The 57,671-nt window shown below is 33.4% G+C and carries 51 protein-coding genes and 1 tRNA gene (2 of these 52 running past the window's edge); 27 read left to right on the top strand and 25 right to left on the bottom strand.

The features are described from left to right. The 7 genes in view from M4I21_RS11510 to M4I21_RS11480 are tightly spaced (at most 52 nt apart) and all read right to left on the bottom strand, a layout consistent with a single transcriptional unit that may run on beyond the window. Positions 1–41: the 5' portion of a sodium:solute symporter gene (locus M4I21_RS11510; protein ID WP_249559311.1), read on the bottom strand. Its footprint begins 1,597 nt before the window's first position; 41 of the gene's 1,638 nt are visible here — the first part of the coding sequence; the start codon lies at positions 39–41; its stop codon lies off the left edge, out of view. A gap of 3 nt (positions 42–44) precedes the next feature. Further along, on the bottom strand, positions 45–1,589 hold the full coding sequence (locus M4I21_RS11505; RefSeq protein ID WP_249559310.1) for a hypothetical protein: 1,545 nt from the start codon (positions 1,587–1,589) through the stop codon (positions 45–47). Further along, the gene (locus M4I21_RS11500) at positions 1,582–2,628 is read right to left on the bottom strand and encodes a glycoside hydrolase family 130 protein (protein ID WP_249559309.1); all 1,047 of its coding nucleotides are present in this window, start codon (positions 2,626–2,628) and stop codon (positions 1,582–1,584) included. Before M4I21_RS11500 ends, M4I21_RS11505 begins: the two co-directional genes overlap by 8 nt. A 52-nt stretch (positions 2,629–2,680) precedes the next feature. Further along, positions 2,681–4,198 carry a hypothetical protein gene (locus M4I21_RS11495; RefSeq protein ID WP_249559308.1) on the bottom strand — a complete coding sequence of 506 codons (1,518 nt, stop codon included), beginning with the start codon at positions 4,196–4,198 and terminating at the stop codon, positions 2,681–2,683. 30 nt (positions 4,199–4,228) lie between these two features. After that, positions 4,229–5,896 carry a hypothetical protein gene (locus M4I21_RS11490; RefSeq protein WP_249559307.1) on the bottom strand — a complete coding sequence of 556 codons (1,668 nt, stop codon included), beginning with the start codon at positions 5,894–5,896 and terminating at the stop codon, positions 4,229–4,231. Between the two features lie 11 nt (positions 5,897–5,907). Further along, positions 5,908–7,443 (bottom strand): RagB/SusD family nutrient uptake outer membrane protein, encoded by a 1,536-nt coding sequence (locus M4I21_RS11485; protein WP_249559306.1) that lies wholly within the window; start codon positions 7,441–7,443, stop codon positions 5,908–5,910. Positions 7,444–7,454: 11 nt separating this feature from the next. Further along, a complete protein-coding gene (locus tag M4I21_RS11480) occupies positions 7,455–10,538 on the bottom strand; it encodes a SusC/RagA family TonB-linked outer membrane protein (RefSeq protein WP_249559305.1) in 3,084 nt (1,027 codons plus the stop codon). 260 nt (positions 10,539–10,798) lie between these two features. On the opposite strand from M4I21_RS11480, the gene M4I21_RS11475 reads away from it, so the two are divergent. Beyond that, a complete protein-coding gene (locus M4I21_RS11475; RefSeq protein ID WP_249559304.1) occupies positions 10,799–11,671 on the top strand; it encodes an AraC family transcriptional regulator in 873 nt (290 codons plus the stop codon). On the opposite strand, the gene M4I21_RS11470 is transcribed toward M4I21_RS11475, so the two are convergent. Continuing rightward, positions 11,668–12,195, bottom strand: a complete 528-nt coding sequence (locus tag M4I21_RS11470) for an RNA polymerase sigma factor (RefSeq protein WP_249559303.1) — start codon at positions 12,193–12,195, stop codon at positions 11,668–11,670. The two genes, M4I21_RS11475 and M4I21_RS11470, sit on opposite strands and share 4 nt — an antisense overlap. Before the next feature lie 127 nt (positions 12,196–12,322). Here M4I21_RS11470 and M4I21_RS11465 point away from each other — a divergent pair, with 127 nt between their 5' ends. From M4I21_RS11465 to M4I21_RS11445, 5 genes are all read left to right on the top strand, one after another. Continuing rightward, positions 12,323–13,459, top strand: coding sequence for a FecR family protein (locus tag M4I21_RS11465; protein ID WP_249559302.1), 1,137 nt, complete (start codon positions 12,323–12,325; stop codon positions 13,457–13,459). A gap of 96 nt (positions 13,460–13,555) precedes the next feature. Continuing rightward, positions 13,556–17,023 carry a TonB-dependent receptor gene (locus M4I21_RS11460; protein WP_249559301.1) on the top strand — a complete coding sequence of 1,156 codons (3,468 nt, stop codon included), beginning with the start codon at positions 13,556–13,558 and terminating at the stop codon, positions 17,021–17,023. Positions 17,024–17,035: 12 nt separating this feature from the next. After that, on the top strand, positions 17,036–18,379 hold the full coding sequence (locus M4I21_RS11455) for a RagB/SusD family nutrient uptake outer membrane protein (protein ID WP_249559300.1): 1,344 nt from the start codon (positions 17,036–17,038) through the stop codon (positions 18,377–18,379). Between the two features lie 183 nt (positions 18,380–18,562). Next, entirely contained in the window at positions 18,563–21,379 is a 2,817-nt protein-coding gene (locus M4I21_RS11450; RefSeq protein ID WP_249559299.1) for a M16 family metallopeptidase, read from the top strand. A 165-nt stretch (positions 21,380–21,544) separates the two neighbouring features. Next, on the top strand, positions 21,545–22,384 hold the full coding sequence (locus M4I21_RS11445; protein ID WP_249559298.1) for a DUF4328 domain-containing protein: 840 nt from the start codon (positions 21,545–21,547) through the stop codon (positions 22,382–22,384). Between the two features lie 64 nt (positions 22,385–22,448). On the opposite strand, the gene M4I21_RS11440 is transcribed toward M4I21_RS11445, so the two are convergent. Further along, positions 22,449–22,525 (bottom strand) — tRNA-Ala (locus M4I21_RS11440). Positions 22,526–22,534: 9 nt separating this feature from the next. Next, complete coding sequence (locus tag M4I21_RS11435; protein WP_249559297.1) at positions 22,535–23,338, bottom strand: universal stress protein; 804 nt, start codon at positions 23,336–23,338, stop codon at positions 22,535–22,537. Positions 23,339–23,467: 129 nt separating this feature from the next. On the opposite strand from M4I21_RS11435, the gene M4I21_RS11430 reads away from it, so the two are divergent. The 11 genes from M4I21_RS11430 (at position 23,468) to M4I21_RS11380 (ending at position 32,524) form a co-directional block, all read left to right on the top strand. Continuing rightward, a complete protein-coding gene (locus tag M4I21_RS11430) occupies positions 23,468–23,968 on the top strand; it encodes a GNAT family N-acetyltransferase (RefSeq protein ID WP_249559296.1) in 501 nt (166 codons plus the stop codon). 12 nt (positions 23,969–23,980) lie between these two features. After that, positions 23,981–25,315: an MATE family efflux transporter gene (locus M4I21_RS11425; protein ID WP_249559295.1), complete on the top strand. Its 1,335-nt coding sequence runs from the start codon at positions 23,981–23,983 to the stop codon at positions 25,313–25,315. A 30-nt stretch (positions 25,316–25,345) separates the two neighbouring features. Continuing rightward, positions 25,346–26,113, top strand: coding sequence for an enoyl-CoA hydratase/isomerase family protein (locus M4I21_RS11420; protein WP_249559294.1), 768 nt, complete (start codon positions 25,346–25,348; stop codon positions 26,111–26,113). 6 nt (positions 26,114–26,119) lie between these two features. Then, positions 26,120–26,602, top strand: a complete 483-nt coding sequence (locus M4I21_RS11415) for a DUF4199 domain-containing protein (RefSeq protein ID WP_249559293.1) — start codon at positions 26,120–26,122, stop codon at positions 26,600–26,602. Positions 26,603–27,103: 501 nt separating this feature from the next. Beyond that, positions 27,104–27,316 (top strand): hypothetical protein, encoded by a 213-nt coding sequence (locus M4I21_RS11410; protein WP_249559292.1) that lies wholly within the window; start codon positions 27,104–27,106, stop codon positions 27,314–27,316. Positions 27,317–27,417: 101 nt separating this feature from the next. After that, positions 27,418–29,010 (top strand): SulP family inorganic anion transporter, encoded by a 1,593-nt coding sequence (locus M4I21_RS11405; protein WP_249559291.1) that lies wholly within the window; start codon positions 27,418–27,420, stop codon positions 29,008–29,010. Positions 29,011–29,015: 5 nt separating this feature from the next. Continuing rightward, a complete protein-coding gene (locus M4I21_RS11400; RefSeq protein ID WP_249559290.1) occupies positions 29,016–29,789 on the top strand; it encodes a universal stress protein in 774 nt (257 codons plus the stop codon). Positions 29,790–29,823: 34 nt separating this feature from the next. Next, positions 29,824–30,453, top strand: a complete 630-nt coding sequence (locus tag M4I21_RS11395; RefSeq protein ID WP_249559289.1) for a carbonic anhydrase family protein — start codon at positions 29,824–29,826, stop codon at positions 30,451–30,453. A gap of 19 nt (positions 30,454–30,472) precedes the next feature. Beyond that, a complete protein-coding gene (locus M4I21_RS11390) occupies positions 30,473–31,123 on the top strand; it encodes a DUF2490 domain-containing protein (RefSeq protein ID WP_249559288.1) in 651 nt (216 codons plus the stop codon). 150 nt (positions 31,124–31,273) lie between these two features. Next, the gene (locus M4I21_RS11385; protein WP_249559287.1) at positions 31,274–31,723 is read left to right on the top strand and encodes a 6-pyruvoyl trahydropterin synthase family protein; all 450 of its coding nucleotides are present in this window, start codon (positions 31,274–31,276) and stop codon (positions 31,721–31,723) included. A 33-nt stretch (positions 31,724–31,756) separates the two neighbouring features. Further along, positions 31,757–32,524 (top strand): UDP-2,3-diacylglucosamine diphosphatase, encoded by a 768-nt coding sequence (locus tag M4I21_RS11380; RefSeq protein ID WP_249559286.1) that lies wholly within the window; start codon positions 31,757–31,759, stop codon positions 32,522–32,524. Here M4I21_RS11380 and M4I21_RS11375 read toward each other — a convergent pair. From M4I21_RS11375 to M4I21_RS11355, 5 genes are all read right to left on the bottom strand, one after another. After that, the gene (locus M4I21_RS11375; protein WP_249559285.1) at positions 32,521–33,642 is read right to left on the bottom strand and encodes an OmpA family protein; all 1,122 of its coding nucleotides are present in this window, start codon (positions 33,640–33,642) and stop codon (positions 32,521–32,523) included. The genes M4I21_RS11380 and M4I21_RS11375 overlap by 4 nt on opposite strands. A 114-nt stretch (positions 33,643–33,756) precedes the next feature. Then, positions 33,757–35,016, bottom strand: coding sequence for an MFS transporter (locus M4I21_RS11370; RefSeq protein WP_249559284.1), 1,260 nt, complete (start codon positions 35,014–35,016; stop codon positions 33,757–33,759). A gap of 53 nt (positions 35,017–35,069) precedes the next feature. Next, positions 35,070–35,426, bottom strand: a complete 357-nt coding sequence (locus M4I21_RS11365; protein WP_249559283.1) for a hypothetical protein — start codon at positions 35,424–35,426, stop codon at positions 35,070–35,072. Between the two features lie 11 nt (positions 35,427–35,437). Beyond that, complete coding sequence (locus tag M4I21_RS11360) at positions 35,438–35,962, bottom strand: FMN-binding protein (RefSeq protein WP_249559282.1); 525 nt, start codon at positions 35,960–35,962, stop codon at positions 35,438–35,440. After that, complete coding sequence (locus tag M4I21_RS11355) at positions 35,946–36,869, bottom strand: DUF6607 family protein (protein ID WP_249559281.1); 924 nt, start codon at positions 36,867–36,869, stop codon at positions 35,946–35,948. The genes M4I21_RS11360 and M4I21_RS11355 overlap by 17 nt, the downstream gene beginning before the upstream one ends. Positions 36,870–36,971: 102 nt before the next feature. Here M4I21_RS11355 and M4I21_RS11350 point away from each other — a divergent pair, with 102 nt between their 5' ends. Then, positions 36,972–39,104 (top strand): TonB-dependent receptor plug domain-containing protein, encoded by a 2,133-nt coding sequence (locus M4I21_RS11350; protein WP_249559280.1) that lies wholly within the window; start codon positions 36,972–36,974, stop codon positions 39,102–39,104. A 10-nt stretch (positions 39,105–39,114) separates the two neighbouring features. Next, positions 39,115–40,200, top strand: coding sequence for an HmuY family protein (locus tag M4I21_RS11345; protein ID WP_249559279.1), 1,086 nt, complete (start codon positions 39,115–39,117; stop codon positions 40,198–40,200). Positions 40,201–40,300: 100 nt separating this feature from the next. On the opposite strand, the gene recJ is transcribed toward M4I21_RS11345, so the two are convergent. Both recJ and M4I21_RS11335 read right to left on the bottom strand, forming a co-directional pair. Then, a complete protein-coding gene (gene recJ / locus M4I21_RS11340) occupies positions 40,301–41,989 on the bottom strand; it encodes a single-stranded-DNA-specific exonuclease RecJ (RefSeq protein ID WP_249559278.1) in 1,689 nt (562 codons plus the stop codon). Positions 41,990–42,087: 98 nt separating this feature from the next. Then, on the bottom strand, positions 42,088–42,516 hold the full coding sequence (locus tag M4I21_RS11335; protein ID WP_072303925.1) for an OsmC family protein: 429 nt from the start codon (positions 42,514–42,516) through the stop codon (positions 42,088–42,090). Between the two features lie 53 nt (positions 42,517–42,569). On the opposite strand from M4I21_RS11335, the gene M4I21_RS11330 reads away from it, so the two are divergent. Then, complete coding sequence (locus M4I21_RS11330) at positions 42,570–43,172, top strand: carboxymuconolactone decarboxylase family protein (protein WP_100896805.1); 603 nt, start codon at positions 42,570–42,572, stop codon at positions 43,170–43,172. Positions 43,173–43,238: 66 nt separating this feature from the next. On the opposite strand, the gene M4I21_RS11325 is transcribed toward M4I21_RS11330, so the two are convergent. The 6 genes from M4I21_RS11325 to M4I21_RS11300 form a co-directional block, all read right to left on the bottom strand. Beyond that, positions 43,239–43,790, bottom strand: a complete 552-nt coding sequence (locus tag M4I21_RS11325; RefSeq protein ID WP_249559277.1) for a hypothetical protein — start codon at positions 43,788–43,790, stop codon at positions 43,239–43,241. 2 nt (positions 43,791–43,792) lie between these two features. Then, on the bottom strand, positions 43,793–44,137 hold the full coding sequence (locus M4I21_RS11320; protein WP_249559276.1) for a HopJ type III effector protein: 345 nt from the start codon (positions 44,135–44,137) through the stop codon (positions 43,793–43,795). Positions 44,138–44,207: 70 nt separating this feature from the next. Next, positions 44,208–45,962, bottom strand: coding sequence for a M28 family peptidase (locus tag M4I21_RS11315; RefSeq protein WP_249559275.1), 1,755 nt, complete (start codon positions 45,960–45,962; stop codon positions 44,208–44,210). Between the two features lie 28 nt (positions 45,963–45,990). Next, complete coding sequence (rsmI, locus tag M4I21_RS11310; protein WP_249559274.1) at positions 45,991–46,662, bottom strand: 16S rRNA (cytidine(1402)-2'-O)-methyltransferase; 672 nt, start codon at positions 46,660–46,662, stop codon at positions 45,991–45,993. Between the two features lie 12 nt (positions 46,663–46,674). Next, positions 46,675–47,031: a DoxX family protein gene (locus M4I21_RS11305; RefSeq protein WP_249559273.1), complete on the bottom strand. Its 357-nt coding sequence runs from the start codon at positions 47,029–47,031 to the stop codon at positions 46,675–46,677. 9 nt (positions 47,032–47,040) lie between these two features. Continuing rightward, positions 47,041–47,724: a DUF8457 domain-containing protein gene (locus M4I21_RS11300; RefSeq protein WP_249559272.1), complete on the bottom strand. Its 684-nt coding sequence runs from the start codon at positions 47,722–47,724 to the stop codon at positions 47,041–47,043. Between the two features lie 103 nt (positions 47,725–47,827). On the opposite strand from M4I21_RS11300, the gene M4I21_RS11295 reads away from it, so the two are divergent. From M4I21_RS11295 to arfB, 7 genes are all read left to right on the top strand, one after another. After that, positions 47,828–48,472: a thymidine kinase gene (locus tag M4I21_RS11295; RefSeq protein WP_249559271.1), complete on the top strand. Its 645-nt coding sequence runs from the start codon at positions 47,828–47,830 to the stop codon at positions 48,470–48,472. Continuing rightward, a complete protein-coding gene (alr, locus tag M4I21_RS11290; protein WP_249559270.1) occupies positions 48,465–49,571 on the top strand; it encodes an alanine racemase in 1,107 nt (368 codons plus the stop codon). Before M4I21_RS11295 ends, alr begins: the two co-directional genes overlap by 8 nt. A 64-nt stretch (positions 49,572–49,635) precedes the next feature. Continuing rightward, positions 49,636–50,040: a large conductance mechanosensitive channel protein MscL gene (gene mscL / locus M4I21_RS11285; RefSeq protein WP_249559269.1), complete on the top strand. Its 405-nt coding sequence runs from the start codon at positions 49,636–49,638 to the stop codon at positions 50,038–50,040. A 174-nt stretch (positions 50,041–50,214) separates the two neighbouring features. Continuing rightward, complete coding sequence (locus tag M4I21_RS11280) at positions 50,215–51,204, top strand: aspartate-semialdehyde dehydrogenase (protein WP_249559268.1); 990 nt, start codon at positions 50,215–50,217, stop codon at positions 51,202–51,204. 218 nt (positions 51,205–51,422) lie between these two features. Continuing rightward, entirely contained in the window at positions 51,423–53,570 is a 2,148-nt protein-coding gene (locus M4I21_RS11275) for a prolyl oligopeptidase family serine peptidase (RefSeq protein WP_249559267.1), read from the top strand. A gap of 56 nt (positions 53,571–53,626) precedes the next feature. Beyond that, positions 53,627–54,598 carry an ABC transporter ATP-binding protein gene (locus M4I21_RS11270; RefSeq protein WP_249559266.1) on the top strand — a complete coding sequence of 324 codons (972 nt, stop codon included), beginning with the start codon at positions 53,627–53,629 and terminating at the stop codon, positions 54,596–54,598. Between the two features lie 4 nt (positions 54,599–54,602). Continuing rightward, complete coding sequence (gene arfB, locus M4I21_RS11265; RefSeq protein ID WP_249559265.1) at positions 54,603–55,007, top strand: alternative ribosome rescue aminoacyl-tRNA hydrolase ArfB; 405 nt, start codon at positions 54,603–54,605, stop codon at positions 55,005–55,007. Positions 55,008–55,013: 6 nt separating this feature from the next. On the opposite strand, the gene M4I21_RS11260 is transcribed toward arfB, so the two are convergent. Continuing rightward, complete coding sequence (locus M4I21_RS11260; protein ID WP_249559264.1) at positions 55,014–56,363, bottom strand: sensor histidine kinase; 1,350 nt, start codon at positions 56,361–56,363, stop codon at positions 55,014–55,016. After that, positions 56,353–57,671, bottom strand: the 3' portion of a protein-coding gene (locus M4I21_RS11255; protein ID WP_249559263.1) for a sigma-54-dependent transcriptional regulator. Its footprint extends 52 nt past the window's final position; 1,319 of the gene's 1,371 nt are visible here — the last part of the coding sequence; its start codon lies off the right edge, out of view; it ends in the stop codon at positions 56,353–56,355. The genes M4I21_RS11260 and M4I21_RS11255 overlap by 11 nt, the downstream gene beginning before the upstream one ends.

Raw genomic sequence — 57,671 nt, 5'->3', positions numbered from 1 at the left:
AGAACTAGAACGGTAAGATCTGTATAACTTAAGTTACTCATAATTTAATAGTTGTAGGTTGTGTAAAGTAATACGCTTTTTGCGGGAATAGTTATTTGTTCTGGTCCCGATGTAAAACTTAAATTATTTTGTACTGCTTTAGGAAAGTTATTGCCGTCTACAGGTCTGTTATTTTCACTGTAGCTATACTTTTTAAAGCTTTTATTTTCAAGATTTTCAGTATCTAAAGAGAATGTAGCTTCTTTATCACTGTTATTTACAATTGAAAATGTAACATCATTACTAGCCGACCAACCAGCTACCATACGTACTTTGTTTATATCTAATCCGGTAGTTTTTACAATTTTCATATCGTTTGTAAAATACCTTGTTAAAATAGACCACGTATAAAACCAAGGTCTTATGTCTTCTTCTTTGACATCGCCAGTTAGTTCTTTGCCAAAAATATTCCACATTCCCCATTTCTTAAGCTGATTTTTTTCTCCTGTATCGCCATTTGTGTGCATGGCATCATCTAATCCCCAGGCAATTACAGCATCAAAACCACTATTCATAGATTGCACTAAAACATCTGCCATATCTACACCATAGTCATAATCATAAATTGATAATTGACTATCTGGACTTGCAAACGGATCTGCTTCGTACCTTTTTATATTGCTATCTACGTATTTTTCAAACCCTATTTCTCCTAAAATAAAGGGCTTTCTGGCAACGCTATCCGCAAAAGAAATCATTGCAGTATAGTGTTTTTCAAAATCACCAGAACGTACAAATTCTTTAGTAGGATAATCGTGTACATCGTAAGCAGCTAAAACATCGTTTAATTGTAAAACCGATTCTTTTGCCCATTCTGCACCTGTATACTTAGATTTTTTGTTGTTAAATGGTGTAGCATCTGGACCTATTACGTGTACTGGTGTTTTAAGTTTTTTAGACACAAAAGCACTATCTAATTTTTTAACACCAAGTTTCCACTCGTCCCAATTACCATCTATAGAAGACCAATAACCATTTGGTTCGTTTACTAAATTGTAATACTTAATACAAGTATACCCTTTTTTATTTACTAGGTAATCTACATGTTGTGCAATACAATTTAACCATTTTGGATCTGTAGCTCCAGTAAATGCATCTTGCATTTTTAAATGCGTATCATGCACTTTGTAAGGTTGCCCCCATTCACCCAAAATAACTTTTATATTATTTTTTTCACAGTAGTCTAGCAACTTGTATAAAGCGTGCATTTCCTGGTTTTCAAAATTTAAAATAGGTGAACCATCTTTATCAATGCCTTCTAAATACCTCCAATTTGCCTGATCTAAAACTCGCACAATTTTGGGTTTCATATAGTCTAACCTTTTAAAAACGGTTTCCCATTTTTCATCGGTCATTAATAAACCCCATTCTGCATCATCTGCATCTGCGTGCGGGTACGCAGACCACTCTATGCCATTGCCAATAAACTCGCTAGAGATAATTTTATCGACTTCAATTTTAACTAACTCAGTCTTTTTTACCGTTTGGCAAGATGCTAACGGTAAAAAAACAAGGAGTATTATGTAGTTAAATAGTTGCTTTTTAAGCATTCTTTAATTCATTTAATAATTCATCAATACTGCAAGTTGCCAAGCCAACATACCTGTCTGCGGCTCCATAATATACATATAAAGTATCATCAATAATCATATTTCCTGTTGGAAAAACACAGCCTTTATAAAAGCCATCAATTTCATAATCGTGTTCTGGTTCCATAATCCAATTGGTTAGCCTAGACTTTACAATTGTAGGATCTTCTAAATCTAAAAGTGCCGCCCCAACACGGTAGTATCCTAATCCGCCATTCTCTACACCGTGGTAAATAATTAACCAACCATCTTTGGTTTTTAAAGGCGGCGTGCTGCCACCTATTTTTTCTTCCCAAGTACCATTTATTCCTGCTAACAGTAATGTGCTTGGTTCTTCCCAAACCATTAGATCATCAGAATAGCGAAGCCAAATAGAAGGCTTATCACAACCATACTCTTCGCCTACCCATTCCTTTGGCCTGTGTAGCATTGCAAATTTTCCATTTATTTTTTCAGGAAAAATGATAACGTCTCTATCGTCTAAATTACTTTGTGTAATTCTTCCTAAACGTCTGTAGTTTTTAAAATCTTTAGTTAAAAGCAAACCAGAATTTGCAATGTTATTTTTTAAAACCAAAGGTGCATCTACATCACATTCTGGTACTAAAATTTCATCATGATCAAAATTCCAATATTGTCCTGGAGGATGAGGTCTGTATGCATAAGTAACATAAAACTCATCTCCAAATTTTACAATTCTAGGATCTTCTACTGCGCCCATATCTGGACCATCAACACTAGGGCTAAAAACCGGTTTGTTAGAGGTTCTCGTAAAATTTACACCATCTGTACTAGTTGCTAATCCAAAGCGTATTTGGTGCTCTTTATCGTTGCCAGCAGCTCTGTAAAGCATATAAAAGGTACCTTCTTCATACCAAACTCCAGGATTACAAACTACTAAGCTTTCCCAGTCGTTTTCTGGATTTGGACTTAAAACCGGGTTGTTTTGGTGTTTTTTAAGGCATAATAACCCTGTTTTGTTTTCTTCTACAGTATTCATTCTAATTTATATTTCCTTATTCTTAATTTATATTTTCAATCCTAGCTTTACCTTATTCCATATTTGTGAATAGAATAAAAGATTCCCCTTCTAATGTCATTTTTACTCCTTCAGCAAAGTTTAAATTCATATTATTTTCTGATGGAACAGCAAATCCATCAGCATCTACAGCACCCGTAAAAGAACCATCTGCTTTAGATTTATAACTGTATTTATTTGCTGTAATAGCACCTAGGAAGTCCGACTTTAATTCTAGCTCATATGTAGCGTAGTGCGAGTTTACAATTGCTATTGTTTGTTTGCCATTGTAAGTACCTACTACAGCACGTAATCCTTTTTTGTTTGGTAGGTTTACATTATAAATATCACTACCAGCAGGGAAAAAGCGTGTTAATAAAGAAACGGGGTAGAAATATGGTCTTATAGCTTCGTCCGCAGCATTAGCTGTGTGCTCTTCGCCTAAGATGTTCCAGAACCCCCAACGTTTTAATTTATCAGACTGGTAATCTCCGTTGTCAGGGCTATTATACATGGCATCATCCATATTCCAAACTAAAGAGCCAGAGTACCCTTCTCTCATTGCTTGTATTAAAGCATCTGCCATATCTATACCGTAAAATGCTTTGTAAATCATCATATTAGAATCTTCACCAGCGTACGGGTCATTAGCAATTGCTTCTTCGTTTTCTAACTTTAATTGTGCATCAACTTCTGTGTATTTAAAACCTATTTCACCTAAAACAATACGCTTGTCTGCAGGAGTTTCTTTTTTATAAGCTCTAAGCATTTGAGCAAATTCTCCATTACGAATTAATTGCTGTTGTGGGTATACGTGAATGTCATACAAACCAACATTATCTCCTAAATCTGCTTCCGTTTTTGTAAACCAATCTGTCTGGCTAGCCGTGTTAAAAACTGCAATATCTGGCCCCATAACTTTTAAATCTGCCAAGCTGTATTTTTTCATTTCTTCTAAATACGCTAGTTGTACATTTTTCCAAATATTGTAATCCCCTTTTGTACTAGACCAGTCGCCATTTGGCTCATTAATAATATTTATGGTCTTAATATTTGTATACCCTTTTTCATTTATTAAATGATTTAAGAATTTCACAGAGTTTTGAATCCAACCCATATCTATAGTGCTAATGTCATCAGTAGAACTATGTCCCCATTCACCAAACGTAATTTCTATATTGCGGTCTTTTGCGTAGTCTAACATTTTAAAAAGTGAAACCGTTTTTGTTGTCTCGTCATACGTACCATTATTGTCATAAGACCACGCAGGATTTGTTACTATTCTTAAAAACGGAGGGCGCATAAAATCTATACGATTAAATAAAGTGTTCCAATCCGCATCGCTAAGTGTTTCTGTTCCTAGCCAAGTTGGTGTCATTTCATAACCTCCCCATTGTGCACCGTTACCCACAAAGTCTGTAGAAACCAATTCTTCTGTAATTACTACTTCTCTATTTTTTTCTAGAGAAGTAAATGCCGGTTCTTCATCGTCACAACTTGCGGCAATAAGTAACATTGGTAATACAGCGGCGAATATATTTTTTACTGTCATTTTTTTGTTTTTTTTAATTCGATAAAAGAACTATTGTTTGTCTAAATTAATCTCGTATTGATACGCCCAACACATGTAATTATCATAGTTTCCGTAGCTCCAATTAGGCTCTAGTTCTCTGTAAGCAAGTGTAAACTGAAGTGTAATTCCTGTGTCTGTAGCTAACATTTTAGCTTCTGAGGTAAGATCGTCTTTAGAAGTGCCTATGTACATTGTATTTGTGGCTAAATCTATCTCAAAGTAAGATTCGCCAGCAGGTAGCAAATGTCTAAGCTTGGCATTTAAGTCTACATCCGCATCTACGTGGTTGTAATCTCCGTATACGCCATCGGCGCCAGCGTTATTTGTTATTTTTCCATTAGGTCTGTCACCATTATAGCCTTCGTTTACAATAACAATTTCGTTATCAAATTCTAAATTAGCACTTGTAAAATCATCGCTAATATTTTTGCTGTAATCACTACCGTACTCTTGGTTTACATAGATTAGAGATGATGGGTTAGAGTAGGTGCCATCTAAATCAGATTTTACTAGAATTTTTATGGTCCAGCTTGCATTTTCTCCAGTTTCTGAAGTAACATTTATAGTAGTCGTATTTGCTGTTGAAAAATCTAAAGCGCTACCAACACTAGTATCAGCTGTTGCAGCGTAAGACAAGTCTAAGCCAGTAAGTTCTATGGCTGCTAAATTTGCGCCATTATCTAAAATAGTAACTGTAATTTCTTTAGTGTCGCCATCTATTTGCGTATCACCATCTTGGTCTTTAACGGTTAGGCCTGTAATACTATTACCTGTTTGTAACACACGCTCTTTAGTCAACGTATACCAAGTTGAATTGGACATATGCGCTAATTCCTCATAACTCCAATCGGTATCTGTCCAGCTAAAGTTATCTGCTAAATAAGGAACTTCTGTTTTTAGTGTAACCTCATTAGTTGTAGTAAGTAATTCTAGGTCTAGTTCGTATTCAACTTTATTAGCGTCAGTAATAATTACCTTGTTGCGTTCAAAATCTCGTAACCAAGTACCATTACCTGTTGGTATTTTTCTGAATCTAGAATTAAAATCCCAACCTTTACTAGCATCGGTATAACTACCAAAAGCACCATCGTCACCAGCGTTATGTTCATACGTGCCAAAAGGATTCCCTTTAGCATCTGCGCCTTCTACAGTAAAAATAATTTCGTTGTCTAACTCAGGGTTTAATTCTGGTAAATAATCTGTAATCTGAACATATTTTTCCCATCCCCAGCTTTCCCAGGTAAACATATCGCAATACATACGTATATCACCAATATACCAAGTGCCTTCTAAATCAGATTTAAAAGGTAATAAAGAAACCTCCCAGTTTAAGCTTTCTCCTGCGCCAGAGGCAACAGCAATTGTAGCTGTACCGCTGCTTAAATCTAAGGTTGTACCTTTCTCATTTGCAGAGCTAGCTCCGTATGAAAACGCGATGTTTTTAATTTCCACATTTGCTAAGTCAGCTATGTTCTCTACTTTGGCATAGATTTTAATTTTTGCATCGTCAAAATTACGTTCTATAATAGCTGTGCCTATTTGGCCTTCGACTAAAATAGAAACCACATTGCGTTCTTTTTGCCAATCTGTGCCCTCTACATCTTCAAGAGGGTTTTCTGTACAAGCAACAAAAAACAATGCCAGTACTATAAAGTATATGTTATATAATTTTTTCATTATGCTTTAGTTTAGTTGATGTTTGGGTTTAAATCTATCTCACGTTGTGGAATTGGATAAAAAGCTACTGCATCTGGAGATAAGCCAGCTGCTTTTGTAACATTACTTTGTACCGTGTTTGTGCGTCTAAGATCCCATAGTCGATCTCCTTCGTAAGCAAGTTCTCTTTGGCGTTCTGCTACAATTAGTTTTCTAAAATCGGCTTTAGACAAACCTCCAATACTAGCTAATTCTGTAGCATTGGCTCTATTTCTAATTTGGTTGTATTGTACTAAGCCATCTGCATTTGCAGTAGCTTCTGCATATACTAATTGTATGTCTGAGTAGCGAATTAAATACGGTCTTGTGCTTGTTTTGTCACCCTCGAACTTAGGATCTATATATTTTCTAGTGAAAGGATAAATTACCGTGCCATCTGCAACAGAGCCAATAGCGGTACCACTTTGATCATATACTTCAGAAACAAACAAATCTGTTTTACGTTTGTCTGCAGTTTCATAAGACGCAAATAATTTATCTGAAGTTTGAAAAACGCTCCACCCATCGTGTGTTGGAGAAAAAGTATCATCTGTATTTTTTAGATATACTGTAGCGCCATCTATATAAGGAATAAAGTATTTAGATAATTTAGAATAATCGCCCTCTTGCGTACCAGACCTATCTAATGATAAAATAAAAATATGTTCCGGACCGTCAGGAGTATCAACATTGTAAATGTTTTGAAGATCCATATCGTGACTATATTCACCTTGATTATTTAAAACCATACCAGCATATTCTGCAGATTTAGCATATAAATTATCTACACTTTCTGTAATGGTATTATACTTAGGAACCCCACTTTCTTTTGCAGAAGCAGCAAATAAATATACTTTAGAAAGTAATGCCTGTGCAGCAACTTTATCTGCACGACCTGCAACTCTGTTTACTTCTAAATTGTCTATCGCTCTAGTTAAATCTTCAATTAAAAAAGCATAAACCTCCTGCATATCTGCAGGTAGTGTAGCTGTTGTTTCATCTAACTTGTCAATTAAAGATTTTTGTAATGGCGCTAAACCAAATGCTTTTACGGCATTAAAATGGTTATAAGCCCTTAAGAATAAGGCCTCACCTAAAATGCGTTTTTCGTCTTCTGGATTAAACCCTTTGCCTTCTATGTTTTCTATAACAGCATTGGCACGATTTACAGCAATATAAATGGATCTGTAATATTGTGTTAGTAATTGGTTTTGAGCAGTAACCTCCCAGTTTGCAAATGCTTGCGCATCTGCACCTTCGTCTGCCTTTACATTACAGTTGTCTGATGCTAATTCTGTAAAGTAATATGTTACAGGAGCATAACTAACAAGTGTAAGTGCGTCATAAGCATATAAAATAGATGCTTCTGCGTCTTCTATAGTTTTATAGAAGTTTTCATCGGAATAAAAACCAGTAGGTTCTACATCTAGACTTTCGCAAGAAGTAACACCTGCAACAAGAGCGAGCGCTACTATTAATTTTTTAAAGTGCTTCATTTTCAATTCGTTTATTATTGTAAATGTTTTCATTTTAACTGAATTTAAAAGGTTAGTTCTACGCCTAAAGTCCAGTTTCTTAACTTAGGATAACCACCCCAATAAATACCGTCTCCGCCTAATTCAGGATCATAACCCTTAAAATCTGTTATGGTGAATAGGTTGGTTCCGTTCATAAAAATTCTACCTTTTTTAAACCAAGCCGTTTTTAAATCTTTTATGTTGTAACCAATAGATACGTTTTGTAGGCGTACAAAGCTTCCTTTTTCTATAAAGTAGTCCGACATATAAAGTGTACGACCATCTCTTAAACTAGGATAGTTGTTGGTATTGTTATCCTGTGTCCAACGTAAAGGTGTGTTGCTAGGCTCGCTAAATGCTTTGGTGTTAAAAATATCTTGACCAAAACTACCGTTAAAGAAAAGCGAAAAGTCAAAGTTTTTGTAGCGACCATTAAGATTTAAACTTGCCGTAAAATCTGGATTAGGATTTCCAATTATTGCACGGTCATCTTCATCTATAACTCCGTCTTCGTTTAAATCTACATATTTAAACTCTCCTGGTTGTGCTAAATCTCCGTTTAAGCCGGCAGCTAAACCTTCGGCTTCAGACTGTACAATACCATCTACTTTATAACCGTAGAACACATTTATTGGTTGCCCAATAGCTAAGATGTTTGGTATAGAGCGGAAAGCTTCAACTTGATTTCCAGAAAATTCATATTTAACCCCAGTTAGAGCATCAGTATTTAAACCAGATGACACAGCGTCTCCTAGGCTAACTACTTTGTTTTTGTTTCTAGAGAAAATGAACATTCCGTTTAGCCCCCAATCTTCCTTATTAACCATAGTGCCATCTAAAGTTACTTCTACCCCTTGGTTTTCTATTTCACCATCATTAACCCACATTTTATCATAAGAAGAAGAAGGAGAAAGTAAACGCTCACGTAATAAATCTGATGTATGTTTTTTGTAGTAATCTGCAGTAACTTTTAATCTGTTGTTAAAAAAAGCAAAGTCGGCACCAATATTAAACTGTTCTGTAGTTTCCCATTTTAAATCTGGGTTAGGAATACCGCCCCAGGTTTTTTTGCCACTTTGACTATCTTGACCCACTACATAACCAGGACCAATTGTTGTTTGCCAACGACCGTTTACATAGTATTGGTCTTGTCCATATCTACTATTAATTAAGTATGGAGAAATACCTTGATTACCAGATATACCGTAACTAGCACGTAGTTTAAATTCGTCAAAAATATTTAGGTTGTCTATAAAATCTTCTTTGTGTAGTTTCCAAGCTAACGCACCAGAAGGGAACATAGCCCATTGGTTGTTTTCTCCAAATTTAGAAGAACCGTCTGTACGTATGGTAAATGTTGCTAAGTACTTATCATCATAACCATAGTTTAAACGACCAATACCAGAGTACATAACAGTTTCAGACAGGCTATTGGCTACAGATTGCTTTTCTGGGTTACCAGCAGCAAGGTTGCCATTGCCTAAAGATTCGTTTAAAAAATCATACGCTTTTAAGTCAGACGTCCTAGCCTCGTACCCTTGGTAAGAGAAACCAGCCATAGCTGTAAAATCGTGCTTGTCTTTATACGTATCATTATACGTTAAAAAAGTTTCTGCAACAGTTTCGCTATTCTCCCAATTGTTAATGCCACCAGAACCGTTATTAAACGTACCGTCTTCTGTGTAAATTTTCGGATTGTAATAATCTGTTATAGAACGACCGTATTTGTGGTTAACCTGAGTTTTTAATTTTAAAGTTTTTGTAAAATCAATCTCTATAAAAGCAGAACCTATAAAATCTAAAAATTTATTTTTATTAGTTCTGTTTTCTACTAAAGCTATAGGATGAGAATAATCTTGAGAACCCGCTAAAAAGTAGTCGTTAAGTGGGTTGCCTTCTTGGTAAATAGGAAAAATAGGATTACGCCAGTAGGCTAAATCATTATTGTTGTTTTGGTTTCCTTTAGAGTAGATAACATTAGCACCAACGGTAACTTTATCATTATAAATTTTATGAATTACATTTAAGTTAATGTTTAGTTTTTCATAATCATTATTAATGTAAACACCTTCATTAGTATAATATGTAGTACTTAAGCTAAACTGTGTGCGGTCTGTTTGGCTACGTATAGCAACGTTAGTGTTGTTAGATACAGGATCACGAAAAACAGCATCATCCCAACGAGTATTGTATTTCCAATCTCCGCTTTTAAGTTCACCTACAGATGGGTAATACACGCCATTTGCATCTTTAGCACCAATGTAAATTGGAGTAAAGCCACCGTTAGTTCTGCTCTCGTTACTTAGTTCTGCCATTAACACAGGATCTCTCCAAAGGTTAAGATCAGATGTAAAACTAGAATAAGTATTCTGCTGAGAAACGGTAACTTCTGTGGTGTGTTTAGCGCCTTTTTTTGTTGTAATCATAATTACACCATTGGCACCTCTAGAACCGTAAATTGCAGAAGCAGAAGCATCTTTAAGTACTTCCATAGAAGCAATATCTTGTGGAGATATTTGTTTTAAATCTCCAGCGTAGCCAATAGGGAAACCATCTACCACAACAAGCGGGTCATTACCACCGCGTAGAGAGCTACCACCTCTAATTCTTATAACTGCGCCAGCTCCAGGATTATCAGAGGGGGTAGTTACTTGTACACCAGCAACCTGTCCTTGTAATAAACCGTCAATAGAATTGGCAGGTTTAGAGGGTATGTTGTCCATTTCTACAGAAGTAACAGAGCCAGTAATATCACTCTTTTTAACAGAGCCATAACCAACCACAACAACTTCAGATAATTGTTGTAAGTCTTCTTCTAAAAGAATAGTTACAATCTTGTTTTCTGGTATCGAAATCGTTTTAGTAACAAAGCCAATGTAAGAAACTACAAGTAGATCTTGAGTGCTGTTAACATCAATAGAAAAGTTTCCGTCAAAATCTGTTGTTACACCATTTGTAGTAGAACCTTTTTCCATAATGGTGACACCAAGTAAAGGAACTCCGTTGTTAGATTTTACTGTTCCGGTTACGTTAATTTGTGCAACTCCAGAGAAGCCAAAAATTAAGAAAACAATAAAAATTATGCTTTTTTGAAATTCATATTTCATTAGTTCATAAGTTTAATTAGTTAGTAATTAAGTTGTTTACAAAAGAATAACATATCGTTAACAATAATTTTGTAAATGATGTCAAATAATGATACTTATATGAATTTAGGTGATAAAATGTCATATTTTTATAAAATATTAGTGTCTGTTGTAGTGTTTTTTTAAGTTATTTTTATTTAATTTGATAATAATTGTAGCTTTTTATTTACAATTTAATATAATTAGGACGTAATTTTGATTAAATACCTTATGATACTATTATGAACAAAGAAGCGCGTATTTTAAGGGAATTAGTGCCTATATCTGAAGATGATTTCTTTATTGTATTAAATCATCATTCGGCTAAGTTCGATTTTCCCATACATTTTCATCCCGAACTAGAGCTTAACCTGGTATTAAATTCATCAGGGAAAAGAATTATTGGTGACTCTATACAGGAGTATAAAAATTGCGATTTGGTATTGGTAGGGTCCAATACGCCGCATGCGTGGACAGGAGTAGATGAAAACACGGAAGCACATGTTGTAACAGTGCAGTTTCATGAGAAGTTTTTATCCGAGTTGGCATTAAACAGAAAGCTAATGTTATCTATTAGGGGCCTTTTAGAAAAGTCTAAAAGAGGTATTTTATTTTCTAAAGAAACTTTAGCTGTGTTAAAACCTAAAATATTGCGTTTGTCCGAGTCTCAAGATTTTGACTCGTTGCTTAACTTTTTGTCAATACTTTATGATTTGTCTATTGCCCGCAATACAAAAATGCTGGCATCTCATTCATACGTAGATTATTATACCATACATAAAAGCAGAAGAATAGAAAAAGTAAACAATTATATTAAAGAGAATTTGCACCAGAAAATACTTTTGAAAGATGTAGCGGGTTTGGTTAATATGTCTGAGTCTGCCTTTAGTCACTTTTTTAAAAAAAGCACAAATTCTTCATTCTCTGACTATGTTAGTGATTTACGTTTAGGGCACGCAGCAAGGTTGCTTATAGAAACAGAACGTTCTATAAACGAAATTTGTTTTGATAGTGGGTTTAATAATATATCTAACTTTAATAGAACTTTTAAACGAAAAATGGGGTACACGCCAAGCCATTTTAGAGATCAACAGAAGTTGATAACTAAGCATTAGTTTTTAAAGCCTTCTTTAATTTTTTTATATGCAATTTGTAGTTGTGCATCTACAGTTTTTTCAGAGATATCTAACTGTTTTGCAATCTCTTTATATTTTAAATTTTCTTGTTTACTAAGTCTTAAAATTTCTTGACATCTAGGGGGTAAAGACTTTACTATGGCCATCAGTTTTACGAGTCTTTTGTTAGATTCTTCAATGTCTTCAATTAAGTACTCCTGGAGAGCAAGTACCTTAAATTCATCAACAAAAGAGTTGTGCTTTTTATGTATTCTGTATTGGTTTATGTAATTATTGTACGCTATTTTATATAAATAACTTTTAGGAGAGACATTTTTTTTAAGCTTTTTTCTTTCCTCCCAAATAGTAACAAAAGATTGCTGCACTATATCTTCTGCGTCTGTATAATCCTTAGTAAAGGTTGTGATATATGCCAACAACGGTTTATAATAGCGCTTAAAGAATAGTTTAAAAGCGTTACTGTCACCATTGTAAATTGCAGATGCTAGCGATATATCAGTCATAAATTATTGCGAAAAAAGCACTTTTTTAAGTGAATATAAATCAATTGTGAAAAAATAAATAAATTTATGTTAGGGGATTATTATCTTTTTCTCGTATTGGCAATATAAAGCTAATATTTAAGGTGTTTTGGAAGAACTTATACAAAAATTTATAGATAACACAATTTCTAAAGAGGAATTAGACCTACTTAAAAAATGGTCAAGTGAACCAGAAAACAATGCCTTGTTGCAAAAATACACCAAGGATGAATATAATTTAAATTTAGCGCTTCAGGATGTAGATTTAGACTTGTCCCTAGAAAGTGTATTGCAAAAAATAAATAATGAAGAAAAACCAACAAAGCGTATCTGGCCAAATGTATTAAAGTATGCAGCAGTAGCTTTATTATTTGTTAGTGCAACTTATGGAGCCTATATGTTTAGTTTGTTTAATACAGAAGAAGATTTAAAAAGCGAAATAACATTAGAGTTAAATGATGGAACCATTAAGCCTCTTAATATAAGTGAAAAAATATTTTTTAATGTAGCTAAAGATAAAAGTAAGGTACAACAAGAATATACTAAACTCGTATATGAAAATAATGAGCAAGAGGGGGAAGCGCTAGTTTACAATAAGTTAAGTGTTCCTTACGGTGAACGTTTTCAGGTGTTATTATCAGACGGTACTTCTGTTTTTTTAAATGCGGGTAGCTCATTAAAATATCCTGTGGCTTTTAATGACCCAAAAAGCAGAAAAGTGTACTTAAGCGGAGAAGCGTATTTTTCTGTTGCTAAAAATAAACAAAAACCATTTTTTGTAGAGAGTGAAAACATAAATGTAAGTGTGTTAGGTACAAAATTTAATATGTCTACTTACGCTAATGAAAACAATAACTCTGTTGTACTGCAAGAAGGTAGTGTTAAGGTTAAAACAAACAACACGTTAGTAAAAGACTCTTTGTTGTTAGTGCCTGGAAAACAAGTAAAACTTGTAGATGATAAATTACTAACCGAAGATGTAAATGTAAATAAGCATATTGCTTGGGTAGACGGTAGTTTACTTTTTATAAATGATAAGTTTCAGAATATTATTCTAGAATTAGAAAGACACTATAATGTTACAATTATTAATAAAAACAATGCACTTAATAGTATTAGGTATACTGCCTCTTTTAAAAAGGGAGAAGCATTAGATAATATTTTAGAGCTATTTAAAGAAAACACAAATTTTGAATTTATAATTAAAAACAATGTAGTAACTATAAATGAACATAGAATGAAATAGAAAAACGAAAAAAAACGGGAAATGCGCCAACATTCCCCGAATAGTTAAAATGTCGATTAAATAAGCTGAATCACCAACCTAAAATCATGTAAAAATATGAAAAAAAATGATGGAAAAATGCCCAATAATTGGGTGTTTATGAAGATAGACCTAAAAATGAAGCTCTCCTTTTTACTTTTTGTTACCGTAATGTTTCAAATGCTTGCTAGTGAAGGCTACTCGCAAAAAACAAAAGTTACGCTAGACCTCGAAAATGTTAATCTATTTGACGCCCTACAAGAAATTGAGGCTAAAACAGGATTAAGTTTCTTTTTTAAAAATACAGACGTTAATTTAAATAGTAGAGTAACTATAAAAGTTAATGATAAAAAAATAGGACCAACCTTAGAAGATTTATTTAGAGGTTCTGGCACCATTTTTAAGATGAAAAATAATCAAATCATTTTATTGAATAGCGCTAGAAAATCTATCGATATAAAAGATAAATTAGAGATTGTTTCTCAGCAATTTGAAGTAAAAGGAAAAATCGTTGATAATAATGGGGTTCCTCTTTTAGGAGCTACAATAGTAGTAAAGGGAACAGGTAGAGGCGTTTCTGCAGATGGAAATGGAAAATATACCATAGTAGCAAACAATGCTAATGATGTTCTGTTGTTCTCTTATATTGGTTTTGAGGATTTTGAAACACCTATTGATAATAGATCTACTATAAATGTGACTTTAAAAGAGTCGGTAGAAAAGATGGAAGAAGTAGTTTTAATTGGCTACGGTAAAGTAAAAAAAGAAAATTTAACAGGGTCTGTTTCAACAGTAGACGTAAAAAACATTGTAAACCAAGCGCCAACAATAAACTTAGACAATGCTTTGCAAGGACAAGTTGCAGGGGTTTATGTTTCTAGTTCATCGGGTCAGCCAGGTGCAGCAGCAAGAATTAGAATAAGGGGAACAACTTCGTTGTTGGGTTCTAATCAGCCTTTATATGTTATAGACGGTATACCAGTAGTGCCAAATAGTAATATACCAGCTGGTGGTACAGAAGGAAGCAACCTTGGGAACGAGTTAGCTCAAGAGGGTTTAAGCACACCAATTGGTAATATAAATACGGCAGATATAGAATCTATTAGTATATTAAAGGATGCTTCGGCTGCAGCTATTTATGGTTCTAGAGCAGCAAATGGAGTTATTATAATTAATACAAAACAAGGTACATATTCTGGAAAAACGAAGTTTGATGCCAGTGTTTCTTTTAGTAGTCAAAATGCACAAACATTAGATGTATTAAACACAGCGCAGTTTAAAGATTTATGGACACAGGCAGTGACAAATGGAACTAGAGATGATGCCTTTGCTCGTAATGTTTTGGATGGTTCTTACTTTGGAGATGCAGATACGGATTGGGAGAAAGAAGTTGGTAGAGGCACACCGTTAGCTACTGCTTATAATCTGAATGTATACGGAGGATCCAAAACTACTAGATATAGTGCGTCTTTGGGTGTTAATACACAAGATGGTGTTTATGATAATGCGGGGTTTGATAAGTATACATTTAACACCAACTTAGACACTAAAATTAATGACCGCTGGTCTTTTGGAACAAAATTAAATGTTTCATCTACCGACCAAGAATCTGTAGATGGTGGTTTAACACAATTAATTTATAATTTTAGGCCAGACTTACCAGTTTTCGATGAGGATGGAAATTACTCATTTTCAAGTCAATTTAACTCAGAGAATCCTGTAGCCCGTTCAAAAGCCACAAGTGCAAACAAGACATTACTTGTATTAGGTTCTATTTATACACAAATAGAATTGGCAAAGGGTTTAAGTTTTAAAACTCTTTTCTCTCTTAATTATAACAGTGGAAACCAAACTAGTTTTTATCCATTATATACAGCAGTAGGTGGTTGGAGTAGATTGGCAGGTGAAGGTGATGGTTATGCTCAAGAAAGTAGAAGTAGGTATACAAATACACTTTTTCAAAATACATTAACATACGAAGCCTTTTTTGGTAAACATAATTTAAATACTGTGTTGGGAGCTTCTTTTGAGAAAAGTAAATCTTCGAATATAAAAGGTTGGGGAGAAGGTTTTTTTAATGATATTTTAACCAATATTAATAGTGCAACAGTTTATACGGATGCTTCTTCTTATGAAACTGGTTCTGGTTTAGAGTCTTATTTTGGACGTGTAAACTACGATTTTGATAATAAGTATTTACTAACGGTATCAGCAAGGGTAGATGGTTCTTCTAAATTTGCGAAAGATAATCAATATGCATTTTTTCCTGCAGCGGCATTAGCTTGGAGAATCTCTGGGGAACCTTTCTTAAGAGATAGTAAGGTTGTGGATGAGCTAAAACTAAGAGCTAGTATGGGTAAAACTGGTCAGCAAGATTTTGGAGATTACGCTTGGAGAACATTGTATGAAACCGAAGATTATGGGCCAGATCCTTCTGTTATATTAACACAATTAGGAAATGATAAGTTAAAGTGGGAAACTACAGATCAGTTAGATTTAGGTTTAGATTTTTCTTTATTTGAATCTCGTTTTTCTGGAACACTGGGTTATTATACAAAAGATACCAAGGACGCATTATTTACAGCTATAACTCCTGGTAATACGGGAACAAATAGAGTAATAGCAAATATTGGAGATACAAGAAATGAAGGGTATGAACTAGAGTTAAAAGCAAGTATTATAAGAAAAAAAGACTTTAAATGGAATTTGTCTTTTAATATAAGCAAAAACAAAAATTCACTTACTAAAATATCAGATGATTTTAGGGATGAAGAAGGTTTCTTAACTGGTTTTCCGGGAGGAGGTAGACTTAAAGAAGGGAGCCCAATAGGACTTATTTATGGGTATGCTGCAGATGGTCTTTTTCAAGAGCAATCAGAAATTGATGCTCTAAATTCAGGTTCAGAAACAGGAGTTTATCAAAATAGCTTAACAGCTCCAGGAGATATTAAATTTCTAGATATTAGCGGTCCAGACGGTGTTCCGGATGGTAGAATTACCAATCTAGACCAGCGTGTATTGGGAGATACACAACCAGACTTTTTTGGAGGTGTTAACAACACATTTAATTATAAAGGTTTTTCATTATCTACATTTTTTACTTTTTCTATTGGTAACGATTTAGATGCTTTTGGCTTAGCTAGGGGTACTAATTTTGCAAGTACTTTTATAGGTGAAAATAAAATAAACACTGTTTTAAATGCTTGGACTCCAGAGAATACAAACACAGACATTCCAAGAGTAGTTTATTTTGATCCTAATAATAATGATAGAGTTTCTAGTCATTATGTGTATGATGCTTCTTACTTAAGATTAAAAACGGTGAATCTTAGTTACAATTTTTCTAAGCATTTAATAGATCAATTAAAAGGTATAGATCGTGTATCTGTTTATGTAACTGCGCAAAATTTGTTTACAATTACAAATTACCCTGGAGCAGATCCAGAGGCTTCAAATTTGTATAATAATGACATTAGTGCGGGTAGAGATAATAATCGTTTTCCTATTTCTAAGGTTTTAACAACAGGGGTAAAAATAGGATTCTAAAAATATACAGCTATGAAAAAAATAATAATATATATATCAATACTTTCTTTAATAACATCTTGTGAGCTAACAGATGTTTTAGATAATGACCCTCCAAACAATTTAGTGGCAGAGAACGTTGTGCAGAACGAGACAGATGCAAAAGCATTGCTTAATGGAGTGTATACAACTATAACATCTCGTACAAATGCACTTTATTATATGTATACGGAGTTAATTCCTAGTGCAATGGTTGGTTCAATGAGTCAAACAGGAGGAGGTTCTATAAATGGTCAGTTTTCTGTTAACGATGTTCTATATGATAACTTTTACGTAAGAGATTTATGGCTTGTTTTTTATAAAGTTATAGATGCCTCTAACAACTCAATAGTATTAACTTCTCAATTAACAGAAGATCAGATTTCTGCTTCAGTAAAAGAAGAAATTATCGGTGAAGCACATTTTTTACGTGCAATGGCAACTTTTGATGCTCTGCGTTACTTTGGTCAATTTTTTGATTCTAGTAGTAATTTGGGTGTAATTTTACGTACCGAGCCATCAAACTTTGTAACAAGAAATAAGAAAAGAAGCACTGTAGAAGAAACATATGCTCAAATTTTATCAGATATTGAAGTAGCTTTAGAAAAAGCTCCAGATTACTCAGTATCATATAGAGGGTCTAAAACTGCAGCAAAGGCATTAAAAGCAAAGGTATTATTGTATCAAGGTAAATATGCAGAGGCAGCTGCTGTCGCAGATGAGGTTATAACTGATGGTTTTGTTAGTTTAGAGCCAACTTTTGAAGCAGCTTTCTCAAATGGATTAAATTCTTCAGAAATGATTTTGATGACTTACAGAGATGAAAATTCTGATAGTGAAGACAACAACCGTAAGCGTTTTTATTTTGGTAGAGTAGCTAGTGGTTGGTTTACAGATTTAATAGAAGGAGACCCTAGGCAAGCACTTACTTATTCTGGTTCTAGTGTTTTAAAAACAAATAATACGGAGGCATTTAGGCCAACATATTTTATGCGCTTAGCAGAGATGTACTTAATAAAGGCGGAAGGCTTAGCCTTTAGTGGTGCTAGTTTAGAAGATAGTAGCGCTCCGCTAAATATTATTAGAAATAGAGCAACTATTGGAGATTCGCCAGCAACTACTATGGAAGAATTAAAAGATGATATTTTTAATGAAATAACGCGTGAACTAGCCTTTGAAAATGGAAGTGAATGGTTTGCAGCGATACGTTTTAATAAAATTATGACCTTAAAGCCAACAGTAACAAGCTCTAACCAATACATACTTCCTATTCCGGAAGAGGAGATTAATGGTAATGGGTCTATTACATTAGCAGACCAAAATCCTGGTTACGAATAACAAAAACTGAGTTAGTTTTTAAGTTTTTAATAGGGTTGCTTTTTGGTGGCCCTATTTAAAAACGCTTAAACTTTTCAATCCTTATTTACCACTGTATTTCAATAGCTATAGTGTACAATTTTATAAAAGAATATGTGCCTTAGTTAGCTATACAGTAACATAAAAACTATAATCTTATATAAAATGAAGAAAACAGTAAGCACAATTTTTGCTCTTTTGTTTGTGGGGGCTTTTACGCTCTGTGCACAACAAAAATTAAATTTGGAAGATCCAATACCAACAGATCCATCAGTTAAAGTGGGTGTGTTAAAAAACGGACTTACATACTATATAAAACAGAATGCAAAACCAGAGAACAAAGCAGAAATGCGTTTGGTACTTAATGCAGGTTCTATTTTAGAGGATGAAGACCAATTGGGTCTTGCTCACTTTATAGAGCATATGGCTTTTAATGGAACTAAAAATTTCGAAAAAAATAAACTGATAGACCATCTGCAAAATCTAGGAATTGAATTTGGAGCAGACTTAAATGCGCATACAAGTTTTGACGAGACAGTTTATAAATTATCTGTACCAACAGATAATAAAGAGGCTTTTGGGCTAAGTCTTCAAATACTAAGAGACTGGGCAGATGGCATTACATTTTCTGATGAAGAAATAGATAATGAGAGAGGTGTGGTTGCAGAAGAGTTGCGTTCTAGAAGTGGCGCAGGTTCTAGAATGTACTATAAATCTTTACCTATTTTAACTAATAATTCTAGATATGCAAATAGAGCTCCAATAGGTACATTAGATGTTATAATGAATTCTGAGTATAATGCTTTAAAACGTTTTTATAAAGATTGGTATAGGCCAGATTTAATGGCAATAGTAATGGTGGGTGATTTTAATTTAGAAGAAACTGAAGCTAAAATTAAGTCTATGTTTAGAACGCTTAAAGGTCCTAAAAAACCAAAAGAAAGAGTGTATTATAAAGTGCCATCAAATGCAGGGATTAAGGTATCTTCTCAGGCAGATAAAGAAGCTAGAGGAGTTACGGTATCTATTTACTACAAGCAAGAGAAAGAGCAAGAAGTAACTCTTAAAGACTTAAAGCAAGACTTATTGCAAAAAATGTATTCCGGAATGTTACGCCAAAGATTAGCAGAAATACCTATGGCGGGCAATGCTCCTTTTTTATCTGCAAAGGCAGGTATTGGTAAATTTTTAGGTAATATTGATAGTTACTATTTAAAAGCAGACCTTAAAGAAAAACAGATAGAAGAAGGCATAGAACGCTTGCTTGAAGAAAGCGAGAGAGTTCATAGGTTTGGCTTTACAACAACAGAGTTAGAAAGATATAAGACAAGGCTATTAAACAGTGTGTTTGCGGTGATAAAAGAAAAGGGTAAGGTCTCTTCAAAATTTTATCTGGAGCAGTACATAGATAACTTTACAGACAAAGTTTCAATTCCTAGTGAGACTTTTATATACAATTTTTATCAAAAAATATTCCCAACAATAAAAGTAGAGGACTTAAGTAAAGTTGCAGAAAAGTGGATTACGGAAGACAATATATCGGTAGTTATAAATGCTCCAGAAAAAGAAAATCTAATAGTGCCAGATACTAAGGCTATAACATCAGTTTTTAAAGCAGTTAAGAATAAAAAAATAAAACCTTATGTAGATACTTTAGGAGATGTTGTACTGCTTAAGAAGAAACCAAAAAAAGGAACTGTCGTTGCAACCGAATTTAATAAAGAATTAAATGTAACAACTTGGAAACTTGCTAATGGAGTTACTATTTTGGCTAAACCAACTACACTTCAGAATGATATGATTAGTATGACAGGTTTTAGGCCGGGAGGCAGTTCCACCTCTTCTGCAGAAGATTATGTGTCTGCTAGAAATGCAGGGGATATCGTAGGTTCTAGTGGAGTTAATGATATTTCTGCTATTAATTTAAATAAATTAATAGCAGGCAGAACAGTAAAGGTAACTCCTCGTATTAATTTTTATGACGAATTATTTTCGGGTAGTAGTTCTTCTGAAGACTTAGAGTTAATGTTGCAATTGTCTTACTTGTATTTTATAGCTCCAAATAAAGATGAAAGTGTTTTTAATTCTAGAAAATCTAGAATGTTAGCTCTTTATAAAGACCAAGATGTAAGTCCTGATGCTTATTTTGAAAAGAAAAAAGCTCAAATAATGACGCAGAATCATTTAAGAGGTGTTCCTTTTACAGAAGAACAGGTAAAAGAGGGTTTGCAATTTGATAAGGTTTTTGACTTTTATAAAGGTCGTTTAAAAAATGCTAATGACTTCACTTTTGTATTTGTAGGTAGTTTTGATTTGGAAGATTTAAAAAGTAATGTAATCCAATATTTAGGAAGCTTACCTTCTAATACAAATGAAAATAGTGATTGGGTAGATTTTGGATTAAGACGTCCTGAGGGAGTTATAAAAAAAACCTTTTATAAAGGGTCAGAGCAAAAGAGTAAAGTCGATATTAGCTTCACTGGAACATTAGATTTTTCTTTAAAAAAGCAAAAAAACATTATGCTTTTAGGCAAGGCTTTAAAGATTAAATTAACACAAGAGTTAAGAGAAAAAATGGCAGGTGTATATGGAGTTCAGGTATCTGGATTTGCAACAAATAAACCAAATAGCTGGTATAGATTAAATGTTAGATTTACATGTGCACCAAAAAATGTAGAAAAATTAAAGGACAAAGTTTATGAGGAGATTAATAAGATAAAAGCAAACGGAGTTTCTGAAATTGATTTACATAAAATAAAAGAAGCAGAAGTTGCTAATAATACATCTAATGCTAAGTATAATTCTTATTGGAGTTATAAACTAAAAAATGTTATTGAGTATAATCTTGATATGAGTGATATTTTAAATTTTAATGATGATATAAAAAAGTTAACATCTAAAGATTTTAAAGAAATAGCAAATACCTATTTTGATGAAGCTAATCTTGTAGAGCTAATTTTAATGCCAGAACAAAAAAAATAAAACCACCTTTTTCCCAAAAAAGAAAAGCCTCTTTGGAATTACTCTAAAGGGGCTTTTAATTTTTGAAAACTACTTTTTACAATAACCTGTTTTATGCATCGTTATGTAATTTGTAACCATATAAATGTAGCCCTTAGCTTACATTTATAATGTACCAAACAATATATGACTGATTCCCAATTTGAGAGGTGTAAACAATGCCTAAACCGGAAGAGAGCTGTTGATAATAAAGAAGGTATTTGCAATATAAAAGGTAAAAACTTAGATTTTGTTGGCGTTTGTTTTGATTATGATGAAGACCCTCAGGTTGTAGTAGGGACCACAAATAAAAGAGAAGCTATTAAACCAAATTTAGAAAGGGCTAAAATTGCTCAGGCACTTATTTGGGTAGTTATGGCGTTAGATGCTGCTTCAGCATTTTCATCTTACCTGCAGTATAACTTATTACTTTTGCTAAAAAATGAAGAATATGTATCAGATCTGGTATTAGATTCTAATGATAATAGAGAGCAAATAATTGCTCTTATGTACTTAGTTGCTTTTGTAGTGTCAATAGTTACCTTTTTACGATGGTTTAGAAGAGCGTATTATAATTTAAATATTAGGGTAAATTGTAGTCATTTTGAATGGTGGGCAGTAGGTGCTTGGTTTGTGCCAATTATTTCTTTATTTAGGCCGTATCAGATAATGAAAGAAATGGACTTAAAAACAACAAATCTTATAAATTCTAAAACAAATAACCAGGTAAAGAGTGATGTAACTGTTATTGGTTTGTGGTGGGCATTATGGATTATATCTAATTATATAGGGCAATATCTTTTTAAAATGGTTTCTAAAATACAAACTATAGATGGGTTTTTAAACAGTACTTTAGTAGAAATTATAAATTCTATTTTAGGTGTTGTATTGGCTGTTGTAACTGTAGTTACAATTAGATCTTATTCTAAAAAGGAAACAATGATTGATGAAATAGAGAATAGAGAAGCTAGGACTCTCAATTTGTAGAGCTATAAAACATATAAAAGCCCCTTTAGAAAACTCTAAAGGGGCTTTTGTTTGTAAAGCAATATGGTGGAGAATACCGGAGTCGAACCGGTGACCTCTTGCCTGCCAGGCAAGCGCTCTAGCCAGCTGAGCTAATCCCCCAAAAAGAGCTTAGTCTTTTTTAACGCTTAAAACCAATACAGGTACTGGTGCATAAAATTCAGATTTAGAAATGGTATTCTTTTCCCATAATTTTTTAAAAAAACCACGCTTTCTTCTAAAAACACAAAGCATATCAGGGTGTTTCGTTATAAAGTGCTCTAAAACACCGTGGTACGTAGTTACGTTTTCTGTAAGTGTCATTTTGGAGCTAATATCTAAAAGAGCGGTATCTACCCTTAAATCATCATCTGTATATCCAGGAGTTTTAACCAATAACAAGTTAACACTACTATTAAATTGTTTTTTAATGGTAATTAATGGGGTAAGTATTCTTTTGCGTTTTAAAATACCAGATTTAAACGCTGTAAGTATAGATGTTATAGGTTTAAAAACATATCCTTTTGGTACTATTAACGTAGGAATATCTGTTTTTTTAATAATTTTACCAGAGGTGTTGCCAAGGTAATTACTCTCGTTAACATCATTGCTTCTGGGAGCCATAATTATTAAGTCTATTCCTAAAAATTCTTTGTCAATTTTTTTAAGACCTTTTATAATATCACCCTGGTAGGTTGCAATTTTTATTTCAGTTCCTTTTTTATCAACCTTACTAATTATGTCTAATAATTGTTCTCTATTCTTTTTTTCAATTTTGTCTGTAACATTAGCTAAACTACCAGCTCCGGCAGAAATTACAGTAAAAACTTCCATAACATAAATGGTAGCATCAAAATTTTCAGCAAAATCTACTGCATATTGTAATGTTTCATAACTTTCTGTAGATGTCCCTATAGGAACCAATATATTCTTCATTTTTCTATACTAAGTTTAATTAGGTTATTATATGCACATTTTACCTTGGTTAAAGGTGTATTAAAAATACGGGTACATTTTATCAGTTGTATTTTATACTCTAAATTTACAATTTAATTTAGACCTCGAATGATTCGTTTAGCAAAAAAATTAGAAATAGATAAAATTATTGCTGTAATAAAGGCTTGTGCTGCTTTTATGATTAAAAATAGCATTTACCAATGGAACGAGCATTACCCAAGTAAACAAGCTTTTTTAAATGATATTGCACAAGGAGAACTTTATGTTTTAGAGATCGATGAAAGAGTTGTGGGAACCATTGTATTAACTACCCATATGGATAATGAGTATGTGCCTATAAAGTGGCTCACAAAAAATAACGCTAATCTGTACATACACAGATTATCTGTGCATCCAGAGCATCAAGGTAAAGGATATGCGCAAAAAATGATGAGCTTTGCAGAATCTTATGCAAAAGAAAGTAAGTTTGCTTCTGTTCGGTTAGATACGTTTAGTGCCAACAAGCGTAATGTGCGTTTTTACGAGGCTAGAGGTTATAAAAGACTGGGAGATATTTATTTTCCAAAGCAAAGTGAACAGCCTTTTCATTGTTACGAACTAGTTTTATAAAGTCACTTTTTTTTGAAAACAATTGTAAATTTTAGAAATATTAACAGACTTGCTATACCAGCTACCATTGCAGGTATATCTGAGCCATTGTTATCTATTACAGATGCGGCCATAGTGGGTAATATTCCAGAATACGGACTAGAATCTTTGGCGGCGGCAGGTATTGTGGGGTCTTTTTTATCTATGCTTATTTGGATATTAGGGCAAACTAGAAGTGCTATTTCTGCCATAATTTCTCAGTATTTAGGAGCTGGTCGTCTAGAAGAGGTTAAAGCACTACCAGTACAAGCTATTTTTTTTAATATTCTACTAAGTATTGTAATTCTATTGTCTACTGTTTTTGTTGTAGAAGAAATATTTGTGTTTTTAAAAGCAAAAGATAAAATTTTAGAGTTCTGCGTTTCCTACTACGGCATTAGAGTTTGGGGTTTTCCATTAACGTTATTTACGTTTGCGGTAATGGGTATTTTTAGAGGCTTGCAGAATACAAGTTGGCCAATGGTTATTGCTTTAATAGGTGCAGTTTTAAATATATTTTTAGATTATATTTTTGTGTATGGTGTAGAAGGTGTTTTGGAGCCAATGTATTTAGATGGTGCTGCCTGGGCAAGTTTACTATCACAAGGGGTAATGGCAATAATTGCGTTTTTCTTACTTCTTTTAAAAACGGATATTAGTTTAAAACTGCGTTTTCCGCTTCATCCAGAATTAGGGCGTTTGGTAATAATGAGTTTAAATTTATTTGTAAGAGCATTATCATTAAACATAGCATTAATATTAGCAGTACGCGAGGCTACAGATTTAGGAGATAGGTTTATTGGTGCGCATACCATAGCTATAAATGTATGGCTATTTTCGGCCTTTTTTATAGACGGTTATGGAGCGGCAGGCAATATTTTAGGAGGTAAGTTACTAGGTGCAAAAGACTACTCTAGTTTATGGAATTTGGCAAAAAAAATAGTACAGTACGGAGTAATAGTCAGTCTGGTATTAATGGTTTTAGGCTTTGTATTTTATCAACCTATAGGAAGAATTTTTTCTAACGAACAAGTGGCATTGGATACTTTTTACTCGGTTTTTTATATTATAATTTTAGGCTTACCTATAAATTCTATCGCTTTTGTTTTTGATGGCTTATTTAAAGGTTTGGGAGAAATGAAATACTTGAGAAATACACTATTAGGAGCAACTTTTTTAGGCTTTGTACCTATGCTGTATTTGGGAAAACATTTAGGTTGGGGTTTTACAGGAATTTGGATTGCTTTTACGGTTTGGATGCTAATAAGAGGAGTAGCATTGGTGTTTAAATTTAACTCAAAGTTTCGTCCCTTCTTACAAAAAACGTAATTTTGATCTTAGGAAATTAATAACACCTTTATGGGCACAACTAGAACAAGTGGTAGTTTATATACCAGTATAGATAATAAAGTAGCAACAATAGAATTCGGTCATCCGGCTAGTAATTCTTTTGTAGCGGAATTGTTAGATCGGTTAACAAAAGAGATACAGAAATTATCTGTAGATACTAATGTTGCTGTAATTGTTTTAAAGTCCGAAGGTGAAAAAGCTTTTTGTGCAGGTGCTTCTTTTGATGAGTTAATGGAAGTAACAAACTTAGAAGAAGGACAACAATTTTTTAGTGGTTTTGCAAACGTTATTAATGCAATGCGGACGTGTAAAAAACTAATAGTAGGTCGTGTTCAAGGTAAAACTGTTGGGGGTGGTGTTGGTTTGGCAGCTGCGTGCGACTATGTTTTTGCTACAGAGGCAGCATCTATAAAATTATCTGAACTCTCTATCGGTATTGGTCCTTTTGTTATTGCACCAGCCGTAGAACGTAAAATAGGTAAAAGTGGTTTAGCAGAACTGTCCTTAGCGGCTACAGATTGGCAAAGTGCTTATTGGGCAAAAGACAAAGGTTTGTTTGCAAAAGTATTTGAGTCTAGTAAAGAAATGGATAAGGAAATTTCGATTTTCATAGAAAAATTAGCATCATACAACCCAGAGGCATTGCAAGAAATGAAAACTATATTGTGGAATGGAACAGAAAACTGGGATGCTTTACTAAGAGAGAGAGCAACAATTTCTGGTAAATTAGTTCTATCGGACTTTACAAAAAATGCATTATCAAAATATAGAAAATAAGCAGATATGAATAAGTTTAAAACTGAGATAAAATGGGGTTTTATCTTTTCTGGTTGTGCACTTTTATGGGCTTTGTTTGAGAAACAAATGGGATGGCACTCAGAGCTTATTAATAAACAATTAATGTATACAAACTTATTTGCTTTGGTAGCGATAGTTGTATTTGTGTTGGCTTTGTTAGATAAAAAAAAGAACGATTTTAAGGGTGAAATGACTTGGAAACAAGGATTTATTAGCGGTATTGTATTAAGTGCTGTTGTAGCTTTGTTAAGTCCGGCTACGCAGTACATAACGCAGGTTTATATTTCTCCAGAGTATTTTTCTAATATTGTAGCATACATTGTAGAGGCAGGTAGAATGAAAGAAGATAAGGCACTTGAGTTTTTTAATTTAAATAATTATATACGACAGGGCATATTTACAGCGTTATCTATGGGAGTAGTAACGGCAGCAATAGTTTCGTTTGCCTTAAAAAATAAAAAACAATAAAATTTTTAAACCATGGGAGGGGATTTAGTTTTTCCATTATTAGCATTATTTGTAGTAGCAGTTTACGTTTTTAACAGAGTTAAAAACAGTAAAAAATACAAGAGAAAGTAACTAGATTATTAGAGTTGTATGCTTGTGTTGTTATATGTCTTTCTGGGATACTCTATATAAAAGTTTATCCTAAAAGAAGAATGTTATTAGCACATCAAAATACCTTAAATTAACCTGTAGTATTTAATTCACCTTGCTTTTGGGCGGTGTTATTACAATGGGTGTAACTTGTGTGTATAAAAATATTTATTTTAACTAATTGATAATCAGTAAAATAATTAAAACACAAAAAACTTAACAATTTATTAATACACTTCTGTTGCAGTGTTAAAAGCGTAGAATATTATCTTTGCAACTTTCCGAATTTTAAATGTAATGTCTAAAAAGATTATTTCCATATTTTTCACTGTGCTTTTCGTTGCGTTTTTATCTGCGCCAACGATTATCAAGATGGTTAATGATTCTATAGATATTTCTATTTTTTATTCAATCTCTGAAGAAGAGGAAGGTCATAGTGCTAAAAAGTTTTTGACAGCAGATAATTTTTCAGATATAAATATTTCTTTAGTAGAAAAGAAAAACAAGCAAGGGTATTCTTTTAAAAAGTACCCAAGACCTCTTATAAACCTTGTTTCACCACCTCCCGATTTTTACATATTATAATTAGACTTTTTTGTGACTATACATTTCGGTGTAGTTGCTATTAATTTATTAACTCCTCTTGACAAAAAAAATAAGTCTAAGAGGACAATATTCTATTTAATATGTTTAAAAATTTAAAAAGCGACTTACCAGCGAGTATTGTCGTATTCTTTGTTGCATTACCTTTATGTTTAGGTATTGCATTAGCAAGTGGTGCACCTTTATTTGCAGGTGTAATTGCAGGTATCATTGGTGGTGTAGTTGTAGGTGCTTTAAGTGGCTCTAGAGTTGGAGTAAGTGGACCAGCTGCTGGTTTGGCAGCCATTGTTTTAACGGCAATTGGGACTTTAGGTAGTTATGAAAACTTTTTAGTTGCTGTTGTTTTAGGAGGTGTTATACAATTGGTTTTTGGAATTTTGAAAGCTGGTATTATTGGATATTATTTTCCTTCTTCTGTAATTAAAGGGATGCTAACAGGTATTGGTATCATTATTATTTTAAAGCAAATTCCACACTTTTTTGGTTATGATTCAGAACCAGAAGGGGCAGATAGCTTTGTGCAAGCAACAGGTGAGAATACATTTTCTGCTATTCTTAGTATTTTTGATAATATAGCTGTAGGGCCAACTGTTGTTGGGCTTATAAGTTTAGGTATATTATTATTATGGAGTAATGTTTTAATAAAAAAGGGGAAGATTTTTGAAGTTGTTCAAGGTCCTTTAGTAGCTGTAGCTGTAGGTATTATTTTTTATACCTTAACTAAAACTAACGATGTTTTTGGTGTTTCTGCTATACACTTAGTAAGTGTGCCTGTACCAGATAGTTTAGATTCTTTTATAGGTCAATTTAGTTTTCCTAATTTTTCAGCTATTACAAATCCACAGGTTTGGGTTATAGCATTTACAATTGCTTTAGTTGCAAGTTTAGAAACATTACTTTGTGTAGAAGCTACAGATAAGATAGATCCAGAAAAAAGCGTAACACCGACGAACAGAGAATTACTAGCTCAAGGTACTGGTAATATTATTTCTGGTTTAATAGGTGGTTTGCCTATTACCCAAGTTATTGTGCGTAGTTCTGCAAACATACAATCTAATGGAAAAACAAAAATGGCTGCAATTTTACACGGTTTTCTACTGTTAATCTCTGTTGTTCTTATTCCTACATTGTTAAATATGATTCCGTTATCTGTTTTAGCAGCAATTTTATTAATTGTAGGTTATAAGTTAGCAAAACCAGCATTGTTTTTTAAGATGTATAAGTTGGGTTGGAAACAGTCTATACCATTCTTTGTTACTGTAGGAGGTATTGTTTTTACAGATTTATTAGTAGGTATTGCTTTAGGATTAGCTGTAGGAGTTGTTGTTATACTTCTGAAAAGTTACCAGAATTCACATTTTCTTCATATTGAAGACAACAGTAACGGAAAGCATAAAATAAAAATGACACTTGCAGAAGAGGTTACCTTTTTTAATAAAGGAGCTATTTTAAAAGAATTAGATAGCTTGCCTAGAGATACTTATTTTGAATTTGATGTTACTAAAACAAGATATCTAGATTACGATATTATAGAGATTTTAGAAGATTTTGCATTTAAAGCAAAAGAAAGAAATATAGATATCAAATTAATTTCAAAAAGAGGAATAGTAGAAAATCCAGACAGTTTTATAGAGTTTTTCAAGTTAAGACCTAAATCTAATATTAGTTTAAGTTAAAACTTATGATAAAAAATAAATATAAAATTTTAGTACTATCAGATTTAAAAAAGACAACAGTTTCAACATTAAAAAGCACTGTTAATCTTGCTAAAATGATAGGCGGCGAAGTATCTTTTTTTTACGTAAAAAAACCTTCGGATGTAGTTCTTAGGGACAACCAACTGTCTGCGATGCGTTCTATTAATGAGCAATACAGTAGCACAGATAATATAATTAGTGCAATTGTAAAGCCAATTTCTAAGGTTACAGATGTAAAAATTAAGTATAGTTTTTCTTTTGGAAATATTAGGAACGAAATTGCAAAACAGATTGAAGAGCAAAAACCAGACATAATTGTTTTAGGTAAAAGAAAAGCTAAAATAGTGAATGTTATCGGTGACCATATTACAGATTTTGTTCTAAAAAATTACAAAGGCGTAATTATGATTGCGGCTAATGATGGAACGGTAGAGCCTATAAATGCCTTGTCTTTAGGGGTTTTAAGTGAAGGTGAAGAGCATTTAAGTTTTAAGTTTACAGAAGATTTAATGAAGCATAGTCAGCAACCAGTAACATCATTTTCTGTTGTAGAAAAAGGGAGTAAGCTGCAAGAGTCTGTAAACTCTAAAAATGCTGTTGAATATGTTTTTGAGCAAGGGGATAATACAATAAGCAATATATCTAAATATTTAGTAAAAAGTAATATTAATTTGTTGTGTGTAAATAGAGCCACAAATGGCATACGTAATGTAATAGATAAAACAAACGTATCATTACTATTATACGCAAACGCTTAATTACATATTACAGTAACATTTAAAAATAAAATATATGAAAGCACATACAAAAGAGACGCAGTCAACAATGACTCCAGAAAAATCTTTAGAATATTTAAAAGAAGGAAACGTAAGGTTTCAGAATAACTTAAAAGCAAACAGAAATTTATTAGAGCAAGTAAATGACACTAGTGATGGTCAGTTTCCTTTTGCAACTATTTTAAGTTGTATAGACTCTAGAGTATCATCAGAATTGGTTTTTGATCAAGGTTTGGGAGATATTTTCAGTGTACGTATTGCTGGTAACTTTGTAAACGAAGATATCTTAGGTAGTATGGAGTTTGGTTGTAAACTAGCTGGTACTAAGTTAATTGTTGTTTTAGGGCATACGAGCTGTGGAGCAATTAAAGGAGCCTGTGACAATGCAGAATTAGGAAACTTAACTGCAATGTTAGCTAAAATTAAGCCTGCTGTAAATGCAGTAACAGAGCCTAAAGAAGAAGATTTGCGTAATTCTAAAAACTTAGAGTTTGTAGATAATGTTGCTGCTAAAAACGTATTACTTACTATAGACAGAATTGTAGCAGAAAGCGAAGTTTTAGCCGAAATGCAAAGCAAAGGAGAAGTGAAGATTGTAGGTGCTATGTATGATATTAACTCTGGAGCTGTTAATTTTTATGAATAATAGTTATAAGAAAATACTAATGGTAGCATTAACCTTTGGGTTAATGCTGCCTAATTTGGTAAGAAGTCAGGATAGCGATTTTGGAAATTGGTTAATTTATATTGGGAACAAGAAAATAGACCAAAAATGGAATATTCATAACGAAGTACAATACAGAAATTATGATGCTATTGGTGATTTAGAGCAGTTGTTACTAAGAACCGGTTTAGGGTATACTTTTAATGAGGGTAAAAATAATGTATTGCTTGGTTATGGCTATATTTTATCTAAAAACTATATAGGAGACACCGATGATAAAGAGTCTGTAAATGAACACAGAATTTACCAGCAATTTACATCTAAACAAAGTATAGGAAGTGTTTCTTTAAATCATAGATATAGATTTGAGCAGCGTTTTGTAGAAAGCGATTTTAAAATGAGATTTCGTTATTTCTTAGGGTTAAATGTTCCCTTGTATGCTAAAGATGCAGCTAAAAAAAGTTATTACATTTCTGCTTATAACGAGATTTTCTTAAATACAGAAACTTCAATATTCGATAGAAATAGGTTGTATGGTGGTCTTGGTTACCATATAAATAAAAACATAAGAATAGAAGCTGGTTATATGAACCAGTTTTTTGAGACCACTAGTCGTGATCAATTTAACATAGTTACTTACGTAAACTTCTAAGAGTAAAGCACAAGATCTCTATCACAAGGTAAGTTAGATATAACAAAAGATATGGTTTTAGTCTTTTTTAGCTCTGATAGAGATTTTATCTATTGTTAAATAAAAACATCTGCCTTAAAATAATACCTTTGCAGTGCAAAAAAATAAGGTATGAGTAATATTAGAATAACAAAGCAGTTTAGTTTTGAAACCGGTCACGCATTATATGGCTATGATGGTAAATGTAGAAATGTACATGGACATAGTTATAAATTATCTGTTACCGTAATTGGTTCTCCTATTACAGATACTACCAACGTTAAATTAGGTATGGTCATTGATTTTAGCGATCTTAAAAAGATAGTTAAAGAAGAAATTGTAGATATATACGACCACGCTACTGTTTTTAACAAAAATACACCACACGTAGAGTTAGCGCACGAGTTAACACAAAGAGGGCATAGTGTAATATTAGCAGATTACCAGCCCACTAGTGAGAATATGGTGATAGATTTTGCGGCTAAAATTAAAGCAAGATTGCCAAAGAATATTAATCTACACTCGTTAAGACTGCAAGAAACAGATTCTTCTTTTGCAGAATGGTATGCATTAGACAACTAATTAAAATTATCTGTTTACGTATCTTTACAGGCAATGAAAAAAATTACAGTTCCAAAAGGCAAAAAAGTATACTTTGCAAGCGATAACCACTTGGGTGCGCCAACTATGGCAGAAAGCAAACCTAGAGAAAAAAAGTTTGTTGCTTGGTTAGACGAAATTAAAGAAGATGCTGCTGCAATTTTTTTGTTAGGAGATTTATTCGATTTTTGGTTCGAGTATAAAACTGTGGTTCCTAAAGGGTTTACAAGAACCTTAGGTAAGCTAGCAGAGCTTACAGATGCTGGCATACCGGTGTATTATTTTGTAGGTAATCATGATCTTTGGATGGATGGTTATTTTGAAGAAGAATTAAACATACCAGTATACCATACACCACAACAATTTTTATTTAATAATACGTCATTTTTTATAGGCCACGGAGATGGTTTAGGCCCACACGATAAAGGGTATAAAAGAATGAAAAAAGTATTTACAAATCCTGTTTCTAAGTGGTTTTATAGGTGGTTGCATCCAGATATTGGAGTATCATTAGCACAATATTTTTCTGTAAAAAATAAAGCAATTTCAGGTGATGATGATGTAAAGTTTTTAGGCGAAGACAAAGAGTGGTTGGTGCAATATGCAAAACGCAAATTAGAAACCAAACATTACGATTATTTTGTTTTTGGGCACCGTCATTTGCCAATGACCATAGACCTAAACGGAAAATCTACCTACATTAACCTTGGCGACTGGATTGGCTATTATACCTACGGAGTTTTTAACGGAGAACAATTAAGTTTAGAAAAACTAGAAAATTAATTTTCTAGCATCTTAAACTCTACCCTTCTATTTTCCATACGACCTTCTTCTGTAGTGTTATCTGCAACAGGTTTGCTGCTGCCGTATCCTATCCATTTTACACGGTTTTCATCAATTCCGCTATCAATTAAATAGCTAGCCACAGCTTTAGCACGTTGGTTACTAAGTTCCAAGTTTCGTTCTTTAGAGCCAACAGCATCAGTATGTCCGTAAATTTCTATAGTAAGCTTGCTATTATTGCGTAAAATTGTAGTTAATACATTTATTTCTTCTTCAGAAGCAGTTAGTAAATCAGCCTTATTAAACTCAAATAAAACATTTTTAAACGTATACACTTTATTGCGCTCTATTTTTGGCGTAGCATCTGCTTTTTGTGGAACAGTTTCGGCATATAAAGGAGGTAATTCTCGGTCTTTAGCTTCAACACTAACATCATCTATGTAGTAGTAAGAAAAGTCTTTTTCATTGCTATTAGAAATCTTTAACGTTTGGGTTCTAGCGTTGCTAGCAAAATTGCCAATGGTAAAATTAGTTTCGTATCCTTTAGCGGTAAAAGGAATGTAAACCTGCATCCAAATTTGTTTGCTTTTATATAAAATAGGGTCTACTTGTTGGTAGTGATCGTAAATTAAACCATTAATTTTAGATAATGTTTTACGAGTAACTAGTGTTTTGTTGCTATTTAGTATGGCAGAACCGGCAACAGGTTTATTTGTAAATAAGATGCTAAAATCTTCAATAGCTAAGGTTGCATGGTCTGCTAAACTAACATAAAAGGTAACAATATATTTTTTATCCTTTTCAAGAGGTTCCTCTAAGGTTCCCTGTATATATTCTCTATAATCTTTGTTAGAGTAAGTAAAAATGCCAGCGTAAGCAAAACCGCTACGGGCTATTTGTTTTCCATTATGGTTAAGAAAACCAACAGTTCTGCTGCAAGAGTTTAGGTAATCTGTTGTGCCTTGTAAAATAGACCAATTGGTTACGTTGTCTTTAAATTTACCAATATCTTCTGGGCAAATTTTAAAGTCTTCAAAACTAGAATTTTTTACTAAATTTTGCGAGTTACCATGGGTAATAGCAAGTAGTAATAAACATATAGAAAATAATGGTTTCATCTATTATATAGGTTGATAACTGCCTCTTTACCAATTTTGTGAATAAATTGCCAGTTTAGATCCTATATCAAACGTAAACATATGTAGTTTTATTTTGTTTAATGAGCAGAATATTTACGCTTCCTTTTCGTGCTCCTCTATATCTTTTGTAAGATCTAATTTTCTAAAACTAGGAGAAAATAGTGCCGTAGCGCCAACGGTAAGTAACGTCATTGTACCGCCAAAAACCACGGCCGTTACAGCGCCCATTAATTTAGCTGTTAGTCCACTTTCAAAAGCGCCAAGCTCGTTAGACGAGCCAACAAACATGGAGTTTACAGAGGCTACCCTACCCCGCATATGATCTGGTGTTTTTAATTGTAAAATAGTTTGTCTAATAATCATAGACACACCATCTACAGCACCACTAAAAAACAAGGCGGCTACGGACACCCAAAAATAGGTAGATAGTCCAAATACTATAATACAAACACCAAAGGCAAATATGGCAATCAATAATTTTTTACCTGCAAATTTGTGTAACGGAAAACGGGTAGATGTTAACATCATTAATGCGGCACCAACAGCAGGTGCAGCTCTTAAAACGCCAAAACCTTCGGATCCTACATGTAATATATCTTGAGCAAAAATAGGTAATAAGGCAACCGCGCCACCAAAAAGTACGGCAATCATATCTAAAGTTAACGCACCTAGAACTGCTTTAGTTTTAAAAACAAAGTCTAAACCTTCTTTTAAACTTTTAAAAATAGGCTCGCCAATTTTAGGATTAAGAATTGGTTTTTTAGGAATTTGCAATAAAGTAACTAACGCAAATAATGAAAATCCAAAAATTACGCACATAGACCAGTGAACACCAATCCAACTTATAAAAAAACCAGCTAAAGCAGGTCCTAGTACAGACGCCATTTGCCATGTTGTACTACTCCAAGTGGCAGCGTTTGGGTATATTTTTTTAGGCACAATTAAGGCAATTAAAGAAAATATAGTTGGACCTAAAAAAGCTCTTACCAAGCCACCTAAAAAAACCAAAAAGTAAGTAATGTATAAAATTGTTGTTGTGGGTGTTTTTGTTACCACAGATGGCAAGCTAATAACAAACAAGCCAAAACTAATTACAGAGAAACCTATAATGCATTTAATTAAAAGGTTTCTTTTCTCTTTTTGGTCTACTATGTGTCCGGCAAACAACGCCATAGAAACTGCTGGTATTACTTCCATAAGTCCAATAATTCCTAAAGAAAGTGGATCTTTAGTTAAAGAGTATACTTGCCATTCTATTACAATAAATTGCATAGACCAAGCAAATACCATAGCAAATCTAACCAGTAAAAAAGTATTAAACTCTTTGTAACGTAATGCTGCGTACGGATCCATTTTTATTTATTTGATGCAACAAAAGTATTATAAAAAATACAAAGCAGAGTGTATTAATTGTTACATATATCACTCAAAAAATCACCTATGTTTAATTGAAAAATAGTACCTTCTATCAAGTCATTTATGGCTGTTAATTCATTAACACTAACAGCTAAACTAACTTGTGGTACCGGGGTTTCTAAAAGTAGTGCTCTGCAAGAGCTCTTTTTAGAACAACACGTGCATGCAGCGCTAGAACTCATTGTGTTTTGTATGTGTTCTGCAAAACGCAATAATTCCTTTTGGGTAAGTAAAAAACCAGTATCTCTAAATACCACTTGTATTTTGCTACGGTAATTTTTTGTTTCTTTTTTCCAATGAAAGGCAATTCCAAAATCATTATAATATATAGCGTCTATGTCTCTCATAATTGTATAGATTAAAGAAGTTTTTTGTTATTTAATTTCTGAATAGTTTCTAGCACATCTTTAACTGCTATGGTCATACTTTTTGCAGAAATAGTTGCGCCAGAAATGGCATCTACATTTTCGCCATACACGGGTTTTTTAGTTGCAGATAAACCAATAAATTGTTTTAGCCAACGTTGCGCACCTATTTGTCTGCCGTGATCTTCTCTGTATATTAAAACTTTTGCTTTTTTAACACTGAAGTCTTTGTTTACAAATACAACATAATCAAATACTCTTTTCATACTGTTTGCTTGCCCAACATAGGCGTAACCAAGTAGTTCTTCACCTGTTTTAATTTTAAAAACATAATCTTTAGGCGGAATCTCATCACTAGAGATTCCGCTTAAACTAAAAGATTCTGTACCATAAGCAAAGCTTATTGCTGCATCTACTTTTTTTTGTAGTTTTTCTGGCAATTGGGGGGAATTAAAAGCCAGTAACAAAAATGTAAATGCTGTTATAAATAGTAGGGTTCTTTTATTTTTTAGATGCATTTTCTGTTGTTTTAGTTGATGCAAATTTTTGTATTAAAGCAAGGATTTCTTTTTCACTAGCATTTTTCTTTTCTAACTCGTAAAAATGCATAAACAGAGGTTTTTTATCAACAGATTTAACCAATTCTATTTCGCTATTTTTTGTGTATACTTTGTCCCAAGCAGATCTTACTTTTGCCCAAAATTTGTTATTGTTTTTCCACCAATCTTTTGCAGCCTTACATTGCTCATCTGGTACTCTAACGTACGTATTGTATCCTTTTTCTTGAGCTAAAAGCACATCTTCCTTGCCTGTTTCTCTTATAATTTTATCATTGTCTTGCTCGTGTAACCAACCATAATTTGTAATTTCTTGGCGGTTACCTCTTGCCATAACATTGTAGTCGCTTCTTTTAGAGTACTCTCTTCTTGGTAAGGGGGAATCAGATTTGTTTTCCCAGTAATTTTTACCATCTGCGTGTATCCAAGTTGCAGTACCAGAATATCTAGGGCTATCATCTACTTGGTATACCAATTGTGTCCATTGTCCTTTTACAGCGTCTTTAGGTAAATCTGTAAACACCCATTTGTTGTCTTTGTCGTAGTGAAAAACACGATTGTTCTCATACAACCAATCTTGTCTCCAATGCTTAATTACCATAGTATCTTTAATTACTAGTAAATGTTGAATAGATAGTTTATTGTTTTCATCTTCAATTAATTCTGCCCATTCTAAAGCGCCAGAGGTGTAATCCAAGTGTTTTTCATAATCAATTTCTGGAGCAAAAGTCTCTGTGTATTTGAAATTCACTTTAAAACAACCACACATATCTTTAATAGATTTTTTGTCTAATTGTTTCTTGTCTTGTGCAATTCCTTGCAAGCTAAAGCCGACTAATGCTAGGGCTAAAAAAAGTACTTTTTTCATAATTGTGTAATTGTATGTAACGTCTGTTTTGTTCTGACAAAAATATTAAATTTATTTAGATTGAATAAAAATAACTTATATATTTGTCAAAAATTATTAGGAATGATTCTAAATAAACAACATTTATCTATTTGTTTTATGCTTTTTTTATCTGCTTCGGCATTTTCTCAAGAGTTAAAAAAGGATTCAATAAAATTGAATAAGTTAGAAGAAGTAGTTGTTACCGGGCAGTATAATCCACAATCAATAAAAAAATCTGTTCATAATGTTATTGTTATAAACAGAGAGCAAATAGAAAACCAGGCAGCCAACAATTTGGCAGATGTGTTAAACTTTAATTTAAATCTAACTGTAGTTCCAAATGGGCAGACAGGAAAATCTACAATTTCCTTTTTTGGTTTGGATGCACAATATTTTAATATTTTGGTTGATAACATCCCACTGGTAAGTGATAGCGGACTAGGGAATAATATAGATTTAACCCAAATAAATCTTGATGACGTAGAACGTATTGAAATTGTAGAGGGAGCAATGGGAGTGGAATATGGTGCTAATGCTGTTTCTGGGGTTATTAATATTATCACCAAAAAATCTAGTGATAGTGATTGGAGCGTACAAGCAATTTTACAAGAAGAAACAATTAGTGATGAGTATGCTTGGTTTAACAAAGGCAAGCATATACAAGGATTAAATATTGGTCATAATATAAATGATAATTGGTACACTAGGGTGGGTGTAAATAGAAACCAGTTTTCGGGTTTTTATAATGGCAAACAAGGAGAAAATTATTATAAGAATGATGGTTTAAGAGGGTTTGATTGGTTGCCTAAGACACAAATAAATACAAATGCATTATTAAATTATACTAAAAATAACTTTACACTTTTTTATAAGTTTGATTGCTTAAATGAAGTTGTTAATTACTATGATGCGGCTGTTAGGGCTAATATAGATACACAATCACAAACTAGTAATCCATCTGCTACTGACAGGATTTTTACAACCAATAGATTTGTTAACAATTTAAGTATAAACGGAAGCTTAAATTCTGGTGCAAATTACAAAGCTTCCGTTTCTTATCAAGAGCAAAAGCGCCGCTTAAACGAGTTTAATAATTTTATAATTACCGACCAGAGAAGTAATGAAACTGATGAGGTGTACCAATCTAGCAGTGTGTTTTTCTCTAAAGGAAGTATTAACAACTTAATTAAAAGCGATTTTTATAATTTTCAATTAGGTTATGAGGCTCGTTTTATTAAAGGTTTTGATACACAGGCTTCTGGTGATGTTACAGCACAAGATAAAGAACAGTCTCAAAGTAATTATGCACTATTTGGTTCTTCAGAAGTTACTATTTCTGATAAAATTATTTTACGACCAGGTTTACGTTATGAGTATAACTCAACTTTTAATTCTAAACTTTTAGGCTCTTTAAGTGCACGATACCTTATGAAAAATGGGTTTGAGTTAAGAGCAAACCTAGGGAACTCCTACCGCACACCAAATTTTGAAGAATTGTACTATTATCTTGTAGATAGTAATCATGATGTTAGAGGTAATGAAAAACTAAAACCTGAAAGTGGTTTTACCTCTTTTTTAAATTTAAAAAAACGTAGTTGGATCAAAGATGTATCGCTTTTAAATACTATAAAGGTTACTTACATAGATGTAAAAGATAAAATTGATTTAGCCATTGTAAACCAAACACCCTTACAGTACCAATATATAAATGTTAATGAGTATAAATTATGGGGTGTAACATCAGAAAATAGTTTAAAAACAGACAATTGGACGTTTAATATAGGTGCTACACTACAAGGTATATCGCAAGTTGCTAATGATGAAGTTAACTCAGAAGATAAATTCCTTTATTCATTTCAATTAAATACAAGTAGTACCTATCAAATAAAAAAATGGAATACAGCAGTAACCCTACTTTTAAAACATACCGGGGAACAACAAAACTATAGCGCTACAGGAACTGATGCTAGCGGAAATCCTACGTTTTCTAAAACAACTACTGGCGCTTATAATTGGTTAGATGCCTCTTTAAAAAAATCTTTTTTAGATAAATCCTTTCAAGTGACCCTTGGAGCCAGAAACTTACTAGATGTCACAACTGTAGATGTTATTAGGCCCACAAGTGGAGGTGTGCACTCTTCTTCTGGCAATGGTATTTTACTTGGTTACGGACGATCTTATTACTTAAAACTATTATATAACCTTAAATTTTAAAATTACAATTATGTTAAACAAATTTTTAACTATTACTCTATGCGCTACAGTTTTTGCTTTTACTAGCTGTAGTAAAGATGACGAGCCTGGCGAAGCTATTAAAGTTGTTATAGAAGGAGCGTCTATAGCTCCAAATGTTGGAGGGCCTAACGAGCCAAACCAAGTGTATATAGATTTAAGTGCCAATACATCTTCAGTAGTACAAAGAGATACTTGGGATTTAGGCTTTTTCTCTGGTGAAAATTTTAGAGTAGCGCTAAATGGATCAATATATATGGCAACAGCTAAGCTTTCTGTAACAGATATTGATGCTATAAACTCAACTTCACAAGAAATTCAAGATTTACAACCACAGGTAGCTATTGGTACTTTTGATCCTGCAAACTCAGAATTTGTTGATGCCCCAGATGGTAGCATTTTAGAAACAGCTATAGGTGAGGTTTCTACCACGGACGCGAATAATTTTGTATACCTAGTAAACTTAGGTTTTAAAGTTGGTACAGAAGTTCCTAGTACAGGAAGTGTTGCTGTTAGTGGAGATTCTAGAGGTTGGATAAAAATTAGAATTCTAAGAAATGGTGATAATTATGTTTTACAATATGCAAACTTAGAAGATACAACACATAAAGAAGTAACCATTTCTAAAGATGGCGACTATAATTTTACATTTTTTAGTTTTGATACAGAGACAGAAGTTACTGTTGAACCTAAAAAGGAGAATTGGGATTTAAATTTTACTGTTTTCACTAATGAGATAGAGGGGTATGGTTCTTACGGGTATTCTGATTTTGTGGTTAATAACACTAAAGCTAATTCTAAAGTATATATGATAGATACAGAAGTTGAAACGGATTTTAGTTACGACAATTTTGCATTAGAAAATGTTGACATTTCTAAATTCACTAATGATCAAAGAGGTATTGGAAGCAGTTGGAGAAATGGTGGCGGCCCCGGTGCATTACCTTCTTTAAAAGATAATGTTTTTTATGTGATGTCTGATACTGACGGAAACCGTTATAAAATTAAGTTTTTAGCGCTAACAAATGCAGACGGTGAACGTGGGCATCCAGAGTTTGTGTATTCATTATTAAAATAAAAAGCTAATAATTATTTACCTCTATAAAAGAGGTGATACTAAAGTTAAGTTTTGAGTTAGTTTTTTTTTGAAAAGTCCAAGCATTTATGTTTGGGCTTTTTTATCTAATATCTCTAAGTTTTAACTGTAGGCTTACATTTCCTTTCCATTCGTTTTCATCTAAAGAAAAGACAGCGCTAAATGGTTTTTTGTTTTGTACTAAAGGCAATTTATTGCCTAAATTAAAGCCTATAGCACCAATTGGGCTAGAGCCATTTTGTACAGCAGCTAATTTTAAATGGGCATCTTCTTGTCCTACTCCCTTTGCATAACCTGTGTCCTGTAAATTTTCGGTCATAAAAATAGGCGACATATTTCCTGGACCAAAAGGTTCCATTTGCTTAATAATTCGCATTAATTTTGGACTTATTTCATTAAAATTAAGCTTTGCATCTATAGTAATTTCTGGAGTTAAAAGGTTAGGATCTATAGTTTCTGAAACTACTTTTTCAAACGCTGTTTTAAATCCATCATATTGTGCTTCAGATAATGTTAAACCAGCAGCATATTTATGGCCTCCAAATTGTTCTATATGTTCTGCACAAGCTTCAAGTGCATTGTATACATCAAATCCTTTTACAGAACGTGCAGAGGCTGCTAGTTTTTCTCCACTTTTAGTAAAAACCAAAGTTGGTCTGTAATACGTTTCAATTAGTCTAGATGCTACAATTCCTATAACGCCCTTGTGCCACGTTTCTCTGTAGACAACAGATGTAAAGCCCTCTTCTTCTTTGTTATCTGTAATTTGGATTAAAGCTTCTTTGGTAATTTCTTGGTCTAACTCTCGCCTGTCCGAATTGTATTGCTCAATAGCCGCAGCAAATTCTTCGGCTTGTTCTATATTGGTTTCTGTAAGTAAGTTTACAGCGTGTAAACCGTGAACCATACGGCCTGCAGCATTTATACGAGGCGCAATTACAAAAACAACATCTGTAATAGTTAGTACATCTTTTTTAATCTGATTTATAATTGCCTTAAAACCAGCTCTAGGGTAACTATTTATAACTTGTAAGCCAAAATAAGCAAGCACTCTGTTTTCTCCTGTAATTGGTACAATGTCTGCGCCAATTGCAGTAGCAACCAAATCTAAATACGGAACTAAATCTTCTATGCTTTGTCCTCTTCTAGAACCCAAGGCTTGTATCAATTTAAAACCAACACCACAACCGCAAAGCTCATCATACGGGTAATTGCAATCCGCTCTTTTGGCATCTAAAACAGCAACAGCATTTGGTAATGTAGCACCAGGCCTGTGGTGATCACAAATTATAAAATCTACACCTTTTTCTTTTGCATAAGCTACTTTGTCAACCGCTTTTACACCACAATCTAATGCAATAATTAGACTAATATCATTGTCGTCTGCATAGTCAATACCAGCATAAGAAACGCCGTAACCTTCTTTATATCTATCCGGAATATAGGTAGTGACATTAGGGTAATAACTTTGCAAATAAGACGATACTAACGCTACTGAAGTTGTGCCATCTACATCATAATCGCCAAAAACCATTATGTTTTCTTCATTAGCAATAGCTTGTTCTATGCGTGCAATAGCTAGATCCATATCTTTTAATAAATACGGATCGTGTAAATCTGATAGTTGTGGTCTAAAGTATTTTTTAGCCTCTTCAAAAGTTGTTATACCGCGCTGTAATAACAGTTTAGCCACAATTTTATCAACCTGTAATGCATTTTGTAGTTCGGCTACTTTTGCAGCATCAGGTTTAGGTTTTATGGTCCAGCGCATGTAATTTTTTTATAGTTAAGAGTTAAGAGTTAAGAGTCAAGATAAAAGATTCAAGAATTTTAAACTTGAACTTGAGTTTATAATTTTCAACAGCTAATTTAGGCGTGATGAAAAATTGTCTTGATATCTAATGTTGCAAAACGTCTAAACATTTCCATAACACCACAATATTTTTCAACTGATAAATCTACAGCGCGTTGTAATTTTTTTTCATCTAAATTACTACCGTGAAAATGGTATTCTATAGTAACAGCATCGTAGTACTTAGGGTGCTCGTCTGTTAAATTTGCTATCGTCTCAATAGTAAACTCATCAACCTCTAACTTCATTTTTTTCATTAAAGAAGCCACATCTAAACCAGAGCAACCAGCCAAACCAGAAAGCATAAGCGCTTTAGGTCTGTAGCCTTGTCCGTCACCACCATCTTCCTTGGCAATATCTATAGTTAAGTTGTTCCCAGATGGGTTGTTACTTTCAAAAGCCATGTTGCCCAACCATTTGGTTGTAATATGATTTGTTGTACTCATAATTTTTTTCGTTTCTTGTAGATTCAAAAATACAACTAAATATAAAAACAACTATGGCTTTAGTAAAACCGTTAGACCCTAATCACGATTCTGAGACAAAAGAATTAGCAGAATTTTTTAATGAAACCTTAGGCTTTTGTCCTAATTCTGTTTTAACAATGCAACATAGACCAGCTATATCAAAAGCTTTTATAAATTTAAACAAAGCTGTAATGGCTAATGAGGGCAATGTAACATCTGCCTTAAAGCGCATGATTGCCTGGGTTAGTAGTAACGCTACAGGTTGTAGATACTGCCAAGCGCACGCCATTAGAGCTGCAGAACGTTATGGAGCAGAACAAGAACAGTTAGATAATATTTGGGAGTACAGAACGCACGCTGCTTTTTCTGATGCAGAGCGTGCGGCACTAGATTTTTCTTTAGCAGCATCACAAGTGCCAAACGCTGTAAATGCAGAAATTAAAGAGAATTTATATAAATACTGGAATGAAGGTGAAATTGTAGAAATGCTTGGAGTTATTTCTTTATTTGGATATTTAAATAGATGGAACGATTCTATGGGAACTTCTATAGAAGAAGGTGCTGTAGAAAGCGGAAATCAATATTTAGGTAAACACGGTTGGGAAGAAGGCAAGCACAACGGAAGCGCGTATTAAAAGCAACTCGTATACTATTTACAAGCCCTGCCATTTGGTAGGGTTTTGTTGTTTTAGGTTGATGTTTTATCCGTTTATAATAGTAAGTTCACCATCATTAGGAATGGCATATTCCTCACAAGAATTTTTAATTTCGTTGTAGCGTTTAGGGGTAACGTCTAACCAGAAATCATCACCAAAAAGATTAAAAAAGTATCTGTTATCAACGTGTTTTTGATACATACTTTCTATCTTATAATTGTTTTCTGTAGTGGTTGTGTTTGTAACAGAATCTGTAACAGTTATAGGGTAGCTATTTTTATTTATGTAGTGTATATAAGTAGTGTCTTTACAGATTAAAATGTTTTTAGGTTCTCCGCTACCAAAATTCCAGTTAACATCTGGTTCGTGTAGTAAAACATTGTATTTGTAAGTGTGTGTAGTGCCGTAATTTGTGCCCGTTAATATGCCTATAGATGTTTCGTCTTTATTGGTTTTTAAAACAGTTAACCGCATACCGTTAGGCAACACCAAACTTTTTTCGGAGCTACTTTCTTCTGTATTACTTTTACAACTAAATATAGTTGTACTTAAAGCAAGTAAGCAGATATAGGTTACTATTTTAAAATTGAATTTCATCTTTATTTTTCCTTTAAGGCGTCAGCACTAAAAGCTAAGCCCTTAAAACCAGTCTGCATAAAATTTCTAATGTTTAGATGACCATTTCCGTTAGGATCCTGCAGTACATCTTCTCTGTAATAAGTTCCAAAACAAGCCAGAGTTTCTTCTTTAGATAACTCTTGTTTTAATGCAAAGGCAAACAATTTACAAGAGCCAGAGTTTTCACCTTCTTTATTATCTAAACTACCATTTTTAAAAGCAGTTGGTGTAAAGGTGTAATTGTCTTCTATAACCTGCATTGTATCTGTAAAAGCAATAGCGGTTGGATTATTTTGTAGTTTTTCTTTAAATTGATCTAAAGTCATTTGGTAAAAGTATAATTGTTTTTTAATGTGTTTATCCCGTTTTACAGTGAAAAAATAAGATGGTAAGCTCTTACTTTTTTAACTCAGCAATGCACTGTTCGGCAGTTTGCTTTATTGTTGCTTTGGCTTTAGAAATAGTAGCATTTATGGTTGATGCATTGATAACCATATCTAAAGTTGAATTAATAGCCTTAGCATACCAATCTTGCCAAGCATTTATAATTTCAATTTGTGTTTCTAGTTTTTCTCCTTTTGCCAGTGCTATTTTCCCTTGTTTTAATTCTTCTTGTAAACGAGAAATTGCTGCTTTTTCAATATCTAAAATAATAGTTTTTGCTGTGTTTTCATCAGCATTTAAAAGTTTGTAAGCACTAATTAAAGCTGCTGTACCAACATTTTTAAGCGTAGTTTTAGAAACCTTATCTAGTCTATCGTTATCTGTATGGTAAAATTGGTCTGTAAAATGCCAAAATAATACACCAGGAATATCTGCATCTAAAAATGGAGTATGATCACTACCACCTTCATACGGGTTTGAGTTTACTTCCCAGTTGGTACGTTTACCTTGTTCTTTAAATGTTTTTAGTACAAAATCGTTTAAATAATGTGGTTTCATTTGTTTTAGAGATAAAACACTACCACCCCATTCTGTATGCTTGTCATTTCCTCTTGTCCAAATTGCGCTAGGATCGGGCATTTTTTCAATTAAAAAAGAACCACCAGTAATAGCGGTATTTTCGCCAACCATATCTAGACTAATTCCCCATTTTATGTTTTTAGCTCTTATTTTGTCTTCTTGTACATACCTTCTTGTAGAAACAATTTCATCTCCCCATAAAAATGTCAATGTTCTTTTTGGGTTTAATTTACCCTCTTTAATAAGTTTAGCTGTTATGGTTGCCATTTCTAAAGCCACGCCAACTCCTGTGGCATTATCATTAGCGCCAGGTTCTTGTACGTGTGCACTATAAACTAATCTTTGTTCTGGGTTAACAGCTCCTTTTATGTCTGCAACCAATGTTAGTTCTGTAGATGGGTAAATGTTAGTTTTAATGTTTGCGGTAACAATTACTTTTTCTTTTTGTAATCTCTTTTTTAGTTTTTCTTTGGCAGCATAAGATAATGCTATTGCCCAACCTTTAACATCTTTGTTTTGTGGAATAGACCTAAACTGTATGGATGTTGTATTTTTTTCTGGTTGTAAATAATCTGGGTTATTGTAAGATAATATTCCTGCTGCGCCACCTTTTACAATAGCGGTATTAAAAACTCTAGCCGGACTAGTTTCTACAAAAACTATTTTACCTTTTACGTCAGTATCTTTTAGTTTAGAAACATCATCAATATAAATAACCTCTGCGGTTACACCTTGTTCTGGTGTGCTGTAAGAGTTTAAAGCAATCATATTACTATTGGTGCTGTTCTGCAACAAAGGTAAATCGTCACCTTTTATAGTTAGTGTAGCATCTATAGATTCCCAAGTAGGATTTTCTAGAGGTCTTTCTTCTATTCTATATGTTAAAATTGTGTTTTCATCAGCTTTTTCTTGAAGTACATAACCTGCTTTTTCTAAACTTTTAGCAATTTTATGTATGCTAGCATTAAAACCAGTATTACCAACTACCCGCCAATATTTTTCTACAAAAGCAGTAGTGCTGTATGCCAATTCTCCCGTAAATTCTGTAGTAATTATTTCTGTATAATCTGTATCTGCTAAATTGTTTTCTACTGTATTCTGCCCTGTTAGTACAGTGGTATTAGTTGATTTTGTTTTACAAGAGACTATGGCAACTAGAATTAATACTGATGCAATTTTTTTATACATAGAACAACTAATTTAGAAAATGAAAACACTATTTTTTACCACCAACAATAATCACTATTTCACCTTTAGGAGGTTTAGCTGTGTAATGCTCTAAAACCTCTTGTGCTGTGCCACGTATTGTTTCTTCAAACATTTTAGTAAGTTCTCTAGAAACTGAAATAGCTCTGTCTGCGCCAAAATACTCTACAAAGTGTCCTAAGGTTTTTATAAGTTTATGTGGCGACTCATAAAAAATAATAGTTCTAGTTTCTTCGGCAAGCAGCGTTAAACGTGTTTGTCTACCTTTTTTAACTGGTAAAAAGCCTTCAAAGATAAACTTATCGTTAGGTAGTCCACTATTTACTAATGCGGGTACAAAAGCTGTGGCACCTGGCAGGCAGTCTACCTCTAAATTATTTTCTACACAAGCGCGAGTTAATAAAAAGCCAGGGTCAGAAATGGCAGGTGTTCCAGCATCGGATATTAACGCTATATTTTCACCTGCTTGTATACGTTTAACTATGCCGTCTACTGTTTTATGCTCGTTGTGCATATGGTGACTATGCATTTGTGTGCTTATCTCGTAATGGTGTAATAATTTTCCACTGGTGCGCGTGTCTTCAGCTAAAATTAAATCTACCTCTTTTAAAACTCTTATTGCTCTAAAAGTAATGTCTTCTAAGTTTCCTATTGGTGTTGGTACCAAATATAGTTTTCCCATTATAAAAAATAATTAAGGTCTTTGGTTTTTACCAAAGTAGTATGATACTGCAGCGCCTATAAAAGCAATAGCAGCAAAAAGATAACCGCCATTGTCTGTTATGTAATGTGCAGCAAAAGCCATCGTTGTGTTTAAGAAAAAGCCAAAGTAAGCCCATTCTTTAAGTGTTTTAGAAAAATTGAGCCAAATGGCTAAAAGACCTAAAATTTTTGCAATTGCTAGGGGGTATACTAAATACGTAGGGTATCCTAAATGCGTAAAATACCCAGAGATTGCCGAGTAGTTAAAAAAATAATTGTAGATAGAGAAGCACATAATTGCCGTAAGTGCAATTGTGCCAACCCAGTAAAGTATTTTAGTAATGTTCATTAGAAAGTTTTATGCAAATTTACGTTCAATAATTGCCATAAAACGCTCTTCGTACTCTTCTTTTCCTAACCAATTGCTATAATCTGGTTTTACCATATTTACAATAAAAGCAACAGAACGTTCTTCTGTATCTATAGTGCTTAATTGCGATAATACTCTTTGGTAATCCTCATTGCTATCATTAAACAAATGTTTTACAAACGCTAACCTGTCGTTAAGACCAATTTTAATCTCAGTGGCAGCAACACTATTTGCTACCTTTTCTGTTGCAGTTTTTGTTTTAACCTCGGATTCTGGCATAAAAAGCTCAAGATCGTTTTTTGCATACTCTGGTTTAGTTGCAAATTCGTTAAGCATATCATCTGTAGCTTTAGGGTCTTCCATCTCTGGCATCATACCCATAATAGTATCTATACCTGGGGTCATAATATCTTCTTGGTGCGGATTGCTTTCTGGTACAGAAGTGTTTTCATAAATAACGGCATTCGCCAATTTTTCAAACTTTTCTGCAATAATATTTTTGGTAACATCTATCTCAACATCGTGTAACTTCTCTTCAATAAATTTTAACACGGCTAATTTTTCATATAATGATTTAGCAGTTTCATACAAACTAGAAACGTTATCTAATTCATTGGAAGTTAGTATGTCCGTAGACATTTTCATTATTTCTTGTTTTAATTTTTCCTTCATCTTCCTAATATTTTAAAACCTTATCTGGTGAAAATTTTCAATAATTTTAATCGATCTACTAAATAAGAACGAAAAACGCTTTATTTTCGTCTAAAAATACAAAATGTTTCTTGAAAATACGGTGAACCCCAAAGAACAATTTGGCTGGATAGAGGTTATTTGCGGATCTATGTTCTCTGGTAAGACAGAAGAATTAATTAGAAGGCTTAAGCGTGCGCAGTTTGCCAAGCAAAAAGTCGAAATTTTTAAGCCTATTGTAGATACACGCTACCACGAAGAAATGGTAGTATCTCATGATGCCAACGAAATTAGGTCTACGCCTGTACCAGCTGCTGCAAATATTAGATTATTAGCAGATGGTTGTGATGTTGTAGGTATAGATGAAGCTCAGTTTTTTGATGACGAAATTGTTACGGTTTGTAATGACTTAGCCAACAAGGGAATTCGTGTTTTAGTAGCTGGGTTAGATATGGATTTTAAAGGAAACCCATTTGGTCCAATGCCTGCACTAATGGCTACAGCCGAGTATGTTACTAAAGTGCATGCAATTTGTACACGTACCGGAAACTTAGCAAACTATAGCTTTAGAAAATCTAATAACGATAATTTAGTAATGCTTGGTGAGACGGAAGAGTATGAGCCATTAAGTAGAGCAGCTTATTACAAAGCGATGCTTAAAGAAAAGGTAAAAACTATAGATGTAGACGTAGAGCAAGTAAAAGACCCAAAAAAAGATAGTAATGCCTAAGGCAACACAAACAGTTTTAGAAATTAATTTAAATTTTCTAGAGCAAAATTACAAATACCTAAAATCTAAATTAGCACCAAACACAATGTTTTTGGCTGTGGTTAAAGCATTTGCCTACGGCAGTGACCAAGTGCAAATTGCTAAAAAAATAACAGAATTAGGAGCAGATTATTTAGCAGTTGCCTATACCAGCGAAGGTGTTGCTATACGTAAAGCAGGTATTAAAACACCTATTTTAGTGTTGCACCCGCAAGAGGTAAATTTTGAAGAAATTGTAGTCTACAATTTAGAACCAAGTATTTATTCAGATCGAGTTTTAGATCAGTTTATAGCATATGTATCATCCATAGAAAAAGAAAATTACCCAATACACTTAAAATTTAATACGGGTTTAAATAGGTTGGGGTTTTTAGAGGGCGATATAGATCAAATTGTAAAAAAAATAAAAGAAACAACAAGTATAAAAGTAGCCTCTGCTTTTTCTCATTTAGCAGCATCAGAAGATATTAGTGAAAAGGAGTTTACAGAACAACAAATACAGTACTTTAAAAGTATAAGTAAAACGTTAGATAATTTGTTAGGCTATTCACCTATAAAACACATGTGTAATACATCTGGGATATTAAATTATCCAGACGCACACTTTAATATGGTACGTAGCGGTATTGGTTTGTATGGTTTTGGTAACGACCCTAAGTACGATGTATACTTAAAACCAATAGCAAGTCTAAAAACGGTAATTTCTCAATTGCACACCTTAGAGCCAAACGAAAGTGTGGGTTATAATATGGCATACAAAGCCACCCATAAAATGGTAACAGCCACCTTGCCTTTAGGTCACGCAGATGGTATTTACAGAATTTATGGTAACCAAAAAGGCTTTGTATTTATTAATGGTAAAAAAGCACCAATAGTTGGCAATACCTGTATGGATATGATTATGGTAGACGCAACCAATATAGACTGTAAAGAAGGTGATGAGGTTATAGTTTTTAATGAAGAGCACACTGCAGACGCACTAGCTACAGCAGCAGGTACAATCTCTTATGAATTGGTTACAGGAATATCTCAACGTGTTAACAGAATTTTTATTTTTTAAGAAAATTTTAAGAAACTTTATTTTTTAGTATCTTGCAGGTATTAACTAAATAAATACACTAAACATGTTAAAAGAATTTAAGAATTTTATTATGACCGGTAATGTAATTGATTTTGCAGTTGCGGTTATTATGGCTACGGCTTTAGGCGGAGTTATTACTGGTTTTGTAAACAACATTGCAATGCCATTTGTAGGTTACTTTGCAGGAGGTATGAACTTTGAAGACCTTCACGTAGCAATGGACGGTAAAGAATATGCAACTTTAGCAGCAGCTAAAGAAGCAGGTGGTGCTGTAATTGCTTACGGTGCTTGGATTAATACAATTATTAACTTATTAATAGTAGGTTTTGTAATGTTCTTAATCGTAAGAGCTTACAACAAAACAAAAACTCCTCCGGCTCCAGCTGCACCAGCAGGACCAACACAAGAAGAGTTATTAGCGCAAATTAGAGATTTACTAAAAAAGTAATTCCCTAATAACTATATAAAGCCGCCAAGCTCACCATTAAGCTTGGCGGTTTTTTTATACTTCTTTTTAAAATGTTATAAATAAAACAATTTGTTATATTTATTTTATTCTATTAAAACTTGCTTGGCAGTTAAAACACATTAAACTACATTTGTTATTCTAAATATCAAAAAAATGAAAGTAGCCTTAGTTGGTGCCACAGGAATGGTAGGAGAAGTAATGCTTAACGTGTTACGCGAACGTAATTTTCCATTGACAGAGTTATTATTAGTAGCCTCAGAACGTTCTGTGGGTAAAAAAATGACCTATAACGGCAAAGAACACACCGTTATTGGCTTAGCAGATGCAGTAGCAGCTAAACCAGATTTAGCTATTTTTTCTGCTGGCGGAGACACTTCTTTAGAATGGGCTCCAAAATTTGCAGAGGTTGGTACAACCGTAGTAGATAATTCTTCTGCTTGGCGTATGGATCCTACCAAAAAATTAATAGTTCCAGAGATTAATGCGCATGAACTAACCAAAGAAGACAAAATTATTGCAAACCCAAACTGCTCTACCATACAATTGGTAATGGTTTTAGCACCTTTGCATAAAAAATATAAAATGAAACGCGTAGTTGTTTCTACCTACCAATCTGTTTCTGGTACTGGCGTAAAAGCAGTACAGCAGTTAGAGAACGAGATTGCAGGAGTAAAAGGAGAAATGGCTTACCCTTATCCAATTAGCAGAAATGCGTTACCACATTGTGACGTTTTTATGGATAATGGTTACACAAAAGAAGAGATGAAATTATCTCGCGAACCACAAAAAATATTTAACGATCGTACTTTTTCATTAACAGCAACAGCAGTGCGTATACCAACAGCAGGTGGGCACTCAGAGTCTGTAAATGTGGAGTTTTATAACGATGCAGATGTTAGTGAGGTAAGACAAGTATTAAGTCAGACAGCAGGTGTGGTAGTACAAGATAATCCAGATACAAACACCTATCCTATGCCAATTTACGCACACAATAAAGACGATGTTTTTGTAGGTCGTATACGTAGAGACGAGTCGCAAGCAAACACATTAAATATGTGGATCGTTGCAGACAACCTGCGTAAAGGAGCGGCAACAAATGCAGTACAAATTGCAGAATACCTAAACAACAATAAACTACTGTAATACGCAGTTTTAGTTTTGGGTGTTCCTAACGGGCGGGCTTTGCACTACAATCTTTTTTAATAAAAATAAAAAAGGATTTTCATTACAATCCCTAACACAAAAAATAGAAACCTTTAAGAAGAATTCTTCTTAAAGGTTTTTTTGTATTATTTTTAAAAGCGTAAAACGTTTAATACAAAACGGTTATGTTTTATCAACCTAAAAATAAACAAATTCTTATGAAACAATTAAGCATATTTATTTTTACTGCTATTACCTTTGTAGCCTGTAAATCACCTTCAAAAAAAGAAGCAATTATGACCTCATATCCAACAACCAATAAGGTAGATACCGTAACCAATTACTTTGGTACAGATGTAGCAGATCCATACCGCTGGTTAGAAGATGACCGTAGTACAGAAACCGAATCTTGGGTAAAAGAACAAAACAAAACAACGTTTGGGTATTTAGATCAAATTCCTTTTCGTGACCAAATAAAGAAAAGGCTAGAAAAATTATGGAATTATGAAAAATTAGGTGCACCTTTTAAAGAGGGAGATTATACCTATTTTTCAAAAAATAACGGATTGCAAAATCAATCTGTCATCTACAGAAAAAAAGATGATGTAGAAGAAGTTTTTCTAGATCCTAACAAGTTTTCAGAAGACGGTACAACATCATTAGCAGGCTTAAGTTTTTCTAAAGATGGTTCTTTAGCAGCGTACTTAATATCTGAAGGTGGTAGCGACTGGCGAAAAATTATAATTCTAGATGCAAAAACAAAAAGTGTTGTAGAAGATACTTTGATAGACGTAAAATTTAGCGGCTTATCCTGGAAAGGTAACGAGGGTTTTTTTTACTCTAGTTATGACAAGCCAAAGGGTAGCGAGTTGTCTGCAAAAACAGATCAGCATAAACTATACTATCACAAATTAAAAACACCACAAAGCACAGACGAGCTGGTTTTTGGTGGCACAGCAGAAGAAAAACACAGGTATGTTGGTGGTACAGTAACAGAAGATGGTAAATATTTGCAAATTACAGCAGCAGTATCTACATCTGGCAATAAATTGTTTTTAAAAAACTTAGAAACTAATGAGGTTAAAACGGTTGTAAACCATACAGATTCAGATACGTATGTGTTAGAGAATGTAGGTTCTAAATTGTATTTGGTAACCAATTTAAATGCGCCAAACCAAAAAGTAGTGGTTACAGATTTTAGTAATCCTACGCCAGAAAATTGGGTAGACTTTATTCCGGAAACAGATAATGTGCTTACAGCAGGTACTGGTGGCGGTTATTTTTTTGCCAATTATATGGTAGATGCCATTTCTAAAGTATTGCAATATAATTACAATGGCGATTTGGTACGGACTATAAAATTACCTGGCGTTGGTACGGCAGCTGGTTTTGGAGGTAAAAAAGAGGATAAAGAATTTTACTTTTCATTTACAAATTACAGCACGCCAGGATCATCTTATAGCTATAAAGTAGAAACAGGAGAATACAAACAATATTGGAGTCCAAACATAGATTTTAACTCAGAGGATTACGAGTCTAAACAAGTATTTTACGCTTCTAAAGATGGTACTAAAATACCAATGATAATTACTTATAAAAAAGGATTGGAATTAAACGGTAAAAACCCAACTATACTCTATGGTTATGGTGGTTTTAATGTAAGCTTAACTCCTAGTTTTAGTATTAGTAATGCTGTTTGGATGGAGCAAGGCGGAGTATACGCAGTACCTAATTTAAGAGGTGGTGGTGAGTATGGTAAAAAATGGCATGATGCAGGTACAAAACAACAAAAGCAAAACGTTTTTGATGATTTTATAGCAGCTGCAGAATACTTAATAGAAAACAAGTATACAACACCAGAGTATTTAGCACTTAGAGGTGGTTCTAACGGAGGTTTACTAGTTGGAGCAACAATGACGCAGCGTCCAGATTTAGCCAAGGTAGCATTGCCTGCAGTAGGTGTTTTAGATATGTTACGTTACCACACATTTACAGCAGGTGCTGGTTGGGCTTATGATTATGGTACGGCAGAAGACGATAAAGAAATGTTTACCTATTTACTAGGATATTCACCAGTACATAACGTTAAAAAAGGAGTAGAATATCCTGCAACTTTAATAACTACAGGAGATCATGACGACCGTGTTGTGCCTGCGCATAGTTTTAAATTTGCGGCAGAGTTACAAGAAAAACAAACAGGTACTAACCCTGCATTAATAAGAATAGATATAAACGCAGGTCACGGAGCAGGTAAATCTACCGAAGCTATAATTAATGAGCAGGTAGATGTGCAAGCGTTTACACTATTTAATATGGGGTATAAAGAATTACCCAACCAAGCTGTTTTAAAAGATTTTAAAGAATAAGAACTATTAATTATAAAAAAATCCGTTTCTTAAGAGAGACGGATTTTTTCAATTTTATGCTACACGTAAATAACATTACATTTTCATACAACACAACGCCAGTTTTAAAAAACATAGACTTTACAGTTCATGAAGGCGAATACCTTGCCATTTTAGGAGAAAGTGGCAGCGGAAAAAGTACACTTTTAAAAATTATATATGGTCTTCTTCAATTAAATGAAGGAGCAATTTCTTGGAAAGATAATCAGGTTTTAGGACCAGATTACAACTTAATTCCAGGAGAAAAGTATATGAAATACCTCTCACAGGATTTTGACTTAATGCCTTTTCTTACTGTTGAAGAAAATGTGAGTCAGTACTTATCTGTTTTTTACCCAGAAGAACTAAAAGAAAGAACAGAAGAGCTTTTAGAAATGGTAGAGATGACGAGTTTTGCCAAAACAAAGGTGAAATTATTAAGTGGTGGTCAGCAACAAAGAGTGGCGCTAGCAAGGGTATTGGCCCAAGAACCAGAGTTGTTATTGTTAGACGAACCCTTTAGCCACATAGATAATTTTAGAAAAAACAGCTTGCGTAGGCGACTTTTTGGTTACTTAAAAATGAAAAAAATCACATGTATTGTTGCTACACATGATGAAAAAGAAGTGCTGCCATTTGCAGATCGTATTTTAGTAATAAAAGATGAAGAAATAATAGCAAACGAAAAAACAGAAATACTATACAACAACCCAAAATCATTGTACATAGCAAGTTTATTTGCAGAGGCCAACTTGGTACCTGTTTCTACTATAAAAGAATATACAGAAACTAAAAAAGAAATTGTTGTGTATGCACACGAGTTTAAGGTATCTGAAACTTCTGGCATAGAAGTACGTGTAATTAATAGCTACGCAATGGGAGCTTATTATTTAATGGAAGGTGTAACAGAGGAACAAAGCTTGTTTTTTACGCATCCTAAAAGTATAGAGGTAGGCAAAAAAGTGTTCTTAAATGTTTCTTTAGAAATACTAAATAAAAGAATAGGGTAAGGTTTTGAATATAGCACAGATAGTACAAGAATTACAATTTAAAGCAGTGCGTAGTAGCGGTGCTGGTGGTCAGCACGTAAATAAAGTGTCTACTAAAATAGAACTTACGTACGATTTGCAAAACTCTACTGCAATTACAGATAAGGAGAAAGAGCGACTATTATTAAAACTGAGCAACAGACTTACAAAAGAGAATGTACTGTTGTTGCAGTGTGATGATTCTAGGAGTCAGCATAAAAACAAAGACTTGGCTATAAAACGCTTTTTAGAGCTTATAAAGTCGGCCTTAATTGTGCCTAAAAAACGCAAAAAAACCAAACCATCTAGATCTGCAATAGAAAAACGATTGAACACTAAAAAGAAATCGGCCTTAAAAAAAGCAAACCGTAAAAGACCAAGTTTAGAATAATTAAGTTTAAAACAACAAAGTAAAAACAGTTTCTTGGTTTGGTATACTTCTTAATTTTAAGCTTCCGCCGTGTAATCTTAAGATCTGTTTAGACAAGCTAAGGCCAATTCCTGTTCCTGTATTTTTGGTTGTAAAAAACGGAATAAAAATTTCATCTATTAGCTCTGGTGGTATTCCAGGACCATTATCTGTAACAGTAATAAATTTTTCGTTTTTATCTGTAATACCAGCAGTAACTATAATACTCCCGTTTTCTTGTTCGCCAATAGATTGTACTGCATTTTTGCAGAGGTTCAAAAGTACCTGCGTTATTTGTTTTTCATCAATAAACAGCTCTAATTCATTAGTGGTTAGATTAGAAGAAAAACTAATGTTGTTATTTTGATTTTCTTGGTCTATTAAAACAAACACTTTGTGTATTAAATGTTCTGCTTTAACTAAGCTTTTGTCTGGTGCCGGAATACTTAAAAAGCTGCGGTAGCTTTGTACAAAGTCCATTAAATTATTTCCTTGTTCTTTTACTACGGCTAAACCTTTAGAGGTGTTTTGTATGTGTTTTTCGGTTAAATCTTCAAGCGGAATTAAGCCGTCTTCTTTTTTAAAGTAGTTTAAAATAGACTCAGATATAGAGGTAATTGGCGCTATGGTATTCATAATTTCGTGCGTTAAAACACGAATTAGTTTCTCCCAAGAATCGGCCTCCTTTTCTTCTAGCTCTCTCTGTATATCTTGTACTACTACCAATAATAAATTTTGCTTGTCTAAAGTTACTGTGGTAGATTTTAGCGTTAATTGTATTTTTTCTCTTTCGTTAGTTAGCTCTATTAATTTACGCTGAAAAGGCTCTAGTTTCGCAAATAAATTATACAAATTAACATCTACCTGTTGCAACTGCTTAATATGGTTAAGTGGTTTGTAATTTAGTAAATGCTCTACTCTAGGGTTTGCAAATAGTATGTGACCTTTATCATTTATAGTTAAAATACCAATGTCTGCGTGTTTTAATATTTCCTGATAGTATTTTTCTTGAACCTGGTTTTTTACGTGTATTTTATGAATCATAGCATTAAGCATATTAAGGCTACGATTTAGTTCTTTTAAAGACTTTACATTTTCATACTCAGGGAAACGTAGTGTAAAATCCTCATTTTTAATAGACTCAAAAAAATAAGCAATTTTACGGTTGGTGTGGTTTACATATTTTATTAAATATGCGGTTAATAAAACCAGAATAATTAAAAATACAGTAGCAACAATGTATTCTTTTTGTAATCCAAAATAGGCTAGGCCAAATGCAGATAGTGTAATAAAAACAACCCTAAGTACTAACTGAAAATAGAAACTTTTACTCGCCATTTCCTGTCTTTTTAATTTTATTATATAGTGTTTGTCTAGAAATTCCTAGTTGGTTTGCTGCAGCACTGTAATTGCCATCGTGCTTTTTTAAGGCATCGTTAATTAGGAGCAGTTCCATTTCAGACAGGGTTACATTTTTGATGTCTAAAGTAGGTGTACCTTTCTCGTTTAAAATAAAGTCTGTTGGTTTAAGCACATTTCCATCGCATAAAATAACAGCTCTTTCCATAGTGTGTTGTAGTTCTCTAACATTCCCAGGCCAACTATATGTTAGTAGTTTTTCTTGTGCAAGGTTATTAATACGCAAACCAAGTTTGCCGTATTTGGTCATAAATTTAGTGAGGTAAAAATCGGCTAAAATTAAAATGTCGCCATCTCTTTCTCTAAGCGCGGGTACTTCTACGTGTATGGTGTTTATACGGTATACTAAATCTTCTCTAAAAAGACCATCTGCAACCATTTTTTCTAGATTGCAATTGGTGGCACAAATTAAACGTATGTCTACTGGTATAGGTTTGTTAGAGCCTACACGCACCACAACTCTGTTTTGTATAGCAGATAATAGTTTAGCCTGAGTTTGTAGGCTTAGGTTGCCTATTTCATCTAAAAATAAGGTTCCGCCATTTGCAGCTTCAAACTTACCAGCCCTATCTTCTTTGGCGTCTGTAAAAGCTCCTTTGGTATGTCCAAAAAGTTCACTTTCAAACAAAGTTTCAGAGATAGAACCCATATCAACCCCAATAAAAACTTCATTTTTACGGTTAGATAAATTATGTAGTTCTCTTGCTATTAATTCTTTTCCTGTTCCATTCTCTCCGGTTACTAATACATTTACGTCTGTTTTAGCTACTTTTTGCACTAAGTTTAAAACAGAAGTTAGTGCTTTAGAATTACCAATAATGTAATTTTTATTCTGATTAATAACCTGCTTTAAAGAGTTCTCTTTCTCTTTTAAAATCGAAACTTCTTTTTGCGATTTGCGTAACTGGTAAGCAGATTTTAATGTAGCAAGTAGCTTGTCATTATTCCAAGGTTTTAAAATAAAATCTGTTGCACCTTCCTTTAGTGCTTGTACAGCAAGGTCTATTGCGCCATAAGCCGTCATCATAATAACAGAAATATGTGGCGCACGTTTTTTAATTTCTCTATTCCAATACAAACCTTCATTACCAGTATTAACACCAGCAGAAAAGTTCATATCTAAAAGAACAATATCATAATCTTCTAAATTTTTAAAAGAAGATAAGAGGTTAGGGTTGCCTAAAGTATCTACCTTTTCATACTCAAACTGCAATAAAATCTCTAATG

It is taken from the genome of Cellulophaga sp. 20_2_10, assembly GCF_023476645.1.
In the GTDB taxonomy this organism is placed as follows: Bacteria; Bacteroidota; Bacteroidia; order Flavobacteriales; family Flavobacteriaceae; genus Cellulophaga.
Note: the sequence above shows the minus strand (reverse complement) of the source record. Positions and strands in the feature narration are given on the sequence as shown.

Coding starts and splice junctions, on each gene's coding strand:
- M4I21_RS11505 (WP_249559310.1), bottom strand. CDS start 1,589: ATGCTTAAAAAGCAACTATTTAACTACATAATACTCCTTGTTTTTTTA.
- M4I21_RS11500 (WP_249559309.1), bottom strand. CDS start 2,628: ATGAATACTGTAGAAGAAAACAAAACAGGGTTATTATGCCTTAAAAAA.
- M4I21_RS11430 (WP_249559296.1), top strand. CDS start 23,468: ATGATTCGTTTAGCAAAAAAATTAGAAATAGATAAAATTATTGCTGTA.
- M4I21_RS11375 (WP_249559285.1), bottom strand. CDS start 33,642: ATGAAACCATTATTTTCTATATGTTTATTACTACTTGCTATTACCCAT.
- rsmI (WP_249559274.1), bottom strand. CDS start 46,662: ATGGGAAAACTATATTTGGTACCAACACCAATAGGAAACTTAGAAGAC.
- M4I21_RS11280 (WP_249559268.1), top strand. CDS start 50,215: ATGAAAGTAGCCTTAGTTGGTGCCACAGGAATGGTAGGAGAAGTAATG.
- M4I21_RS11350 (WP_249559280.1), top strand. CDS start 36,972: ATGATTCTAAATAAACAACATTTATCTATTTGTTTTATGCTTTTTTTA.
- M4I21_RS11415 (WP_249559293.1), top strand. CDS start 26,120: ATGAATAAGTTTAAAACTGAGATAAAATGGGGTTTTATCTTTTCTGGT.
- M4I21_RS11490 (WP_249559307.1), bottom strand. CDS start 5,896: ATGAAAAAATTATATAACATATACTTTATAGTACTGGCATTGTTTTTT.
- M4I21_RS11260 (WP_249559264.1), bottom strand. CDS start 56,363: ATGGCGAGTAAAAGTTTCTATTTTCAGTTAGTACTTAGGGTTGTTTTT.
- M4I21_RS11355 (WP_249559281.1), bottom strand. CDS start 36,869: ATGAAAAAAGTACTTTTTTTAGCCCTAGCATTAGTCGGCTTTAGCTTG.
- M4I21_RS11365 (WP_249559283.1), bottom strand. CDS start 35,426: ATGAGAGACATAGACGCTATATATTATAATGATTTTGGAATTGCCTTT.
- M4I21_RS11325 (WP_249559277.1), bottom strand. CDS start 43,790: ATGAAATTCAATTTTAAAATAGTAACCTATATCTGCTTACTTGCTTTA.
- M4I21_RS11460 (WP_249559301.1), top strand. CDS start 13,556: ATGAAAAAAAATGATGGAAAAATGCCCAATAATTGGGTGTTTATGAAG.
- M4I21_RS11420 (WP_249559294.1), top strand. CDS start 25,346: ATGGGCACAACTAGAACAAGTGGTAGTTTATATACCAGTATAGATAAT.
- M4I21_RS11410 (WP_249559292.1), top strand. CDS start 27,104: ATGGTTAATGATTCTATAGATATTTCTATTTTTTATTCAATCTCTGAA.
- M4I21_RS11300 (WP_249559272.1), bottom strand. CDS start 47,724: ATGAAGGAAAAATTAAAACAAGAAATAATGAAAATGTCTACGGACATA.
- M4I21_RS11275 (WP_249559267.1), top strand. CDS start 51,423: ATGAAACAATTAAGCATATTTATTTTTACTGCTATTACCTTTGTAGCC.
- M4I21_RS11395 (WP_249559289.1), top strand. CDS start 29,824: ATGAAAGCACATACAAAAGAGACGCAGTCAACAATGACTCCAGAAAAA.
- M4I21_RS11405 (WP_249559291.1), top strand. CDS start 27,418: ATGTTTAAAAATTTAAAAAGCGACTTACCAGCGAGTATTGTCGTATTC.
- M4I21_RS11480 (WP_249559305.1), bottom strand. CDS start 10,538: ATGAAATATGAATTTCAAAAAAGCATAATTTTTATTGTTTTCTTAATT.
- M4I21_RS11385 (WP_249559287.1), top strand. CDS start 31,274: ATGAGTAATATTAGAATAACAAAGCAGTTTAGTTTTGAAACCGGTCAC.
- M4I21_RS11305 (WP_249559273.1), bottom strand. CDS start 47,031: ATGAACATTACTAAAATACTTTACTGGGTTGGCACAATTGCACTTACG.
- recJ (WP_249559278.1), bottom strand. CDS start 41,989: ATGCGCTGGACCATAAAACCTAAACCTGATGCTGCAAAAGTAGCCGAA.
- M4I21_RS11370 (WP_249559284.1), bottom strand. CDS start 35,016: ATGGATCCGTACGCAGCATTACGTTACAAAGAGTTTAATACTTTTTTA.
- M4I21_RS11475 (WP_249559304.1), top strand. CDS start 10,799: ATGAACAAAGAAGCGCGTATTTTAAGGGAATTAGTGCCTATATCTGAA.
- M4I21_RS11345 (WP_249559279.1), top strand. CDS start 39,115: ATGTTAAACAAATTTTTAACTATTACTCTATGCGCTACAGTTTTTGCT.
- M4I21_RS11360 (WP_249559282.1), bottom strand. CDS start 35,962: ATGCATCTAAAAAATAAAAGAACCCTACTATTTATAACAGCATTTACA.
- M4I21_RS11470 (WP_249559303.1), bottom strand. CDS start 12,195: ATGACTGATATATCGCTAGCATCTGCAATTTACAATGGTGACAGTAAC.
- M4I21_RS11335 (WP_072303925.1), bottom strand. CDS start 42,516: ATGAGTACAACAAATCATATTACAACCAAATGGTTGGGCAACATGGCT.
- M4I21_RS11445 (WP_249559298.1), top strand. CDS start 21,545: ATGACTGATTCCCAATTTGAGAGGTGTAAACAATGCCTAAACCGGAAG.
- M4I21_RS11455 (WP_249559300.1), top strand. CDS start 17,036: ATGAAAAAAATAATAATATATATATCAATACTTTCTTTAATAACATCT.
- alr (WP_249559270.1), top strand. CDS start 48,465: ATGCCTAAGGCAACACAAACAGTTTTAGAAATTAATTTAAATTTTCTA.
- M4I21_RS11400 (WP_249559290.1), top strand. CDS start 29,016: ATGATAAAAAATAAATATAAAATTTTAGTACTATCAGATTTAAAAAAG.
- M4I21_RS11450 (WP_249559299.1), top strand. CDS start 18,563: ATGAAGAAAACAGTAAGCACAATTTTTGCTCTTTTGTTTGTGGGGGCT.
- M4I21_RS11320 (WP_249559276.1), bottom strand. CDS start 44,137: ATGACTTTAGATCAATTTAAAGAAAAACTACAAAATAATCCAACCGCT.
- M4I21_RS11295 (WP_249559271.1), top strand. CDS start 47,828: ATGTTTCTTGAAAATACGGTGAACCCCAAAGAACAATTTGGCTGGATA.
- M4I21_RS11495 (WP_249559308.1), bottom strand. CDS start 4,198: ATGACAGTAAAAAATATATTCGCCGCTGTATTACCAATGTTACTTATT.
- mscL (WP_249559269.1), top strand. CDS start 49,636: ATGTTAAAAGAATTTAAGAATTTTATTATGACCGGTAATGTAATTGAT.
- M4I21_RS11315 (WP_249559275.1), bottom strand. CDS start 45,962: ATGTATAAAAAAATTGCATCAGTATTAATTCTAGTTGCCATAGTCTCT.
- M4I21_RS11330 (WP_100896805.1), top strand. CDS start 42,570: ATGGCTTTAGTAAAACCGTTAGACCCTAATCACGATTCTGAGACAAAA.
- M4I21_RS11270 (WP_249559266.1), top strand. CDS start 53,627: ATGCTACACGTAAATAACATTACATTTTCATACAACACAACGCCAGTT.
- M4I21_RS11380 (WP_249559286.1), top strand. CDS start 31,757: ATGAAAAAAATTACAGTTCCAAAAGGCAAAAAAGTATACTTTGCAAGC.
- M4I21_RS11485 (WP_249559306.1), bottom strand. CDS start 7,443: ATGAAAACATTTACAATAATAAACGAATTGAAAATGAAGCACTTTAAA.
- M4I21_RS11390 (WP_249559288.1), top strand. CDS start 30,473: ATGGTAGCATTAACCTTTGGGTTAATGCTGCCTAATTTGGTAAGAAGT.
- M4I21_RS11435 (WP_249559297.1), bottom strand. CDS start 23,338: ATGAAGAATATATTGGTTCCTATAGGGACATCTACAGAAAGTTATGAA.